The sequence below is a fragment of the Sulfurimonas sp. genome, assembly GCF_034005705.1.
Taxonomy (GTDB): domain Bacteria; phylum Campylobacterota; class Campylobacteria; order Campylobacterales; family Sulfurimonadaceae; genus Sulfurimonas.
The window spans coordinates 1-56,961 of the sequence record NZ_JAVEUF010000010.1 but is presented as its reverse complement, the minus strand read 5'-3'; the positions used below and the strand labels follow the sequence as shown (position 1 = coordinate 56,961).

Here is a 56,961-nt window from a genome sequence, read left to right as displayed (position 1 = left end):
CCTGACAACTGCACTTATTCTCTCGACCGTTCTTATTACGATCGAGCGCAGTAAGACATCATTTCTTGTGCCCGGTGCCATCAACATAGTCGTTGCGGCAAATGCGGGCGGCGCGTGGAGCCCATTCGGTGATATTACAACGCTTATGGCATGGACGGCAGGAAAAGGTGCATTTTCTGACTTTATGTTTCTCTTCCCTGCATCTATCGGCGGATATCTTGTCACTGCATTTTTGCTAAGCAGGTTCGTGCCTGAGACTCAGCCTGACTTCGATGCTTCAACAGAGAAGGCTCCTGAGCTTATGAAGGGAGCTAACAGAGTGATCGCTCTTGGTGTGATAACGATCGCTTCGGCAGTTCTTTCTCATCAGCTTCTCCACCTTCCTGCAATGTGGGGTATGATGTTTGGTCTTGCACTTCTAAAGCTTTACCAATACAGACTTAAGAGAAAATACAACTCCCATCTAAATATATTTGAGTCCATGAGCAAGATCGAGAACAATACGCTTCTCTTTTTCTTCGGTATTTTAGCAGCGGTCGGCGCGCTCTACTTTATAGGCTGGTTGGGACTTGCAGCAGTTGTTTATGATCCATCAGTTCTTGGACCTACATGGTCAAATATAGGGGTAGGATTCCTATCGGCTATCGTAGATAACGTTCCGGTTATGTCGGCAGTGCTAAAAGCTAGTCCTGATATGGGGCTGGATCAGTGGATGCTAGTTACGCTAACAGCCGGAGTAGGGGGTTCTCTTATCTCGTTTGGTTCGGCTGCCGGGGTAGGTGTTATGGGTAAACTCCCGGGTATTTACACGTTCGGTGCGCATATGAGATACGCTTGGACGATCTTCATAGGGTATGTCGTCTCTGTAACAATCTGGTATGTTCAGTATGAAGTATTAGGTCTCTATATTAAACATTAATCTTTATTATTGTATCCTTTCGCCAATGAAAGGGTACATCCTTCTTAGCGCTAATCCTAGCACCTCAAGTTTTTATCATTTATGCCTCTTTGAGGCAAGCTTTAGTGCCATAGCGGCTAGCGTAGCCAAAGGAATTACTTCCTTTGGCATTCAAATTAATAAAAGGCATCTAGATGACAAATGTTAGCATCATAGTTTTAGATTTTGGCTCTCAATATACTCAGCTTATAGCTCGCCGCTTGCGCGAAGATAAAATTTACTGTGAGATTCTTCCTTACCACGCAACCGTAGAAGAGATCAAGGCAAAAAACCCAAAAGGGATCATTCTCAGCGGCGGTCCATCTTCGGTATACAGCAAAGATGCATACGAAGTGGATCAGGGAGTTTACGATATGGGAATTCCTGTTCTTGGTATCTGTTACGGTATGCAGAGAATTGCGGTTGACTTCGGTGGAAGTGTTATCAGAGCAAGTCATCATGAGTACGGAAAAGCTGAACTTAAGATCATAAATGCGGGCGAGAACTGCTCACCGCTTTTGAAAGATTGTGATGATGAGAGAATAGTCTGGATGAGCCACAGCGACAAGGTCGATGTTCTTCCTGAGGGATTTGAGCCTATCGCCACATCCGCAAACTCTCCTTATGCCGCTGTTGCAAATGAAGCAAAACGTATCTATGCAATGCAGTACCATCCGGAAGTTCAACACTCTGAAGAGGGTTATCTGATGCTTCGCAACTTCGCAAAAAATATATGCGGAGTTACAGAGAAGTGGAAGATGGAGCACTTCTTAAAAGAGCAGATCAAGATCATTCGCGAAAAAGTAGGAAACGGAAAAGTTCTTTGCGGTCTTAGCGGCGGTGTTGACAGCTCGGTTGTAGCTGCGATGCTTTACGAGGCGATCGGAGATCAGCTTGTTCCTGTTTTTGTAGATAACGGACTTTTGCGCAAAGGCGAGAGAGAGCAGGTTGAAGAGGTTTTCAAAATCAACCTTAAAGTTCCTTTGGTCGTCGTAGATGCGAGAGAGAATTTTCTTGGCAAACTTGCAGGTGTAAGTGATCCTGAGAAGAAGCGTCAGATAATAGGACACACTTTTATAGAAGAGTTTGAAAAAGAGGCAAAAAAACATGACGGCATCAAGTTTTTGGCTCAAGGTACTCTCTACCCTGATGTTATTGAATCTATATCCGTAAACGGTCCGTCTGAGGTTATCAAATCACATCACAATGTCGGCGGACTTCCTGACTGGATGGATTTTCAACTTATTGAGCCTCTTCGTGAGCTCTTTAAAGACGAAGTTAGAAAGATCGGTCTTGAGCTAGGTCTTCCGGAGTCTATGATAAACCGTCATCCATTTCCTGGACCTGGACTTGCGATCCGTATTATGGGTGAAGTAAATGAAGCGGACCTGACGCTTCTTAGAGAAGCGGATGTTATTTTGCTAGATGAGTTAAAAGCAAGCGGTTACTATGCGAAAACATGGCAGGCATTCGCGGTTCTGCTTAATGTAAAATCAGTCGGCGTAATGGGTGATAACAGAACTTATGACAACACTGTTTGCGTAAGAGTAGTTGAAGCTGTTGACGGAATGACTGCAACTTTTGCGCATCTTCCACATGATCTCTTAGAGAGAATAAGCAGAAGAATCATCAACGAGGTTGACGGCATAAACAGAGTTGTTTACGACATAAGTTCAAAACCGCCTGCAACAATCGAGTGGGAGTAGCTTAAGGAGATGCCAAAAAAGATATATCTCTTTGCCACTTCTAAAAGTGAACATGCCGTAAATATAAAATCTTTGGATGTCAGATTTTTAAAACCTGATATAGATTTTTCAAAATATGATTATCTGATCATAACTTCAAAACAGACAGTAAAGGCGCTAGAGCAGTACGACAAAAAAGAGTTTATAGAGACTCCGGCACTTTGCGTATCTGAAAAAACTGCAGTAGCCTATGAGAAGTTTGGCGGAAAGATTTTGTCGGTAGGTGATGGGTACGGTGATAATCTTGTAAAAAACATCAAAGAGTTCCCAAAAGATACAAAATGGCTCTATCTAAGAGCCGAGATGATAGCATCCGATTTTGTAAAAAGAAGCAGGGATGAGGGTTACGATATAGAGGATAAAGTTCTTTATGTAAGCGAGTGCTCCAAAGAGATACTCGATGTAAGAGTAAATGATGATTCCACTCTTATATTTACATCGCCATCTTCAATAGAGTGCTTTTTAAAGAACAATACCATACATCCCAATGCCAAGGTTATTGTTATAGGTACTACCACCGCAGCTCTTTTGCCAAAAGGGGTGAAATATCAGATCAGTAAAAATACCTCTATAGAGAGCTGTATAGAGCTTGCACTGGAATAAATTACTGATTTAAAAATAAAATCAAGAATTTTTTTTGTATAATGATATTAGTAGTCTGGATGGTTCGAGATATCGCACTAATGAGGGTTCTACATTTTCATATTGCGAACTAGTAGGATCTCTGTGTGTCGGTGTTGTCGTTTGAGACACGTTAACTCTGTCGAGATGATGCCGCCGTTATGAGATACTCGCTTCGCCCAAATACGGCTTTTAGAACCAAGCCAAATGCGAGACGGCCGTCCGGGCTGCTTTTACAAAAATATCCACTTAGGTTGCCATGGTAGGTTAAGTAGATGTTTTTAACTTATTTATGGAGTGTTAATGAAGATTTTAATTTTGGGCAACGGCGGCAGAGAGTACTCTATTGCTAGAGCAATTTCAAACGAGAAAGAGGCTCACGAACTTTTTTTTATGCCCGGAAATGGTGCTACAAGCTCTTTAGGAACAAATCTAGATATTAAAGATTATAACGATTTGGCTTTATATGCTAAAAAGAACGAAATCGAGTTGACGATCGTAGGTCCCGAGGCTCCGCTTGTGGACGGAGTGGTAGATATTTTTAAATCACATGGCCTTACAATTTTTGGACCAAGTAAAGAGGCGGCTCAGCTTGAGGGTTCAAAAGTGTATATGAAGAACTTTTTGGCAAAGTACAATATACCTACGGCACGTTATATTGAGACCTCTTCGATTGAGGATGCTTTTAAGTTCACAGATTCCCTAACTGCGCCGATCGTTGTCAAAGCAGACGGTCTTTGCGGCGGTAAAGGCGTTATTATCGCTCAAAATCACAATGAGGCAAAGGTCGCTATATCTGAGATGCTAAGCGGAAAAAGCTTCGGAGATGCTGGACTTAAAGTTATCGTAGAGGAGTTCTTGGACGGTTACGAGCTCTCAATGTTTGCGGTTTGCGACGGAGATGACTATATCTTGCTTCCGGCAGCTCAGGACCACAAGAGACTCAAAGACAACGACGAGGGGCCAAACACGGGAGGAATGGGCGCTTATGCTCCGACACCTCTCGTAAACGAGGAGCTTTACCAAAAGGTCAGAGATAGAATAATCCGTCCCACTCTTGATGGAATGAAAAAAGAGGCCGCACCCTTTGAGGGTGTTCTTTTTATCGGGATCATGGTTGTAAACGGTGAGCCTATAACTTTAGAGTTCAATGTCCGTTTCGGGGATCCTGAGTGTGAGATCTTAATGCCGCTAATGACTTCAAGCGTGAGCGATATGTTTTACAAAGCTGCTACGAACAGACTCGGCGAAATAAAGGTAGAGTTTTCAAATCAGTTTGCCGTAGGCGTTGTTATGGCTAGTGCAAACTATCCCTACTCAAGCTCAACACCTGCAGAGATCATAGTTGACGATGTCCATCATGAGGAGATAGAGAAGTATACGCATATCTCTTATGCGGGTGTCAGTATGATAGACGGAGTGCTTTATGCCGACGGCGGAAGAGTATTGGTTTGTGTAGGTATCGGAGATAGCATAAAAGAGGCTAGAGACAGAGCATACATGAGATGCGGACAGGTTCATTTTGCAGGCAAAAAATTAAGAACCGACATAGCTTACCAAGCGCTGTAAAAAGAAGTAAAGTGAACGAAGAGATCAGTAACAGACTTTATCAAGAGGGAATGACATTAGCTCCTGTAAAAAAGAGGGGTATGGCTTTTTTTATAGATGAGATACTTCTCTCGTTTCTGCTAATCATTGCAATCGGCGACTCTTTTTTTGAAGCACAGAATGTTGAAGAGATGATCATCCTTACAAATATGTTTGTTTTAGAGTATATGGCGATGAAGGTCGTTTATCAAGCTTTTTTTGTAATGCAGTACGGTGCGACCATAGGCAAGATCGTTATGAAAATAAGAGTGATAGAGATCTCAACTATGCAAAAACCTAATGTGATCGTAGCTCTGAACCGTGCGGTAATAAGGGTGGTAAGCGAGATGATGTTCTATCTAGGATTTGTGTGGGGAGTTATGGATCCCGCAAGACAAACATGGCATGATAAAAGTGCTAAAACATTGGTCGTAAATGCTTAAGTTACTGCTTTTTTTAACAATAGTTGCCGCATCTGTTATAGCCGATGATAAAGTTGAAGTATATGCAACAAGTATGGACACCAAAGATAATATCGTAACGGCTGACGGAGAAGTTGTCGTTATCTATCAAGATTATCAGCTGAGTGCAAAAAAAGCTATCTACGACAGAAACAACGGAGAGCTGGAGCTTTTTGGAAATATAAGAGCAAACAAGGGTGGCAATGTCAAGCTTCTTGGAGAGTATGCAAAACTAAACATAGCCAAAAAAGAGAGAACATTTAAACCCTTTTATATGCTTGAGCAGACATCGGATGTCTGGATCAGCGGTGACGGATCTTATGCAAAAGATGTAGATGTAGATGTAGATACCGGAGTTATGAGCGGATGTGATCCTAACAACCCTATTTGGAAGATGGAGTTTACGTCATCTGATTATAATACCGATACAATGTGGTTAAATCTTTATAATGCAAGAATATATATATATGACATACCCGTCTTTTATACGCCTTATTTTGGCTACTCACTGGATACGACCAGAAGAACAGGACTTCTGCCTCCAATGGTTGGATTTTCGAGCAAAGAGGGTCTCTACTATGAACAGGCGCTCTTTATAGCAGAGAGCAATTGGTGGGACTTGGAGCTAAAGCCTCAAATAAGAACAAACAGAGGAAGCGGGCTCTACACTACTTTTAGATTTGTGGACTCCAAGGTCTCAAAAGGGCATCTTACTGCAGGCTATTTTAAAGAGAAAGAGGATTACTTTTTAGAGAACGAGATTGCAAACAAAAAGCATTACGGTTTTAATTTTCTTTATGAAAACTCTGATGTAATAAACGAGTGGTTCTCTACAAGTTTCAAAGGCCAGTCCGGCCTCTACGCCGATGTAGTAAACATAAACGATGTAGAGTATATAAACCTCTCAACAAATGACACGACAAAAAATGCTACAACATATCAGCTGCTCTCTAGAATAAACCTTTTTTATAATACAGATGAAAATTATTTTGGAGCTTACTTTAAGCATTATAAAAATTTGAAGCTATCTAGCAATGAGACGACTCTGCAAAACCTTCCTACAGCACACTATCACAGATATCTAGACACATTTTTTGAGGATCACTTTATTTATAGTTTTGATATTATGAGCAACAACTACTACAGAAGTTTGGGCAAAAGCGCCACTCAAACTGACATAAATATACCTTTGACACTTCAAACAAGTGCATTTGAAGAACTTTTAAATCTCTCTTATGAAGCCAATCTCTATGCTCAGCATACCCTCTTTACAGGAGATGAGGATAGTGCAAATCCATCCGTATATGAGTATGAAAACGGTATATTTGCAAGAAACTATCATGTTCTCTCTGCTTCTACACAGCTTACCAAAGCGTATGAAGAGAGTACTCACGTAATAGACTTCGGTGCAAAATATCAAAGAGAGGGGTCTAAAACTGAGAGCGGTTACTATGAAGATTATAAAGATTACCAAGATTTTTGCTCTATAGATGCAAATAAATTAAATGCTATTTGTAGTTCAAGCTATCCTTTTCGAGATTTCTATAATATCTCTGATATTGAGGAAAATATGCAACTCTATTTTTCCCATTATCTTTACGATTCTGAGGGCAAACAGATATTTTACCACAGACTCTCTCAAAACTACTCTTACGAGGATGTCGGAGGCGGTGCAGGTGAGCTTGAGAATGAACTTGACTATCAGATCACAGATAGTGTAAATTTTTATAACAATATGTTTTACAACTATGATGAGAGCGCTTTTTCTAAAAACTTCAATAAAATATCTTATGTGGACAGTAGTTTTAATTTAGGTCTATCACACATGTATCAAAACTCATTTGATATTGCAGATCCAGAATCAGAAATAAGTTATGTAACTTCATCTTTAAACTATAAATTTAATAGCCACTACTCTTATAATTTTAGACTTGATTACGACTTAGAGAGAAGTGAGAAGAAGAGTCTTGAGGTAGGTTTTTTATACCAAAAAAGATGTTGGGATTTTGGACTAACTTACTTAGAGAATAATAGACCTATTCTTAACAACAGTGGTGACTCTGACTCTATATATGACAGATACATCTATGTAACCATAAGATTAAAACCTATTATGAAAAATGATGGGGGGCTCTCTGGCTTTATGTTTAGACTTCCCGATAAATCGGAGACGAACTGATCATGAAAAAGTACAAACATATACTCAAAGATAGAATTGATGCAGCAAAAAGGCTTCAAGACGTAGTGCCTATGCAAAAGCTAAAAGATGAGAACTGGAAGATAGTGGCAGTTTCAAGGGGCGGCTTAGAGCTGGCATATAATCTAAAGGGAAAGTATAAAAACAGCGTTGATTTTCTTTTCTCAGAAGCTATAACCGCTCCAAACAACAGTGAGTGCGAAATTGCAAGAGTCTGTGAGAGTGAAGAGATAGTAATAAACGAGAATTTGGTGTCTGCATTTGGCATAAAGTATGACTATGTTTACGGTGAGGCCCACAGAAAGCATGAAGAGAAAATTCTAAGCTATATATATCAATACAGAAAGGGAAGACCGTTCGCGTCAATGAGCGATCAGGTGGTTTTACTGGTTGACGAGGGAAGTGAGACCGGAATGAAGTTTCTAACCGCCCTAAAGATGATATTAGCAATGAAACCAAAGGCTGTCTATATTGCGGTACCTGTGATTCCAAGTGATGTTTTGGAGTTTTTAGAGCAGTTTACGGACAATATATTTTTTCTCTACAATATAGATGATTATGTCGAGACATCACTGTATTACGAAGAGTTAAATAAAATAGATGAAGATATGATAGAGAAAATATTAGGAGAAAAAAGTGAAGTATAATGTAAGCATTGATCTAGAAAATAGAAGTGAAGAGTATTCGTTTGATGAAGTTGCTAGACAGGCAAACGGGGCGGCTTGGATAAAGAGCGGCGATACCGTTATTTTGGCAACCGTCGTAATAGACGAAACAGAGATAGTAAAAGATGATTTTCTCCCATTAACGGTACAGTATATTGAAAAAACATACGCTGCAGGCAAGATCCCGGGAGGATTTTTTAAGCGTGAGACAAAACCGAGCGATTTTGAAACGCTAACTTCACGTATAGTAGACCGCTCACTGCGCCCGCTTTTTCCAAAAGGGTTCGGACATCCGACACAGATAACCATTATGACATTCAGCGTTGATGCAGAGGCTGATCTGCAAGTATTAGCACTTAATGCGGCATCTGCAGCGTTATATGTCAGCGATATAGATATCAACAAATCCGTATCTGCCGTAAGAGCGGCAAATGTAAACGGAGAGCTTGTTTTAAATCCTACGCTTTCTGAGCTAAACAACTCTACGTTGGACCTTTATCTCTCAGGAACTAAAGATGAACTTTTGATGATAGAGATGAGAAGCATAGGTTCAGAGAAGATAGACAGTACTCTGGTCATTGATCCTCTTATTGATCCTGCGATGAGCGCACCTGTAATAACAACTCATGCGTCAAACGCACTGGGCGAAGATGAACTTATAGAGATATTGCAAAAAGCACAACAGCTTCTTTTTAAAAGCAACGCCAAGTATGAAGACTCTTTTAAAGAGTTTAAAAAAGAGACCAAAGCCATAGAGTACAAAGCGCATGTTATTAATGAAGAGATGGTAGGTTATGTAAGAGAGAACCATATCTCGGACATTAAAGCTGCAATGAATCAGATGGCTAAATCAGAGCGTTCAACTGCCCTAAGAGCACTTAGAAAAAAGATAATGCTTACTCAAGAGCATTGGGATGAAGTAGAGCTCAAAGATGCTATAGAGAAGATAAAAAAAGAGCAGGTTAGAGCTCAGATACTTAATGATAAAATCCGCGCCGACGGCAGAGCTTTAAATGAGGTAAGACCTATATCCATAAGCACGAACGTTCTTCCGCGCGCACACTCATCATGCCTCTTTACCCGCGGTCAGACACAAGCACTTGTCGTACTTACGATGGGCGGAGCAAAAGATGCGCAGATGTTTGAGACACTGACCGATGATGGCGTTCAAAATGAGAACTTTATGGTTCACTACAATTTTCCTGGATTCAGTGTCGGTGAAGCATCTCCTATAATGGGAACAAAAAGAAGAGAGCTCGGACACGGAAATCTGGCTAAAAGAGCTCTGGAGCCTATAGTAAACCTTGACGGGCAGACTGTTCGTCTGGTCTCGGAGATACTTGAGTCAAACGGCTCATCATCGATGGCTACTGTTTGTGGCGGCTACATGGCGCTAAAAGCTGCAGACATAGAGACAAGCGATGTTATTGCAGGGATCGCTATGGGTATGGTAAGTGAAGGTGACAAATATGCAATTCTCTCAGACATAATGGGACTAGAAGACCATGACGGAGATATGGACTTTAAGGTAACTGGTTCAAGAGATGGCATCACTGCTATGCAGATGGATATTAAGCTTGGAGGAATCGGCTTAGATATTTTAAAAGAGGCGCTCTATCAGGCAAAAGAGGGAAGAGCTCATATTATAGGCATTATGCAGGAAGCTGAGAAAAAGATCGAGTTTAATGACGGCGTGCTTCCTAGTACGGATTTTTTCCATATTCATCCAAGTTTTATCGGCGAGATCATCGGGCAGGCAGGAAAAACTATCCGTGAGATAATAGAGAAGTTTGAAGTGGCGATCGATATAGACAAAAAAGACGGAAAGGTAAAAGTAACCGGTAAAAGCAAAAGCGGCGTAAAAGCAGCAAGGGAGCATATAGAGGGAATAGTTAATGCTCCCAAGATCGCAAAGATAGATTATAAAGTAGGCGACAAATACAAAGGGGTGGTTAAAAAAATAGTTGATTTCGGCGCGTTTATAGAGCTGCCTGACGGAACAGACGGATTAATCCACATCTCCAAGATATCTGATCAGAGAGTAGATAAAGTAAGCGATGTGTTAAATGAGGGCGATGAGATAGATGTTGAGATATTAGAGTTTAAAGGCAATAAGATCTCTTTAGGACGTGCATAGATAAAAAATATATACATTAAAGTAATTTTTAGTACTTTTTGTGTATCATTCGCCATCAAATTTTAGTAGGGAAATCCTTGCATTTATGTTTGGGTTGCCATATTCACTGTGGATGTGGTTACGCTAGCCGAAAAAGTTTGTAATAATTTTAATGGAGAAACTATGAAAAAAGTTCTATTTTTAATGTTAGCTCTTGCTACTGCTGCATTTGCTGCTGACGGTGACGTTGCTAACCAAACTCTTAAAGCTTACTCAATGATCGCTGCAGGTCTTGGTCTTGGTCTTGCTGCTCTTGGTGGAGCTATCGGTATGGGTCATACTGCTGCTGCTACAATCGCTGGTACAGCTCGTAACCCAGGTTTAGGTGCTAAGCTTATGACTACGATGTTTATCGCTCTTGCGATGATCGAAGCTCAGGTTATCTACGCACTTGTAATTGCTCTAATCGCACTTTACGCAAACCCTTACTTAGGTTAATCAACCAAAGTAACCCTCGCCAACCCTCTCGGGTCGGCACTTTTAAATTTTCTTTACGCGATCGTGGTGGAACGGTAGACACGCTACCTTGAGGGAACAAATCAAGATAAATGGTCGTTGAAGAAATTTTTTATTGTCGCGGACGTGGTGGAATGGTAGACACGCACGCTTGAGGGGCGTGTGGCGCAAGCCGTGGGGGTTCAAGTCCCCCCGTCCGCACCATTAAAGAATCTCAAAATCAACAAAAATCTAGCAGTAGTTCTTGACTCATTTTACACTTTTGACAACATTCTGGTAACTTATTTTTCTCGGTCTTTTCTCGGAAAATACAAAAATCTCCAATATTCTTAATAAAAACTTAAATACAACTCTAAAACATCGATAAACAGGTACTTTACAAGCTATCAAACCGTGTTTTCATAGTCAATTTTCTCATAAATGCTTTTACAGCTTTGTTTTGCAAGTTTGGCAAGATTTTCAAGTTATGCAAGTATATCAATTCTCATAAAAAATTTAATCCCTAGTAATTTGTTTATATAGGTAACACAAATTTTTAGATACTGTGTCACTGCATATCACTATGTATCAATCAAAATTTAACTCTAGAATTGGCATATATTTTCAACTATACTCTTTATAGATAGCGATTTTGTCCTATCAAAATAAAGGTTATTAAGGAGAAAAAATGCCTAGAGTTAAATCAAAAGAAAAATCTTCACTTTTAGATATATATCCATATTCAAAGGATGCTTTTCGATACCTTTACAATAAGCTGACTGATGAAAATTTTAAGCGACCATACATCACAAAAGAAGATCCAATCACTTCTGTTACGGGAATAATCTGGGATGTTACACAAGGTGAACCAGAGATTATGGAGATCATCTCTACTATGGATAAGATGGTTGGCATCCGCTCAGAGAAAACAAAATCACGACTTGAGAAGATCGTAGATACATGGCTAAAAAAAGCGTACAATTTGAAACTTCAAAAGGGTTATGTAATTCATCGTTCTTTTTTACTAAAGTTTGTAAAAACAATATATCAAAATTATGATGAAAATATCAAACGAGCAGCCATTTATCATTTTGATAAATACAACGATAAAAACAAAAAAAAGATCAAACGAGCTTATGAAAATACTCGCTTAAATGATTTACAAGAAAGGTATCCAGAGTTTAATATTTTGGATGCATACTCTTATGCACTAATTACTGAAAAATTCAAAATCAAAGAGGATGATCTTATAGAGTTTGAGAATATTGTCGCCCTTTTAAAGTCTCCAAATGAGTAAAAGGGACGAAAAGTTCAACCTAGTAACGATTTTTTCTGACACTATGCTAGAAAGTCCTTAATATAGGGATTTCTCTGTATCGATTTAGTAAGCATTTTATTTTAAGGGACAAAATCAAGTATATAAATACTTCTTTTTGTCCTTTTTCAAGGATGAAATCACGCTTATTATGAACGACAGTGAATAGCGACGGACTAAATTATTTTTGAAATATAAAAAAATCTCTAATATCTACTTGAAGTACATTAGCGATTTTATAGAGTTGTTCTATGTTGTAGTGTTTGTTTTCATGGCCAGCTTCAATCTTTGCAATTGTACTTACAGTTTTATGACCGATAGAATGAGCTAAATTTAATTGAGAAATATTTTTTAGTTTGCGTATAGTTTTAACATTATCAGCTATTTTGCGGTGTAGTTCTTGTATCTCTTCTTGTGAGATTTCCTGTAAATTTTCTATGTAAAAAATCCTGTAACATTTTTACTTGATTATATAGAATCACATAAATTAATAAAATTCCCTATAGTGAAATATTTTTTAAGCTAAATCCTTTTATAATAAATCTATAAAACAAATATATCAGGAGCAAAAAATGGCAGAGTATTTTGCAAATGTAACAGCAAGACTGATTGTAAGTTATTTGACTTTATTGGTTATGTCGTTAGCAATTTTGGTAGGCTACTGGATCATCGCAGATTATAACTCTATGATAGAGTTTATACACAGTGTAAGTGACAATGCTTTTGCAGAGTTTGTTGTATGGATGCCATTTATATTTGCTTGGTTTAAGCCAGATAAGAGAGGGAATGCAAATGCTTATTATCACAGACAAGCAAATTTTTGGGCAATGTATGACACTACGGGAGGAAGATGGTAGTGTCAAAAACTAAATTTTTTTTGTTGTTAATATATCTTTTCGGTACTGCTCAGTCATATGCCTATAATTTGGGTGATACAATCAATTGCGAAACATCTATAACGACTTTTGAATATGTAAAATGCAAGCCAGAAAATAAGATCTTTGAAGTTACGGACATTTTACATGATGGTTGGATTGCCATTAATAATCATTCATTTTATGTGACTTTTAAAAAGGTAAAAAGTTCTCAAAAAGTCATGAGATGTCTTGAGACAAATAGATTTCCAAATTATTTAGGAGCTTGCAAGAGTGATAATTTTGATCAGCCAAAAACTTGGTTAAAAGAAAATGCTATTAAAAACGGTTGGAAATTTACATTGGCTATTGGCGATACTGTTTATTATGTTAAGGAATAGTGTTATAATATTTACTAACTGATATTTTGAGTATTAAATTACTTCGTTTAGGAAATTTGTATGCCATTTTTAGCTTTACTCTTTGCATTGTTCCTTTTTGCTTTGTATAAAGGAGAAAATAGTAGTGCTTTAGCAATATTGATTATGATCGTTGCAGCACTTTTTGCAACATATCACAAACCATTTAGAGACTCTTTGAGAGAATTTTTTTAGGAAAATTCAGATATGAAAACGGTTACTCAGCGTTTATAAAACTACTACTTTTATAAACTTTAACTTTATAAAACCTATAAAAAGCAAAACAGCATTAAAGCAATTATTTTATATAGTTAATATTTAATAATAGGATTATCTATGTAAAATTATATGTTTTATGCTATAATATTCCTTATGAAAACCATCGAGATTAAAAATTCTTTACCGTTGTCAGTATTTTCTCATGAGATGCTTTATGCACTGCTTGAGAAATCAGTGAGCAATGTAAACGACAAGATCTCAAACCTTGTTAAAAGTGGTGAGCTTGTGCGACTGAAAAAAGGATTTTACACCTTCTCTAAGCCTTACCTCACAAAACCGATAGATCTCATCAGTGTTGCAAATACACTTTATACTCCGTCTTATGTCTCTTTTGACTATGCACTTAGCTACTATGGGATGATACCTGAGAGAGTAAGTGAGATCACATCTGCTACAAGCAAAAACGAAAAGCTTTTTGAAACTCCAATTGGAAGATTTAGCTATAAAAAAGTACCGCTAAAAGCTTACTCTTTAGGGATCGACTGGGTCTATGATGAAAATGAGGGCGGAAGATTTATAGCGACACCAGAGAAAGCACTGTGCGATAAGATACGCTACGACAGAGGTATCGGTACTCTTACTCAAGGTGCGATGGTAGATTACCTCAAATATGATCTGCGACTTGAGATCACAAAGCCTTTGGATGCTGAACTTATTGAAGAGATAGCCATTGCTTACAAGTCTAAAAATCTAAAGACTCTCTCGCAAGTCATTGAAAAAGGAAAATTATGACACATCCAGCTCTTATAAAAATGCTTGAAAAATATGATCTAAGAGATTCCAATGCCAGCTTTGATGCCCTACGAGAGATACTACAAGAGATAGTGCTGCTTGGTCTTTATGATGCAGGATTTTTCAAACACGCTGCCTTTTACGGCGGAACAGCTCTTAGAATACTGCATAATCTTCCACGGTTTTCAGAAGACTTGGACTTTTCTCTTCTTGAGAGTAACCCGAAATTTAATCTCAAGCCTTACGAAGAAGCAATCATATCTACTTTAAAGGCATTCGGTTTTGATGTGACCATAGAGATAAAAGAAAAAAACAATAGCAGTGCTATAGCTTCAGCGTTTGTAAAAGGCAACACGATCGAGCACCTTATAAATATAAATGCTCCAAAAGATATAACGAGCAAAATCCATAGAGACCAAGCTGTAAAGATAAAACTTGAAGTAGATACAAATCCGCCACTAGACTTTGAAATTGAGAATATTATACGATTGACTCCACGCCCGTTTTCGATAAATGCTTTTACCTTGCCATCTTTGTATGCTGGAAAAATGCACGCCATACTATGCCGTGCATGGAGTAGCAGACCAAAAGGGCGTGACTGGTATGACATGGTTTGGTACATAGCAAACGATGTAGAACTAGATACAAAACACTTAAAAGCAAGACTCTCTCAAAGCTGTAAATACCTAGAAGCAAATGAGATAAATATACCAGATGAGCTTACAAAACAAAATATCAAAGAACTTCTTTTACAAAGGATAGAAAGTCTTGATGTAGGCAAAGCAAAAAATGATGTACAACCGTTCATAAAAGATATGAGAGAAATTGAGCTTTGGTCAAAAGAGTTTTTTATAGCAGTAGTAGAAAATATCAAAATCAAGGGGGAATAACTATGGAACAAATACTTACAGTAATGCAAGAAGAGTTTACGAAGAACTATGATTTTTACAAAGATTATGATGATATGGTTATCCATAAAGAGACAGAGCAAATCTTTAAAACAAACTTCATCAACGGTATGGTTCAGCTAGTGCCAGTGAGTAATAACACAGCGATGGAAAAGATCGAGCAAGGGCTTAGTGAGTTTGCAAAAGAACTCAAAAGACAAGGGTTTTAAAAGTAATAAATCAATGAATAATTTTTTATAAATATTAATTATGATATTATAAGTTGATTATAATGAATATATATTAAGGGTAAGTATGTCATATAAAGTAGGAAGCTTGTTCGCTGGAGTTGGAGGAGTGTGTCAAGCTTTTAAAAATTCAGGATGTCAGGTTGTTTGGGCTAACGAAATTGATGAAAAGGCGTGTACAACTTACCAATTAAACCATAAAGATACAGAACTAATAAAAGGTGATATAAAAAAACTTTCGAAAGAAAATTTGGAAAAAGTAGATATTTTGACAGCAGGATTTCCTTGCCAACCATTTTCTCAAGCTGGACATGGTAAAGGGTTTGAAGATGAGAGAGGGCAGTTGTTTTTTGATGTTATAAGACTACTAAAAGATTTAGAGCCAAAAGCTTATTTTCTTGAAAATGTAAAAACATTAGCATCACATAATGATGGTGAAACTTTTAAAGTTGTACAAAAAGAATTAAAAAAAGCAGGATATTCATTTATCCCTTTTATTTTAAATGCAGCAGAACATACCTATATACCTCAAGGGAGAGAACGTATTTATATAGTTGGTTTTAAAGATGAATGTGAATATACTTTTGATAAGCCGATAAAAATTAATAAAATAGATAATATAGAACAACAATTATTGTCAAAATTATTTAAAATACCTCCAAAATTAGATAAAAGTCCTAAAAAAGTAAAAGAATTCTTAGATAAATCCACAGTTTTAGCAAATGATATATATAATAATTTTGATAATAAGATACACCAAAGAGTAATGGAGGCAGTAAAAAATACAGATACAGTATATCAATATAGACGATATTATGTAAGAGAAAATAAATCAAATGTTTGTCCGACATTAACAGCCAATATGGGAGGAGGTGGTCATAATATACCTATTATTTTAGATAATAATATACCTAGAAGATTGACTCCAAAAGAGTGTTTTAATTTACAAGGCTTTCCCAAAACTTTTAAATTACCTGATAATATTGCCAGGGGACAATTGTATAAACAAGCGGGAAATTCAGTAGTGGTTCCAATGGTTCAACAAATTGCAGAGGAAATGGTACGAGTTCTTAATGGAAACCGAATTAGTTAAACCTAATCTAAAAAATTTCATAAAATCTTTAAGAGATGTGGGATATACATTTGAAATTGCTATAGCAGACATTTTAGATAATAGTATTTCAGCAAATGCTACTGAAGTTAAAATTTATACTGTACCAAAACCTGAGTTAGTATTTTATATGCTTGATAATGGTAGTGGTATGTATGATAATGAATTATTAGAAGCTATGAGGCTTGCAACAAAGAATCCTGATGATGAAAGAGATAAAAAAGATTTAGGAAGATTTGGCTTAGGATTAAAAACAGCATCTTTTTCTCAATGTAAAAAACTTACTGTAATTTCTAAAAAAGACAATCAGCTATCAATAAAACAATGGGATTTAGATTATATTTCAGAAGTAAATGAATGGGAATTAATTACTCCTGAAATAAACACATATCAAGATATTCCTTTTTTTAATGAACTTTCAAGTAGTAAAAGTGGTACATTAGTTATTTGGGAGAAAATTGATAAATACAAACAAGATACCTTTTCACATAAGGTTGAAAAGCTAAATAGTCATTTGTCTTTAGTATTTCACAGGTTTTTAGAAGGATCTGATAGTTTTACAAGACTAAAAATTTCTGTAAATGGTAATTATTTAAAACCCTTTGATCCTTTTAATTCCAATCACGATGCAACATTTGAACAATCTCCTGAGATTATAAACTTTTATGGTTCAAATATAAAAATTACATCGTTTATACTTCCTCATCATAAAAATCTATCTCGAGAAGAATGGGATAGATTTGGAACAGAGGATGGTTATATAAAATCACAAGGATTTTATCTTTATAGAGCTAATAGATTATTGATATATGGTACTTGGTGGGGTTTACACAAAGCGAGTGATGCACATAAATTAGTAAGAATTAAAATCGATATATCAAATAGTCAAGATGGTTATTGGGGAATCGACATTAAAAAATCAACTGCAAATCCATTACCAGAATTAAAAAAAGATTTAAAAAGAATCATACAAAAAGTAACTAAAGATGGATTTAAACCTTTTTCTACAAGAGGTAGAAAAATAAATGATAAAACAACTACAAGGTTTTGGACTATAGTTCCCGATCACGATGGATTTCATTTTGGAGTGAATAAGGAGCATCCAATTTATATTAAACTTATTGAATCATTACCAGAAGAAAATAAAGACCTATTTAATAGTTACCTTAAAGGCTTACAAGCTTATCTTCCTTTAGAATCAATACAACATCAATTACAACAAAATCCTCATCACATTAAACAAGAAAATTTACTTACGGATAATGATAAAAAAGAGTTATTTATAAAATTGAAAAATTTAGGTTTTGATAAAAAATATATAGAAAGTTTATTGAAGACTGAACTGTATAAAAACCATGAGGAGTTATTTGATGCAAATGAATTTATATGAAGAAGTTAAAGAGTTTTTATTAAGCAAACTAAACAAACAATATGAGCTTCAAGAAGAAAATTTAGAAGCATCCGATATAGAAAGAGAAATCAATAATATAAAAACAATACTTTCCTCTGATATGAAAAGTCATTTCTTTATTAATTTTATAGAAAATTTAACAGATAAAGATTTTATCCAGCTAAGAATCGAAATTGAGAAACATTTTGATGTTAAAATGGAAGAAGGGATAATAATAAAAGGTGAGGAGCAACAAAAAAGAGATACAACATGGTGGAGTAATAAAACTAAACTAGAACAAGAAAAAAGCAATAACAATTATTATTGGAATAGATTAAAAAAATACCATGAAAAATCTTTACCTCCAGAAGTAATAAAAACAATAGATGAAGATACTGATATGGTAATGGATAATATTGGCAATCCTAATTTAGAAGAATTTGATATATATGGAATGGTCGTTGGTCATGTTCAATCTGGAAAAACTGCAAATTATTCATCACTTCTTTGTAAAGCAGCCGATGCTGGGTATAGATTTATAGTAGTTATTGCTGGAGATAAAAATAATTTAAGAGATCAAACTCAAGAAAGAATTAACGAAGCATTTTTAGGAAAAAATACTTCAAAGTTAGTTGGGGTAGGATTAATAGATTCTAAAAAAGATAAATTACCAATTAGTTTAACAACTATTGAAAAAGACTTTAATGCAAGAGATGCAGATAAAAATTCACAAGGGACAAATTTTGACAATATTAATACGCCAATTTTATTAGTAATTAAAAAAAATACATCAACATTAACAAGTGTTATCTCTTGGATAAAAAATCAATATAAAAACAAAATATACAAGCATTCAATGCTTGTAATTGATGATGAATCTGACTATGCTTCAATCAATACCAAAGAACAAGAAGATCCAACAACAATAAACAAAAAAATCAGGGCGTTACTTGGTTTATTCCATAAAAGTAGCTATGTTGCATATACTGCAACACCATATGCAAATATTTTTATAGACCATGAAGTAGAAGAAACAAAGAATATTTATCTTGATAACAAGAATAAAGAAAGTGATATAGCTAAAGATTTATTTCCAAGAGATTTTATTTATGCGCTTGATGCCCCGACAAACTATTTTGGTGCAAGAAAAATATTTCTAAATAATACAGAAAAATATATTATTAATATAAATGACTATCAGGACATTATACCAACAAACCATAAAAAAGATGATGACTTGACAACTCTACCAGACTCTTTGTATGAAGCAATTAACTTATATGTTTTAAATATAGCAATAAGATATTTAAGAAAACAAGAGAATAAACACAATAGTATGCTCATTCATATTAGTAGATTTTCAGATATGCATTCTAAAATTGCTTTTTTAGTAAATAGTCATTTACAAATTATTAAAGCAGATATAAAATCTTATGGAAAATTAACAAATGCAAAAAATCAAAGTTTTATAATTCAGAAATTTTATGATTTATTTCTTGAAAAGCTTAGCTTTATTGAATTTGAGTGGGAAAATATTCTTGGTAAACTAGTGGATATTATTGATACTGTTGTGGTGAGAGAGGAACATCAAAAAAGCAAATTAAGAATAGAATATCGTAAAGATATAACCTCAAATATTATAGCAATTGGTGGTATGAGTTTAGCAAGAGGTTTTACTCTCGAAGGTTTAAGTGTAAGCTATTTTATAAGAAGTACAATTTTTTATGATACATTAATGCAAATGGGTAGATGGTTTGGATATAGAGCAGGCTATGAAGATTTATGTAAAATATATATGCCTTTAGAAGTTGAAAATTATTTTAGGCAAATAATTGAAGCAACTGAGGAGTTAATGTTAGACTTTAAAGAGATTGCAAAAGAAAAGAAAACTCCTTTGGACTTTGGTTTAGCTGTTAAACAGCATCCAGATAGTTTATTGCAAGTAACCGCAAAAAATAAACGCAAGAATACCCAGGTATTACCTCATAAAATGAATTTAAATGGAGTTTTAAAAGAAACTGTTAGATTTTCTAAAGATCAAAAAGTCCACGCACAAAATTTAAGTGTGCTTGTAGATTTAGTTAAAGGTTTAGATTACAAGTTATCAGATAACAAATCTCCTTTTATTTTTAGAGAAATTGAAAGAGAAACTATAGAAAAGTTTTTAAATGATTTTATTATTTACAAGAGAAGTGTAATTGATAATTTAATGCCTATTAAGTTTATTCAAGAATATGTTAAAAATATAGACACAAAATGGGATATAGTATTATATAGTGGTAAGCAACAAGAAATAGCTATTGGATCAATTATTACACAAGCCCAATTAAGAAATAATCCTAATGACAAAGGTGATTATATTGAACTTGCTAGAAGAAAAGCTTCATCTGGTACTCCTGAGTTAATATTATTAGATAAAGACTTACAAAAAGAGATAAATGCTAAAGATTTTCAAAAAGGTGAAAAGTCAAGGTATATCAGAAAAAAATTAAAAAATCCAGTATTAATGCTTCACATATTGGATATTCCGGAATTTTGTAAAACATTACCTGCTTTTGGAGTTTGTTTTCCAGATAATGGGTTTGGACATTCTCAAACAGTTGAATATATTATAAATAGTGTATATATTAAAGAGCTTGAAGAACAAATTAGATATGAAGAGGAATATGATGATTAATCCCTGGAAAGATATGAAAAAAAGTACCCAAAGAAGGGTTAAAGAAAATATTAATCATGATATTTTTTGGATTATTGATTTAGAAGGTAAATATGGATTATATATTAAAATAAAGTCAATATACGATAATAATATAGATATATTAAAATTAAAAGGTCTATCGATATTAAAAAGAAATGAAGAAAATACTACAGAATTATTCATAGCTATCAATAATAACCAAGATTGGGAAATGTTTTTAACACTATGTAAAGATTTAATATTAATAGCAAAAAAATATAATGATGATATTACTATGTTTAATGCGATTGAAAATAGACTAAAAAGATGGCAACAATTTCTCTTAAAAAATAAAAGTATAGACTTTCCACTACATAAACAAATGGGATTGTTTAGTGAACTAATGTGTTTAAAAGAGATAATTGCTAATAATATTGGCATTAAAAATGCAATTTTTTCATGGGTTGGTGCTGATTTTGATAAACAAGACTTTTTATTAGAAGATATGATTATTGAAGTCAAATCATATAAAACATCAAAAACACCCATTGTATCAATTTCTTCTGCTGCACAACTATATAGTGATAAACAACCTATATATTTAATTTCTTATGGATTAACTCCTACAGATAATGGAATTTCTATTGATGATTTAATTTTAGATATTGAAAAACAAATAGAAAATGAATCCTTTGAATTTTTTGAGATATTTCATAATAAACTTTTTGAATATGGATATATGATAGATTTAGATATAAAAAAATATAAATTTATTATAGATAAAAATAGGATATTCCATGTTAGTACATCATTCCCAAAAATTACACCATTAGATATTGATAGTAGAATTTTAAATTTGAACTATTCTATTGATTTATTACAGTGTAAAGAATTTGAAATAGAAAGAATTCAATTTAAAGGTTGATAATGATTACACTACAAGAGTTTCATCAAGATTTTTTACAATCAATTTTATCAGATACACAAAGCAGAGGAATTCCAAAGCCTCAAGCTTTTTTTGAAAATGTATGTGAAGAACTAATAACAACTGGAGATCTTTCAAATAATTATACTGAAGCTGAATATACAAAAAAAAGTATGGAAGTTTATGGGTACGATTATGATGAGGAAAGAGAAATTTTAACTTTACTAGCACATCAATTTTTTCAAGAAGAAGAAATCCAAACATTAACAAAAAGTCATATTGATACAAAATTTAAAAGACTAAAAACATTTTTTATAAAATCTAGTCAAGCACTTTATGAAAATATGGAGCAAGGATTTGAACATTATTCTATGGCATTTAATATATATAACTACTTAAATAAAAATGCAATCAAAAAAGTTAGACTTATGTTGATTTCTGATGGTAAAGCTACTAGAAATTTATTAGATATAGATACTGAATATATAAACACTAATTTAGAAATTGAATTTCGAGTTGTTGATATAGAATATTTGTACAAAGTGTATCTATCTGATAATACTGGTGGCGACTTTGAAATAGATGTTAATATCCCAACTTTACAAGTTGATTCAATATCAAATGAGTACAAATCATTCTTAACAATATTAGATGGTAATAAACTAGTCGATATTTATCATAAGTATGGACAAAAATTACTTGAACAAAATGTTAGAACTTTTTTACAATTTAGAGGTAATGTAAATAAAGGCCTAAGAAATACAATAGAATATAACCCAGAAATGTTCTTTGCTTACAATAATGGCATAACTGCTACAGCTACAGATGTAGAAGTGGATGATAAAAATAACATTACAAAAATAGTTAATTTTCAAATTGTTAATGGTGGTCAAACTACATCAGCAATTTATGCAGCAAATAAAACTTCAAACTTGGATGTTTCAAGTGTTTATGTTCAGATGAAACTATCAGTTGTGAAGGATAAAGAAAAACAAAATGAATTTGTATCAAATGTTTCAGAGTATGCAAATACCCAAAATAAAATTAATAAATCAGACTTTTTTTCTAATAGTCCTTTTCATAAAGAGTTTAAAAACTACTCTAAAAGAATATGGGTTGCTGCAGTTGGTGGTTCACAAAGAAGAACACATTGGTTTTATGAAAGAGTTAGGGGTGAATATTTAAATGAACAAGCATACTTAACAAAGTCACAAAAAAAACAATTTCAATTAGAAAATCCAAAATTACAATTAATTGATAAAACATTTTTATCAAAAAGTGAGAATGTGTGGTTACAAAAACCAGATATAGTGTCTAAAGGTGCACAATATAGTTTTGCAGATTTTGCAAAAACAATAACAGATAAATTAGAAGAGGATAATTTAGCAATAACTGAACAATATTTTAAAGACAGTATATCTCGCGTTATAATGTTTAAAGAAGTTGAGAAATTGATTTCAAAATCTGAGTGGTATCAATTACATAAGGCCTACAGAGCACAAACTGTCGCGTATACGATTGCATATTTAGCTCATCATATTCAAGAAAAAAAACAATATTTAAATTTTAATTTAATTTGGGAATCACAGAAACTACCAAACTCATTGTACAACATACTTGCAATAATAGCTGAAGCAGTATTTAAAAACATTACAAATCCTCCAGAAGGTAACACAAATGTTGGACAATGGTGTAAAAAAACAAAATGTTGGGATAGGGTAAAAAAGTTAGATTTAAAAATTGAAATAAATGATGAATTGTTAACTGATAGTGAAGAAGAAAAATATAATAAAAGAGAAGCTAAAAAAGGAAAGAAGTTAGATTCAAGTATAGAAATTGAATCATTTGTAATCAATTTAGAAAAAGAAAAATGGAAACAATTATTAGAGTATTATCAAAAGGATGAAATGAAGCTTCACATTTCTATGATGCAATTAGATATTTTAACAAAATATACTAATGGATTGATGATATTACCATCTCCTAAACAATCTAAAATATTATACCAACTATATGAAAATGCAATTAATGAAGGTGTTGTATTATGATATATTCAAAAAAATCTAAAAAGTTTGTCAATAACGGTGTTGACAAGCAGTTTTTACTTAAGCAAAATCTAAAAAAACATATTTTAAAATTTGACCGTTGATGACCTTTTTAGAGCATCACAAACACGAGCTGAAAAAGCTAGACTATTAAAGACACTAGGCTTAGTAAGGGTTGCCTTTTGTCAGATTATTTATGAATACGATGATGTATAGTGAAGATAAATTAATTTATGTAGACCAAGATCTACAATGTGCGCACAAAATTAAAATTAAGATGATGAAAATACCTCGGGACGGTAATGGAGTTCCCGCTTTGATAAATTATTTTTAAACCCTTCAAGTTCAATCAAAGACCAATGTAAAAATGTGAGAAATGGAAAAAATGAAAATGTAAGTTTTTTCAGCTCCTAATTAAATTTAGGAGTTATCCATGTCTAACAATATTTATAAGTCTCTTTACCTCGACTACGGCTATATGTTGAGTAAAAATGACTTGGCAGAAGTTCTTAAGGTGAGCCTTTCTACGATAAATAGAAGGCTTAAAAACGGTAAACTACCACCTCATGCAAATATTGGTAACAGAGTTTTGTTCCCGACTGAGGGTGTAGCAGTATTTCTTACTCATGTGAGTGATTGTCAGCTTGCAGATGCAGGAGGTGAACTTTGAAGTCCCTCCAAAAAGCAAAAACAAGGATACAGCAGCTAAAAGGTCTTCCTTATCGCGTTATAGAAGCTAAGGCATTTTTAGAGAAGTTTGGCGAGTTTTTGAGTGAAGATGAAAAAACTGAGATCACTCAAGAGATCCAAGTAGCTCAAAACAGCAAACTGACATCTAAAAAACCTCTTCAAGAGCGTTTTAAAAGTCACTTCTATACTTATGAAGAGATCAAAAATGCACCTGCCACGAGATGGCTGGTGCAAGACCTGATTCCATCAAGTTCCATAGGTGTGATGATCGGAGATAGTGGTGTCGGTAAAACGACCGTCGTATTACATGTATGCACAACTATTTTGACTACCAAAGCAAATGTCTATATCTACATGATCGACGGTGATATGAATCAAACCAAGATCAAAGAGAGTGAAGCATACCATCTGCTTAGAAAGTTTCCTGAAAGATTTATCTATGCAGGAAAACAAACAGGCAGTGATTTTTCAGAGTTTGTTCAAGAGTTATTAACCGAGATTGTTGAAGAGCAGATGAAGCATCCTGATAGGGAATACTTTGTTATCCAAGACTCACTAATGCTTACTGTCCCTAAAAAACGAGGTTTTGTGGATACACAAAAGCTATACTTTTATGAAAAGATATTGCGAAGTGTAGGAGGGAGTACGCTTTTTATCCATCATCTGAATAAAGATGGAAACTTTGCAGACTCTCAGCAGATCATCAACTATGCGGATTATTCGTTTTCTATCACGAGAAATAAGTTTAACTCTACTATCCTCTTGCATCCACAAAAGGCTAGTAGGTATGCCATAGAGGGTAAAGCATTTCTTACAGAAGACAGAGAAATAGTCAAAGAGGTTGATTATGAAGAGGAAAATATAGAACTTCGTGAGTCAAAATTTGTCTCTTATGTACTAGAAGCACTTGAAGATGGAGAGATGAACCAAAGTGAGATCATCTCCCACTTGGAGAAAATGCGATTTTTCAGTGAGTACAAAGTCGGACAGAAAAAGGCTACAAGATGGCTTACGGTTTGGGGTGATAAGGGAAAATGGAGCTATGAGCGACGACCAGATCAAAAAAATGCCATCTATTTTTGGATAGAGCAAAACGAGTCTGAAAAAGTGGAAAACTTGCAGAACTTGAAAAACTGCAAAACTACTTTGAGTGACTCCGTAAAAGGAGTTTGTGATGAGTGAAATGCACTATTTAGAATTAAAAACTTTGCTATTAGAGCAAAGGGAGATCTTTTTGTCACTTTTCCCTAAAAAAGTTCCTATTTCATTTATAGTAGAACGAACAGGCTTAACAAGACAAGCCATCAGGATGAAACTTCTGAATAACTATGAGCCAGAAGTTGATTTTTGGAAAGAAAATGATAAAATATTCATCTCAAGAACTACTGCTTTACAGCTACTAAAGTTAGGTAAAGGAGTAGAGAGTGAATAATAATCTTATATGTTCAGACGGTTCTTTCTATGTCAGAAAAGACACAAACATGATCTGTGTTCAAGGTACCGTAAACGGGAAACATTATAAGAGAAGCATAGGCAAAAAAGCAACTCCGTTAAATAAAAAATGGGTGGAGCGACAAAACTCTATGCAGGTTCTTTTGAAATTAATCGGTGTTGATATAAACGAGACTAAAAAGACTTCGTTTGAGAGTTTTGGATTGAGAGTCCTTAGGTCAAATTCTGAGTATCGAGGAGAAGAGACCCAGAAAGACTACGAAAGTATCTTTAATAGGTTAATTCTACCATATTTTGAGAAGATTGAGTTTCATGAGATCAGTGCTTTAGATGTCACTGAGTTTCTAGGAACCTTGCAGAGCAAACATGGATACTGTTACGATAGATGTATCAGAGTCAAACGGGTTCTAGCAAATATTTTGAAAGCTGCTTTTGATGAACAGCTTATGCCTCACAATGTGATGAGTATGCAGCTGGTCGAAAAGTTTAAATTCAAACAAACTCCAAGAAACACAAAAGTCTATAAAGTATCTGAGGCACAAAAAATCTTGAGCTTATCGAAAGGATGGCTCAAAGTTTTTTTAGAACTTTCCTTAAAATATGGACTTCGTACTGGTGAAGCTATAGGTCTTAAATGGTCTGATTTTGATTTGGAACGAGGATATTTGCAAGTTCATAGAACTATCTCAAAAGGTAGAATTAGCGATGTATCGGCAATCGTCCACGAGAATAAAAATCATAATCGAGAGATATTCTTATTTCCCGAAACCATTGAACTTTTGAAATCTTATGCGAACTTTCGTCCAGATGATGAGTGGCTCTTCGTTTCAAAAGATGGAAAGCCATTCAAAAATGCGAAAACTATTGTCGATTTTCACTTTAGACCGTTTCTTGAAGAGATAGGTGTTGAGTATAAAACACTCTATGCTACAAGACGGACTTATGTCTCTATGATGAACCAATCTTCAAAAGTTTCACTTGAGGATATTCAAGAAGTGGTAGGGCATGTGAAAGGCTCAAGTGTAACAACTAAGCATTATGACTTAGATTGCCTTGAAGATGTTCACAAGCAGAAAAAAGCAGAGGAAAAATCCAAGATCTTTAATGCGTTGCTACAAATAGCTTAAGGCAATGTTTAGTTTCGTTTTCTCGGATTTTTCTCGGTTGATAAAAATGGAGTTTTCTAAGCTCCATTTTTAGGGCTATCTTGGTCTCCCCCGCTGTCTTGAGGGGGTAGTGCCTTACGGGTGTGAGAGTTCAAATCTCTCCGATCGCACCATAAACCCCTATTTTAAGGGCTTTGAAGCCTCTTTTAAAAACTCAAAAATTTTCTCTACATACCCTGATTATTTATAAATCGAAATACTTCTATCAAAATCAGCGTTAAACGAGTCTATATAATTTACATAGACGTTATAAACCATTTCAGTATTTGCGTGTCCTAAAAGTTGTGCGAGTTGTACTGGAGATACTAGATTATGATAGAGCATATTAGTAGCGTATGTATGACGTGCATTATATGGTCTGCGGTAATCTATACCTAACTCTTTTAATGCAGGTTTCCAAAACTTATTTACAAAAACGTCAGTATGTTTATAAGGGTCTTTATATTGAGTAATAAAAAGATATTCGTTGTCATGAGAGTTATATAGATCAACTATGTAAGGTTTAAGAAGTTCGATTATAGGAACTTCTCTTATACTGTAAGTAGTTTTTGGAGTACTCTCTCCAAATCGTGAGCGTGTACGCTGAACTTTAATTATATTTTTTTCAAAATCAATATCGGTTTTTTTGAGTGCTATGATCTCTCCGCTTCTCATACCAGTATAAAAGGCAATAGCTAAATAGTGCTTATAGTTGAAGTTTTTAGCTAAGTCCATAATTTGATTTACTTCGTCAGCCGTAAAAGGTTTGATTTTTGGAGCTTTATATTTAGGAAGCTTGACAACTGCGACAGGGTTTCTGTGTATCAACTCATCATAAACAACCTCTTGTAAAATACCTCTAAGAACAGATAAGTAAATTCTTTGAGATTTAGAGCCGATATCATCAAGAGAATAGAGCCATTTTTTAACATCACTAGGACGTATCTCTGTTACATCCATTTCGCCAAAGAAAGGATTAATTCTATCTTTGACTATATTTGTATATTTATCAAGAGTAGAGTTTTTTAACTCATGCTTTTTGAAGTCTAAGAATAAAGATGAGTAGTGAGAAAAGTTAGGCATTTAAAAAAGCACTCTCTAAAATATAATTACCAATTTCAGGCAAAACACAATTACGCAAAACTTGTCTTTTATTTGGAAGTTTATAATTTGATAAATCAATTCCAAGATATTGCTGTAAATCTTTTATTTGAGCAGCTCTTAAATTAGATTTTTTAAAATCTTTTTTTTCTACTTCAAAATTAGACCAATAATAATGACGCTGCAGTTCAAAATCAGGTTTGATTAAAGGCTCATAATACGGTTTAACATTCTCAACAACCCAAGAACCATTAAAATTATGTTTTAAAAAAATTATTATTTGATAAAGTGTCATATCAGGAAGTATTGCTTGCTGCTGTCTGCATTGAACTTGTAAAAATTGTCTCATTCTTGAATGAGATTGACAAGGAGGAGATGCCCAAATAAAATTAAATTCTCTCCAATGCAACATTAAATATTGTAAAGCACAACCAACAATTACAATATCATTAGGATATAAAGCTTGATAAACAGAAGCAATATTAGGGTCTTTTTCAACAGCTACAACTTGATAATTATCTCCCCATAATTTACGATTACCACCAATACCACAATATAAATTTAAAATCTTTTTCATCTTAAAACACCTCACTTTCAAATTTAAAAAAATCATCTTGATATGCAGCCAAATTGATTTTTGGCTCATGTAGTAAGCCTCTATCTATCAAGATGTTTTTAGTATTTGCATAATGTTTTAGATCAACTGTTTCAATATCTATGCTTTGATAGTATTCATAAAGTTCTAAGTCGTTCATTTCATATGCTTGCTTCTTATGTTTTGTATATCTACCGTTAAAATAAAAGAACTGCTCGCCATCTATCATTACATCTACAAAAACATAATATTTTTTCTTTGATAATGAATCATATTCAGCTTCTAAATATGTATAATCTTCTAATTTTTCAGCCCAATTAACAGGCTTTTGAGTGTAAATAGTGCCGTGCTCATTATCTATCTTTGCTATGTCTCTTGTACCGCTATAATAATAAACAGAAACATCACTTGAATGATATTTAGAAGTTAAATCCATAAGAGTGTACATACCTTTTAATTTTCTATAAACTTCAAGAGCTACAAACGTACGACTTGTATAAAACCTGCAAATGCCGTGATATAAATACCAAAGAGTCAAATTTGTTATTTTGTCGCTATCCTCTCTTAAATCATCAAGAGTTTTTAAAATATATTTCATCAAGTAAGAAATAGGAGATTCAACATTAGTTTCAACTTTAGAAAGTGGAGCAGGAAAAATTCTATTTACAGCTTTTACAATTGAATCAACTTTATCAGCAGGAACAAAAAGAGAAATATGCAAATGCGGAGTACCATCTTTATGCGGCTCTGTTACACGAAGATAACATCTGTCATCTTTCTCGATATTTTTATAGCTTCTGTCATCAAATATTTTTTTAAGCATTTTAGTAAGCTCAATAGAAGCATTACGAGAAGTATATTTGTCTATAGTTTCACTAAAATCAAGTATAGGCTCTAATAAAGGTACTCTTTGGATTACATGGCAGTTTAAAAACTTTATTTTATTGATCGTAGTTATATATTTGCGACCTGCGAAATTCCTATTTTTAACAAGCTTATCTTTATAAGTTTTTTTAGGGTGCCAGCGAGATGGCAAAGTAAGAGTAATAAAGATGTTTTTTAGAGATCTACTTTTTGCATAATCGTATATGCTCCAAGCTCTGTGCTGTAGTTCTGCAATATATCTATCTGCATTCATATAGCTATTTGCTACAAAATCAGAAAAGGGAATAATTTTATTATCAAGATGTATACCGTTATCTTGCATAAACTGTTTATTTTTTAAGAGTTTATCTCTTGCTTGTTTTATCTGTTGTTTGTTCAAACCGTAATTTATCATTGTGTCACTTCCTTTTTAAATTTAACCAATCGTGTCCGATAACTTTTTATAGATAGCCAAGAGAGGCTCATCGCCGTTTGCGAGCAAGCTCGCAAAGCGACGTTGAAGCCCATTCGCCTCTACATCATTTAATAACCTCTATCGCAATGGATATATTGCTTTTAACCTCTGAATCACTCTTATATTTAAACAGCTCTCCAAGATATGGAATATTGCTTATAAACGGTATAGAAAACTCTGTTTTATTTATTTTGGTTTGATTGATACCGCTTAAGATAAGAACCTCTCCATATTTGAGATTAGAGTTAGATTTTAATTGCCGCTTGTAAGTTGTAGGGATGTTGTTTGAAGTGCTTAATATATCTTCTATAATGAGATCGAGATCAAGATTTATATAATCATCATATATAAGAGTTTTGCCTATAATCTTCAAGCCTACATCTTTATACTCTATGGTAGTCTGCTCTGATGTATTGGTAGCTTCTGTGATAGTTGTAGAAGTCTGATAAGGTATATTATTTACAGCAGAGAAAATAAAATCTTTTCCGTCTTGAGCCAATACATAAGGGTTTTGAGAAATTTTAAAAAATTGAAACTCATTAAAGAGCTTTAAAGCACTGTAGAAAGTAGAACGCATAAAAACAGGCTTAGTACTTTGAAAGGGCAATATAAACGTATTTAAAACATTTCTATAACTATCATCAGCAGTTTTATAAGTAGTTGAAAACTCAAAACCTTGTTCTTTTAGATCATCTTCATTTATCTCTATAATTGTAAATTTTAAAGTGACTTGCTTTTTTTGAGAGTCAATCTTTGAAATATCTTTATAAAGCACAGGATAATCTTGCTGTTTACAAAAAAAGATTATTACATTTGTAGTGTCTATATACTGAAACTCTATTTTTTTAAATGCAAGATATTTAGAAACTGCTTCAAAACTATTGGTCTTTAAATCAAAAAAATAGGGATAAAGCTCATTTGGCGGAGTTTTAGTCAAATAGTAAGTATTATTAAAGCTGGTAACATCATAACCAAGCTTTTTAACTGATTGACGATATAAATGCAAGAAATCTTCATTTCTGATATGTTCAGGAACAAAAAGAGAAACTTCTTTAGCTTTGATCTCCTCATCAATGTAAACATTAATATTATTTTGAGAACTAAGCAGCTCCGTTAAATCAAGCAAAGTGATATTTTTTTCATTTGCCGTTAAACATTGAACTAACAGGAACAGGATCATCGGAATTAGTCTTATAATCTTCATTTTCACGCCTTTTATTTGAGATGTATTTATAAAAATCTTCTGTGGAGTCTAGATAAAACTTAGAAGAATTTTTATTGATTTTTACAGAATAGAAAAAAATGATAGATTGATTTTTAATGAAATATTCAAGAAGTGCAAGAGGAAGCAATATATCTTCATTGTAGCAGTTTGTATTATTACAAGTGAGATCAAAAAATTTACGATTAGTAGGATCTTGTATAGTTATTTGTGACTCTGCTGCAGCATAGTTAGAATTGTTATGCTGATCGGTCACAGTTTTGTTAAGCTGCAAAGTCACATTATTTTTAGCGGGATCAGTCACATTTTGATCTGAAATATCAGGAGTTGAAAAATAGAAATAGGCAAAAATTACTCCAATAATTATCATTACAAAAGAGAAAAATATAAAACGTGCCAAGATGTTTTTAGAGTTGATGGAATCACCGCTCTGATAAAGTTCAAAGACTTCATTTACTTTAGGTAATTTTTCAGTATGGCTTTTAGCATTCATCGAAAGACGGGAGTTTATGAAAACATCATATTTGAAAGTATTGCGATTAAAAGAAACGGTAGTTGCTTTGGCTCTGTAGAAATACTCTGAAAAAGATTTGTACTTGGTATAGATAAGAGAAAGGTTTTGAGTGATTAAAAAGATGTCTTGGTAAAGATGTCGATGATACGAAAGCCACCAAATAAGAACAGTATCATTTTTATCAAAATAATTATGAGCTTCGTCTATAACAAAAAGAGTCTTATAAATTTCAAACTCTTTACATTTTTCAATAAGATACTCATCAGTTACTTTATCTTTATAAAGTCTATGAAGCTGTTTTAATTTACGGTTTAAATCATCAAAATCAAGAGCATTAACATCGTGAACTTTATCAAATTTAAATTCGTTTATATTGGTATAGCAATTGTAAAAATCCTTTTTTACATCTTTTTTAGCTTTCTCATGCATAGAAAAATTATTGAAAATAGTATAAACGGCTTTATATGTCTTACCACTACCGGGAACACCAACAAGATAGACTATCATTATGATTGGACCAGTGGCGAAATAACTCTAAGTAAAATATAATAAGATCTAATTACCTGTGCAGAAACAATTCTAAGAAGTAAAAAAACCAAACCGCCGAACAAATAACCTTTAGTATCATTAAATGCAGAAGTAAAACCTATGCAATTTAATAAACCAAAAAACTTAGATAAAAGATCGCCAGAACCATAAACCATAATTCTAGTAATAGAATCATCTAATAAATTATAAAACACAAAAAAAGTAGCTACAAAAGTAACAAAACCAGCGATAACAATACCTAAAAAAGTAAAGACAACTGAACCATAAGCAGCTTTCTTAATAAAATACCAAATCGCACGAGCTACCGAAGCAAAATCAAAAACTGGCATAAATCCCCCTTATCTCATTTTAAAAGCTGAAAAATAAAGCTTCAAAGAAGCAAACATAAAAACCACATAAAAAATGTAATAGAAAATTGAACTAAACTGACCGAAAGAATCACAAAGATTAATACAAATTTGACGATTAAAGACAGTAGCGCAGAAAATAGGTTGAGTACCAGTTGACATAGAAGAATTTTGATGAGAAAATCCATCTTGAATTTTATTTATCATGTTTGTATTATCTTGAACAAATTGATTAAGACCTGCATAAACAGAATCAAGAGTGCCAGATATAGAAGCTTTTGCAGCAGCTTCTTCAGCAGAATCAGTATAATCATCACCAGAAGAATCTCCACCACCTGTTGAATTAGAATCTCCGATAAGAACATCTTTTATATCTTCAAGCAAAGAGTTGTTTGTTGTCATCTTGTCATCAATAGAACCAAGATGAGAATTACCAATATCAATACCTGTGTCAATACCTTTTAAAGTGTTATTAATAGCACCTTGATTGGAAGTTGAAACAGCGGAAAACTGCTCCAAAGATGTAGAAATATCAGATAGTTTACTATTTGCACCGACTAACTGCAAAGTTTGTATTTTAGACTCTGATAATAAATCTAATTGTGTAGCTTCTTTAGCACCTGCATAAGAGTCCAAAGCAACTTTCATAGAAGCAGAAACGTCAAGATCATAAGTTGCATTAGAGTCTTTTAATAAATCAGTAGGAAGAGTTTTATTAACATCACTACTTAACTCAAGATCATTAACTTTAGCTTGATCGTCATAATTCTCGGAACAAGAAACCTCTTGCGAAAAATATGGAGTTTGCGGATTAGGGTCTAAAGTAGTTGAACAATAACATTTTTTAAAACAAGATAAATTAGGAGAAACTCCCCAAGAGTCAATTTGACAATTAGAAATACCAAGACAATCATCCTCATCAGGAACAACACTCTTACATATACCATCTTGAATAACCTGACCATAAGGACAAGTACCAACACTTGCCATACAAGATTGACGGCACTCATCCCAATAAACAAATTTTACATAATTAGTCTCTCCGTCAGGTACAGGAAAAAACAGAGAATTATCCATAGAGCAAGAAGCTTGATCTTTAACAGGAGTCAAATTATAAGAAGTTGCAGGGCAGGGAGTATCAGAAGTACCAGAGCTTGAACCATCAGAATATGGATTAGGATCGTTAACGTTTAATAGACCGTCACCATCTATGTCATTATCGGAATTATTGCTTATACCGTCACCGTCACAATCCATAGTTAAATAATCTACATAATTTGGATCACACTTATTAGGGATACCGTCGCTGTCATCATCTAAATCGTCAGGAGGAGGAGGGGGAGGAAGCACACAAGTACAATCATCAAAAGAAACAGTTGCGTTTAAATCACCTAATCTATCTTGACAAATAGAATCAGTTAAATTACAGCCATAATTACACGTACCCGAAACAGATTTATCAGATTTAGCAACTGTATAAGTTCCATCACCATTAGAAGAACACTCATAATCTCTTAAAGTGTCATATGATAAATACGTAAAATAACTATCTGCTCTTTGATAACATTCAGTGTCACCCCAAAGGTTTTTTAATAAAGAGGTTTCATAGTGACCTGGAACATCTACCGAACAAGTACCCGAGACAAAAGAATCATAAACATGAGTATAAGTAACAATGGGTACAGTATAAGATGGAACAGCAAAAACAAAACTCTTTAAAAACAAAACTAAAAATATTATCTTTTTCATTTTAATGCCTTGTTAGAGCTAAAGCAGCAAAGAGAGGAGCAATAACAGCAGTGAGATTTATAAAAATACTTGCAAAATAGTTTATTATTATCATGTCTGTAAGTTCAATGTAAATCATCTGCGACCGCCAACTGTTGTAAAAATTTGAGTAGTGAAGAACATAAAAACAGCACCGAAAATTAAGCCGACTATGCCGAGTAAAAAATTATATTCAGTGTCTTGCATACCTAAAATGTAAGCTTCATTAGGAGAGCATTTGTCAGTTGCAGAGTCATAAATGAAATTTGGGATTATTGACTTTGAGAGATTTATATTTGTAGAGTCAAAATAAAACCAAGTTTGAGTTTTAGAGTCTAAATAATAAAATTGATTAGTTGTATAGTAAAAATCATCAATGCAGATATTTTTAGAGTCCAAGAGCATAGAAGCATTTAAAAAGTTTATTGTAAAAAGTAAGCTTATTAAATATTTCATTTTTTCCTCTTTTTTTAGTAATCCCAAAAACTCCGAAGAGTTAATGAGATTTAGCAAATATTATTGCTTTGTTAATAGCCCAAACAGAAGCAAGCGCAGTGATTACAATCGTGAAAAGTGCAAAAACAACACTTACATTTATATTGGGCATATCGGGCATATTAAGCTCTGTTCGCCATTGAAATAGCTTTAATTGCACCCCAAATAACAGCTGTTGCTGCTAAAACCAAAGAAGCTACCGCTAACACATCAGTTGTGTTAAATGTTACGCCAGTTAAATCCATGTGAATCCTCCGTGATTCTAAAAGTATCGGGCATACTCTTAACCGCTATCTGCGACCCCGTACAAGAGTTATTAAAATAACCATGTCTATAGAAATATCTATATGTAGAAAGTATAAAAAAGCGTTGTCGTCTTAATTCAGAAATAACAAGATAATCGAACTCTTTATCAAGCTCTTTGATCTGATTGTTAATGTCTTGCATAGCTTTTATTAATAGATTTTGCATTTTTAAAACTCCCTATCGCCTTTCAGTTGTCCCACATTTTTTTATAAAAAATCGTGGCTTAAGATTGACTCTTTTTGGCTTTTTTAGCCAACTTGTTTTTTAGCCTATTTTGAACTTTTCGTTTAGACAAAGAAGGTTTAGTTCTATCATTAGAACCAACATAAATATCTCTTTGTTTTTTATTGTCAATTCCCATAATTAAGCCTTTTTAGTTGTATCAGAAGTTTTAATCATACCGACGAAAGAATCTTTTAACTCAAACACAGGAGTATTTTTATCGGGATACCACTTTTGACCCTTTGAAGAAGAATCCATAACATATGGAACAGCTACATATTTATGCTCTAAATCTTTAAACCTTCTATATTCAGTAGATTCTAAAATCTGCTTATCCATAGAATAATTTATATCACCGTTATCATCAGGGATCTCACTCTCAACAGTAACCTCAATTTTAGGAATGTTTTCAGTCCATTTACCATCAACAAACCCATCTAACTCAATTTTACGAACAGCCTTGATCTTACCGATCATTAATACATTAATCATTTGTCACTCCTTTAAGTGAAGAATTTATCACTTAATCACTATTAGTAATTAAGTTTATGAAACATAAATCTTTTATGCTCTGTAAACCTAATTTGTCACTCTGTTTTAACCCCCGAGAAGTGACTGACGGGGAAAGCTTTGCTTTGCCTTTGGCGGGATAGCTCATAGCCCTAAGAACGACTTACATATTTAACAGTTTATAGCCCCGTTACTGCGTATCCATTTCTTAACGACTTATTGGACATCTGCGCAAAAGCGTTAATTTGTGTATTTTTATTATTAAGTGATTTTTTGCTATTATTGAGCAAAGAAGTGACATCTACATTCATCTGAAAGCTTGAAGATTTGAGAGTTTTAATATTTAAAACTTGCATAGTCACTCCTTGTGTCTAATAATTAGACATTAACAATAAGAATAGTAAAATAATTAGAATTAAAAAAAGCTTAAATATGCTAATTATTATACAAAATTAACTAATTTAGGAAAATAAATTGACAAGAGAAGAATTGGCAGATATGTTCAATGTATCAAGACAAACTCTAACAAATTGGGAAAAAGAGAAACCTGATCTAGTAAGATTGATAAATCAAGGCTTGGCACTTGATGAGAGTATAGAAGAAACTAGAAGACATCTTGAGAGATTAGAACAAATCAAAAAAGACGCTAGTAATGGCAAATTTAAACTAAAGTAGGAAAAAATGAAGTGTGAAAAATGCGGAAAAGAGTACTGGACAAGAGAGTGTTTAAACTGTAAAGAAAACTATACAGAAAATGATCTACAAAAAATGGGAATAACTAGCAATAACAATTTTATAAAAATAAAAAAATCAAGCATACAAATAATAATAGCTACAGCATTAGTAACAATAGCTTTAATATTAATATATAAAGAATACAAAGAATACAGACAAGAACAAGCAGCTGTTAAAATGATGAATGCTCTTGGAATAAGTGGAAAAAATACAAATGAAATAATAGAAAACAGTACAAAAATGTTAAATGAAGCAAATAGAGAATTAGAAAAACAAATGAAAAAAATTAGAGAAAACAGATAGGTAACTAATAAATGACAACAACAACAATAATATTATTTATACTACTTATAATAATAAGTGCAATAATATCAGGATCAGGAAAAAATAAAAGCTATAGAAAAATGAAATTTGAAGAAAATAGAAGAAAGAGAGCAAGAGAACATTACTTAAACATTGATAAAAAAGGTAAAGAATACGAATCTTTTATAGCAGAACACTTTAAAAATTTAGGATACAAAGTCAAAGAACATGGTTTGATACATGGAAAAAAAGACAAAGGCATAGATGTAATAGCTATGAAAGACAAAGAGATAACTCTTATACAATGCAAGAACTGGAAAGAAAACAGTAAACACAAAATTACTCATGAAAAGATAAAAGCATTTATAGGAGATACAGAAGAATTTTTAAACAAAAACAGAGAAAAAGCAGCAGGATACACAATCAAAAGACTTTACGTAACTTCAAATGATGTACTAGACAACTCTGCAAAATATTTTTTAAAAGATAGTAGTTTAGTAGATCATAAAGTGATACCAATAGAAACGTAAAAATAAACATTTTTTATTTTGTGGTACAATTACAGCAGTGGAGTGAGAGCATAAGCTCCCACCTTTTAATATAACGGTCGGGCTAGGACCATTAAAACCACTACTATAAGAAATAAATTCACACTGTATCTCCTCTCTTGGAGATACCCACACATCCAAATCCCTGATCTTTCAATCAACGCCCATAAGCCAAAAAGATAACACAGTGCTTGTACAAGTAGAATTATACATTAAAACACAGAGAAATAAGAAAACCTCTCAAAAGCCTATTTTTAGGACTTAAAACGGGTAAGCTTTTTTCAAATCTCTCCGATCGCACCATTTTTTTATAAAAACTCCCCTTTAAATTTTTAACTCTCTTTTATCTGATTATGTGATACTATTATTCTGAAATGTCTATTAGCGATATTTCGATCTGTTTTAAATATGTGTTTTAAAAGCTTTGGTTTTACAACTTATCTAAATCAGCTTTTATATATAGTAGTATATGTTATACATATATCAAATAAAAAGGATCCATATGAAAAAGAGTGTTTTAAAAATATTATGTGCTGCACTGCTTGTAGCCGCTCCATCGGTGATTTTCGCTGAAGATAATGAATCAGGTTATGAGAATAAAAATGAAAAACCAAGAGCTGAGAAGCGTCAAGATGCGGATAAAAAAGCTCAAAACAGCGTGAAAAAAGAGGAACGCAAAGCTGAGAAAGAGCAGCGTAAATCCGAAAAGAGAGCAACAAAAGAGGAACGCAAAGCTGAGAAAGAGCAACGCAAGTCTGAGAAAAAGTTGAAAAAAGAGGAGCGTAAAGCCGAGAAAGAGCAACGCAAGTCTGAGAAAAAAGAGCGTAAAAATAAAAAAGATAAAGATGATGAGGATGATGACTCTGACGAGTAGGCATCTTTTGCAGGGCTTATAAGCTCTGCGTAGCTTTAGTCTATCTAGAGAATAAAAATCCGAATCCCACCCTGCTTTGGTGGTGATTGTAATCTACCAAACTTGCCCCGTAACCGTTAAATATCTTAAGATACCAGAAATTGTTTTTTGAATTTCCGGTAGGATATGACCACTCAGCCTTAATAGAGCCTCTGTTCTCTGAATTAAAACGAAGATTATTCCGCCATGTAAAATCAAACTGGTGCTTTTTTAAAAAATAGTTTATCTTCAGATGCCCGTATCCGAGATATGATGTAATATCTTTGTTGTTCTCTCCCGCATCTACTGCTGCGACTCTTATAGTCGCAAGAAGACTGTCATATTGAAAAACTGAATCTACAAAAAGCTGATTCCACTCTCTAGAGAGCGGCTCTCCCATACCGTTGGACTCATGCCAAAATCCGATCTTTATAGCTTTTGGCGCGTAAGCAGACTCCATTTTGTCCTTAATAGGCAGCGTTAGCCAGATCTCAGGCCTGTAGTTCGTCTCACGAAACGGGGCAGAGTCTGAGTAGAGCTGCCACCAGACCTCTTGGGTGTATCCAAAGGTTATCATCTCATTGAGACCAAAGAAGTTATAGCTGAGCACTTTTTTGAGGCTTATCTGAAACTCTGCTTCGATATTCTTATTGAACTCATCATAGCCCGGATATGAAACCGGATCCCTTGTCTCATAATTTTGCGTTGTATAGGCCAGAGGGATCAAAAAAGTTTTTTCATGCGGGAGCATACCGAAGTTGCTGAAAATTTTTGAGGTCATGCTTTCGCGCTCATCCGAGTCTTGAGGCATGTCGAGATACTCAAACAGAAACTGCTTCATCGCCTCATCTCCGTTTGACTCTTTTTTGAGCTCATCCGCATAAACAAAAGAGCCCAAAAAAAGAGTAAGCATAAATAGTAAAGAGGCGTTTTTCATATAGATAGATTTACTTAATTATCGTTATGCAGTCTTCGCCTTTGGGAACAAGACATAGAAAACTGTATGCCTCATCTCCCAAGGTTTTATAGCTGTGAGAGAGACCTGCAGGTATAAGCAGAACATCACCGGCCTTTGTTTCAAAACTCTCATCTCCTATCTGAACTAGCGCGCGTCCTGATAGCACATACTGCTCGTGTTCTACGCTGTTCGTATGAAGAGGCATATGTCCACCAGCTTCTATTATGAAGTTTCTCATTGCAAAATTTGGCGACTCATCAGGAGATAAAAGCATCTTCATAGATACGCCTTCTCCTGCTTTTTGAGGCATTGCCTCAATGGAATTGATCTCTTTGTGTAGGTACATTATAGCCTCCTATAATAATATTTTTGGTAGCATATCATAAATTGTGTTTGATTTACTTGGGGGAGTGTTTATGAAAATTGCAAATAATATAACAGAACTGATAGGGAATACACCTTTGGTAAGACTAAATAAAGCATCTAAGCTTACCGGTGCCAATATAATTGCAAAGTGTGAGTTTATGAACCCTACAAGCTCTGTAAAAGATAGAATAGGTTTTAACATGATAAGGCGTGCGATCGAAGCCGGTCAAATTACCGAAGGAACAATCGTTATAGAACCTACAAGCGGCAATACGGGGATTGCTCTTGCGGCAAATTGTGCAGCGCTAAATATAAAACTTATACTAACAATGCCTGAATCTATGAGCCTGGAGAGACGAAAGCTCTTAAAGGCGCTTGGCGCCGAGTTGGTTTTGACTCCCGCGCCGCTAGGGATGAGCGGTGCAATTGCAAAAGCAGATGAGCTTCAAAAAGAGATTCAAAACTCAATAGTTCTGCAGCAGTTCAAAAACCCTTCAAATCCTGAGATCCATGAGTTGACAACTGCGCAGGAGATACTTCGCGATACGGATAAGAAGTTAGACGCTTTTATTGCAGCGGTAGGAACTGGAGGCACTTTAAGCGGTACATCAAAAGTCCTAAAAAAGGAGATAGCAAATATTGCAATATTTGCGGTAGAGCCGGCCAGCTCTGCCGTGCTTTCAGGTGAGAGCGCAGGTCCGCACGCTATACAGGGCATCGGTGCAGGGTTTATTCCAGATACTTTGGATACGACCGTATATGGTGAAGTGATAAAGGTGAGCAATGAAGATGCTATAAACACCGCAAAAATGTTAGCAAAAGATGAGGGTCTGCTTGTAGGTATATCTGCCGGAGCAAACGTATATGCCACGATGCAGGTTGCTCAAAGAGAGGAGTTTAAGGGAAAAACCCTTTTGACCGTCCTTTGCGATACAGGCGAGAGGTATCTGAGTACAGAACTTTTTGATGAGTAGCCTTTTTTTAGAGACCATACGGGCAGTGGATGGGGAAGTTTTTAATATACTCTACCATCAAAAGAGATATGAAAGCGTCTTAAAAAAATTTAATGTTAAAAATCCGCAGAGCCTGCTTGAACATATAGAGCCTCCAAAAGAGGGGACTTGCAGATGTCGTCTGCTTTATGATATATCCAAGCTGCCACATACTGTTGACGTTACATATCACGAGTATAAAAAAAGAGACATAAACTTTTTAAAACTTATCTATGATGACAATATAGAGTACTCTTTAAAGTCGGCAGACAGAGGCGGGCTGGAGGCTCTTTATGAGCAACGAGGAGAGTGTGATGATGTGCTTATAGTAAAAAACTCTCTTGTAACAGATACTACGATAGCAAATATAGCCTTTTACGACTCAAATAGATGGGTGACTCCAAAGCAGCCGCTTTTAAAGGGCACTACAAGAGAGCGGCTACTAATGGAGAAAAAAATATTTGAAGAGGATATCTATGTAGAGGATCTTCATAAATTCTCAAAAGCGGCACTTATGAATGCTATGATAGATTTTGATATAATTACAAAAAACATAAAGGAAATTTTTTGCTAGATAACCTAATAGAGGATAGAGATTTTGCAAAAATTATGCAAAAAAATATAGAGAGCTTAATTATCCTTCTTTTTGAAAAAGATCAAAATTTCGGTATCCTGTGTAAAATCGAGCAGATAACTTTCGAGCCGGAACTGCCAAGTGAAATAAGCGCAGAATTTAGACCGATGACACTCTTTTTTCTTGCCGGATATACTTTTGATACCGCAAGCATAGTAGGGGACAAATTAGTTTTTGAAGCCGGTTTTGGCTCTGATAACTTCGGTAGTATAGTAAGTGTGCCGCTTTTGAGCATTATGCAGATAATAGTGGATGAGACACCGCTGCTTATAAATCTTTCAAGCTATAAGAAACAAAGTGAAAAAGTTGTTAAAAAAGTGGATGATGGCGGAGTCGAAAACTCGATGGCATCTTTTTTATCAAACCCAGAAAACTCAAAGTTTTTTAAAAAATAGCCAATTTTAGAGTCTATACTTTATTTAAAGATAGAAGATAGTTCACGACATTGTCGACAAAAGCGTCGTGTTTTCTCTCTTTTGAGTATGCAATATAGAAGCTTCTCTCTATTTTATAGTTTTTAAGTCTTGCTTCAAAAAGTTTTCCTTCGGCTACTTCATTTGCTATAACATGCTTTGACATAACTGAAACAACAGGTCTCTCCGTGGTTGGATCAGCATGCAGGATCGACTCTTTTATCGCCGTCGGACTTCCTAAAATACCAAGAACATGGAAGTTGTTGCACTGAACACCCATTTCGTCAAAAACTTCGCTCGTCAATTTTCTTGTGTGAGAAGCTTCGTCTCTGCATATCCAGTCAAATGCAAGCAGATCATCTGCAGTTAGATGCTTTTTTAGTGGTTGATTCGAAAAAACCACAAGCTCATCTTGTACCCACTCTCTGTAGATGATGCCGTCTCTAAATACAGGAGACTCTATAAGAGCGATATCGATCTTCTTATCTTCAAGCTGGTCTATCATTTCACATGATAGTCCGACATTCATATATACGTTGTTGTTTATCCTCTTTTTTATCTCGCTGAGATAGTTTGGAAGAATATAGTTTCCTATCGCATTTGATGAACCTATGACAAAAGTAAAGTCTTTGTTAATGATCTTTAAGAGCTCTTTTTCACTGTTCATGATCGCTTTTTCAAGTCTTAGCGCTATTCTGAAAAGATCTTCACCCTCTTTGGTAAGAAGTATGCCGTTTTTCTTTCTTTCAACTATTTTAGTATCAAGATAATCCTCGATAAATTTGATCTGTTGAGTAACCGCAGGCTGTGAAATGCCGAGTTTTGCGGATGCTTTTGAAAAACTTTTCTCTTTTATGACCATCAAAAAAGTTTGTAGTTTTGCAAAATCTTTTAACATAATAATTCCTATAAGTTTAAATAATAAGCAAAAGTATAACTCATTATTATAATTAATGCAATAGTTTTGTAATAATTTATAACTTTTTGGCTATAATAATTTAAACCAATACGAATAGTGGCAAAGATATGGAAAAAATATTTAGCAAATTAAATGAGTCGCAAGCTTCTGCTGTAAAAACAACAGAGGGACCTGTGCTGATATTGGCAGGCGCAGGAAGCGGTAAGACTACGACGATAGTCTCTCGTTTGGCATATCTTATAGAGGGAGTAGGCATCCCCGCTTCAAATACGCTTACACTAACCTTTACAAACAAAGCGGCAAAAGAGATGAGAGAGCGTTCATACGCAATGATGGACAATCCTGCATATCCTCCCCTGCTTTGTACATTTCACAAGTTCGGGCTGCTTTTTTTAAAGTTTCATATACATCTTTTAAACAGAGAGAACAATTTTGTAGTGATCGATACCGATGATAAAAAACGTATAATCAAAAAGATAAACAGCGAGATCCCGACACCGCTGATCGCCAGCGAGATATCAAGATATAAAAGCTCTCTTTTAAGCCCTGATGATGCCTACAGGCAGTCGGAACTCTTTAACTATCAGCAGATCGCAAAAGTTTATGAAGAGTATGAAGCTTATCTGCTTGAGAACAATCTGGTCGATTTTGACGATCTAATAGCTCTAACGTATAAATTATTGGACGAAAACGAAGAGTTGGCTCGCGCAACATCCGAGCGTTATCGCTACATAATGGTAGATGAGTATCAAGATACAAATGAGCTCCAGCTAAAGCTTTTGCAAAAGCTATGCAGCTCACATAACAATATATGCGTAGTCGGTGACGATGATCAGAGCATCTACGGCTGGAGAGGCGCTCACATACGAAATATCATGGAGTTTGATCAGGATTTTAAAGATACTGCGGTATTTAAACTTGAGGAGAACTACCGCTCCAAAGAGCCTATTTTAAAAGTCGCAAATGCGCTCATTGAGCACAACCGCTCAAGATTAGGCAAAAAGCTCATCCCCACAAGAGGCGGAGGCGAAGATGTTACGGTTCTAAACTCAGGTGACGAGAGTGAAGAGGCAAGAAAGATCGCCTCCAAGATCACGAAGCTTCTGGACTCCGGAGTAAAGGCCGAAAATATAGCCGTACTTTACCGTGTGAACGTTTTGAGCCGCTCTATCGAAGAGGGTCTTAACCGCGCAGGAATTGCCTACAAGCTTGTAGGAGGTCTCAGATTTTACGACAGAGCCGAGATAAAAGATCTTATAAGCTACATAAGAGTTATAACAAACTTTCATGACGACTTCTCATTCAAGCGCATTATAAACAAACCAAAGAGAGGCCTAGGCAAGGCAAGCGTCGATAAGATAGAGCTTGCGGCACATGAGAAGGGCACCTCTATGTTTGAGTATATAAAAAAGAGTCCCCTATCAGAGTTGGAGCAGCTTGTAAGACAAAAAAATGCAAAAACTCTTAAAAAGTTCGTAAAAGATATTCAAGCGGTAGCCAAGTCGGTAACAGAATCCACCTACAACTTTATAGACGTTTTAGAGGATACTTTTCATCTAAAAGATATCTACAAAGGCATGCCGGACGAAACAGAGAGAGTTCTGAATATGGATGAGTTTTACGGCCTCTTTAGAGACTTTGTAAAAAACTCTCCCGAATCTACGCTTGATGAGTTTTTAAATGAACTTACACTTCAAAGCGAGCAGGACCAAGTCGAGGGCGAGAGCATCTATATGATGAGCATCCACGCCTCAAAGGGTCTTGAGTTTGACCATATATTCATTATCGGAATGGAAGAGGGCTTCTTACCGCTTGTCGGAGACGGCAGTGATCTTGAGGAGGAGAGACGTCTTGGATATGTCTCTTTTACAAGAGCAAAGGAGACGCTTACTCTCTCTCACGTAGAGAGCAGATTCTACAAGGGAAGAAGAAGCGATCTGCAAAAGAGCAGGTTTTTTAATGAGGCAGGACTTTGTGAAGGCTCGCTGATAGTCGAGAAGAACACCGCTTTTAAAAAGGGTGATCTTGTCAGACATAAAATATTCGGCACCGGGAGAGTCACCGGCGTGAGTAAGTCTGGCAGGGAGTTTAAACTAAATATTAATTTCGCCGGCACGAAAAGAGATATATTGGCATCATTTGTTGAAAGATTATGAACAGGCTATTTGTTGCATATAAGCCAAGCGGGGTGAGTTCTAACTTCTTTTTGACCAAGTTAAAAAGAAAGTATAAAACGAAAAAAGCTGGATTTTCTGGAACTCTAGACCCGTTTGCAAAGGGCGTTCTTATCATAGGAATGGGGTCGTACACGAAACTTTTTCGTTTTTTAAATAAAACACCAAAAGTTTATCGTGCGACTCTTTGGCTAGGAGCAAAGTCTGACTCTTTGGATACGGAATTTATAGAAGATGTAGAGATCTTAAAAGAGTTTGGCGAGTCTGACATTTTGCGAGTTTTAAAATCTTTGGAGGGTGAACTTGAATATGAGCCTCCGATATTCAGCGCAAAACGTATAGACGGGCAGAGAGCCTATGACTTGGCAAGGGCAGGCAAGGAGTTTACTCTTAACAAGATCAACTCTACTATCTACAATACGAAACTTATAAGCTACTGCCATCCGTTCGTTACTTTTGAGGCGAGTGTGTCGGAGGGAACTTACATCCGCTCACTTGGTCTTATCATAGCGAAAAGACTCGGGTTGGAGTATGGAAGTCTTAGTGCTCTGGAGAGACTTAGCGAGGGGCAGTTTAGATATAATAACGAAGAGTCTTTGGATATCAAAAAATCTCTAAATATCCAAAAGAACTTTTATAAAGGAGATGCTGATAATCTCAAATATGGAAGAGTTCTTGCTTTAAAAGATCTAGAGATCAAAGATGATGGAGTATATTGGCTTGATAGTGGTAGTTTCATCTCGGTTATAAACATAGCAGATGCAGAAGTAAATTATGAATTAGGTAGGATTGAATGCTAGTATTATCCAGAAAAACAGATGAGGCTATTGTTGTCGGGGATGATATTGTAATAAAGATCATCTCTATAGATAAAGGTGTTGTAAAGCTGGGCATCGAGGCTCCTAAAAATATCTCCATCGTCAGACAAGAGCTTCTTGAAGATGTTAAAGATGCAAACATAGCATCCTCAAAAGAGACGAAGTTAGACGATCTGACTATGCTTAGCACCATACTTAAAAAATAAGAAAGAAGAGTCATGAAGCTTTACAAGGCGTATGCAAAAGTAAATATATTTTTAAAAATTACCGGCATGCGTGGAAGCTACCATGAGATAATCTCAAGATTTATGAGAGTTGACTCTCTTTATGATGAACTCTCATTCGCTCCAAAACAGAAGAGCCAGGAGTTTGAGATAATTGGCGAGTTCTCATGCGACACTAAGCAAAACAGTATCTATAAAGCGTATATGGCTCTTCTTGAAGCCTTGGATGAAGAGTCGGCTGCTTCACTTAAAAATCTGATGAGCAGATACGGTGTAAATGTTATAAAGAGGATTCCGGCATTTGCAGGGCTTGGCGGCGGAAGCAGCGATGCGGCCACATTTTTAAAGATGTGCAATGAAGTTCTTCATCTGGGGCTCTCTTTAAACGAGCTCTCTGCCATCGGAATAAAAGTGGGTGCGGATGTTCCGTTTTTTATTTACGGCTATGATAGCGCAAATGTAAGCGGAATAGGAGAGGTTGTCGAAGAGTTCAAAGAGCAGCTTCTTGATCTTGAAGTATTTACTCCGGATATTGAGATAAGTACGCCAAAGGTCTATGCGCTTTATAGAGAGCAGTTTTACAGCCCGATAGACGGGTTTGAAGTGGAGAGGTTGAAAAAAACAGCCTCACGGGATATACTGGATCAGATGAGTGCAGATGAGGCGAACGACCTCTTTAAACCTGCACTTCAGGCGTATAAAGAGCTAAAAAACTATTACAGACACGGATACTACTTCAGTGGAAGCGGAAGCAGTTTTTTTAGGGTAAAAGAGAGGGCAGAGTAGATAATGGGCGAGACGATAGCAAAAAACAAAAAAGCCTATTTTGATTATTTTTTAGAGGAGAAGTTTGAAGCGGGATTGGTGCTTAAAGGAAGCGAGATAAAGGCTATCAGAGCCGGACGCGTAAACTTAAAAGACAGTTTTATCCGTTTTGTAAACGGCGAAGCTTTCCTCTTTAACGCCCACATTGGAAGATTAGAGACTACGCATCACTTCTACGCGCATGAAGAGAGGGGCAGCAGAAAGCTTCTTTTGCATAAAAAACAGATAGCAAAGATGATAAAAGCGGTCGAGAAAGATGGCTATACGGTTGTTCCTCTGCAGCTCTATTTTAACGACAGAAATATCGTAAAAATTCAGATCGCCATAGCAAAAGGAAAACAGCTTCACGACAAGAGAAACGATCTTAAAGAGAAAGATATGAAGCGCGACATTGAGCGCTCAATGAAGGATTACTGATGAGGTTTGTCTCTTTTTTTCTTTTTTTTGCAACAGCTCTTCTTGCGATAAACATAGAGATAGCAGACTCAACTGTCACAAATGGCAGAACCGCTCTTTTAGAGTTTAAAAAAGAGAAAAATATCGAGTACAAAAGAGTGCTCTTTGATGAGAAAAGTTATAAGATATTTAAAAATCCTCTTGATGATGAGAGGTTTTATGCACTTCTTCCTATCAGCTACTACGAAAAGCCCTCAGATAAAAAAGTTGAGATATTTTATGTAGAAAATAGTAAAGAGAGAAGCAAAACACTATTTTTTAGAGTCGAGAGTGCGGATTATGAGAAAGAGACTCTCAGTGTCGACAGCTCGAAAGTCACTTTAAGCAAAGAGGATCAAAAAAGAGCTTCAAAAGAGTATGCCGAGGCTATGGAAGTGTACAAAACTACAACTATGCAAAGTTATGTCTCATCTGAGTTTATTGTCCCAATGGATAGTAAAATAACAAGCGACTTTGGAAAAGCCAGAGTTTATAACGGCTCACTTAAGAGCTATCACGGCGGAACAGACTTTAGAGCAAACGAAGGTACGCCGCTTACAGCCTGCAACAGCGGAAAGGTAGTTTTGGCAAAAGATAGGTTCTACTCAGGCGGTTCCGTTGTTATAGACCATGGACACGGCATATACTCATGCTATTTTCACATGAGCAAGCTGTACGTGAAAGAGGGTGCAATAGTGAAAAAAGGCGAGACAATAGGACTTTCTGGAAGCACTGGAAGGGTGACAGGTCCGCATCTTCATTTTGGGATAAGAGTTGCTGCCCAACAGGTTGACCCTCTTCAGTTTATTAAGCTGATAAATAAAAATATATTAAAAGGTACAAAATGACACTATTTCAGATCTTAATGCTTGGAGCTTCGGCATTTTTTGCATTTAAAGTTTATGAGCATATTCAGACCCTTCAGGATGAGGAGCCTCAAAAAGATAAACGTACTCCATCTTCGTTTGATCCTGAGTCACTGGTAATAAGAGCGGACGAGGCATTTGACAACGGCGATCTGTCGACAGCGATAGCCCTCTTTAAAGAGGCAAACGCAAAAGTGCCTCAAGAGTCTGACGTTCTCTTTAAGATGGGCTACATTTTAGAGCAGCTCGGAGAGAGAGACGAGGCGTTGAACTATTACAAAGAGGCTCTTGAGGGTGACAAAGATAATGAGTATATACACAACTCAATAGCGTCTATTTATAGAGCGAATGAGGAGTTCGTATCTGCAAAAATGCACCTCAATGCGTCCTTAAGTATCAATGAGAATAATCCTGTAACATATTATAATTATGGAAACCTTTTAGTCGATATGAAACATTTTGACGAAGCCAAAGAGATGTATAAAAAGGCTATTGAGATAAAAGAAGATTTCAAAGAGGCAAAAGAAGAGCTAGAGAAACTAGGTTAGGAGTTAGGATGAAAATTTCCGAGATATATCAGTTTTTAAATGAACTTTCACCTTTTGAGCTTCAAGAGAGCTGGGATAACTCTGGTTTGCTGCTTGGAGATTTCAACCAAGATGTTCAAAAGATAGTCCTCAGCATAGATGTTGACGAGGCTCTTGTTGACTCTATGGAGGAGAACACACTGCTAATCACGCATCATCCGCTTATTTTCGGCGGGCTTAAGCAGCTTGAGTTCAGCCGTTACCCTGCAAATCTTATCTACAAGATGATACAAAAAAATATCTCCAATATCTCAATGCACACCAATTTTGACCAGACGCACCTCAATGAGTATGTCGCAACAGAGATACTTGGGTACAAAATTGCACAAAAAGAGGGCTTTGTGGCATATCTTGATATTGACGAGGATTTTGACGTTTTTGCAAAAAAGGTCGCTGCTGCATTCTCTCTTCCGCATGCAAAATGCGTAAAGAGCTCACAGAGAGTAAAAAGAGCGGCTCTGACTACAGGCTCGGGCGGCTCTTTGATCAAGTCGATCAATGCTGACTGTTTCTTAACCGGAGACATCAAATACCACGATGCGATGGAGGCAAAAAGCATAAATTTGTCGATGATAGACATAGGGCATTTTGAGAGCGAACACTTTTTCGCAGAGATTTTGCTTAAACATTTGAAAAATTTAGGTTTAGAAGCTATAATTTCATCATCAAAAAACCCTTTTACTTATATCAAGTAAGAAACGATAAATAATTTCATAGCTAATAAAAAGAGAAGCTATAAGATACAAGGCGAAAATCCGCAGGAGCTACTAGTAGCTTCAAGGGTTTTTAACGAAGTAGATTGTGGCTTATCTTTTTACCCAAAGGGCAACATTTACAAGATTCATCTTCTGCGTTGAACTTCATTTAACGATACTAGTATCGCCAAACGAAGTTCGTCTTGAATCTAAACCTTTTAAATGTTGTTATCTATGGGATTATTTATCGTTTCTTACTTTGTAAGCAATTGGTACAACTATTTAATCCAAAAGGAGATTAATGAACTTACACCTAAAACAGCTGATTGACCTATCACAGATCGACAAAGAGATAGATGCTTTTGAACCGCAGATTGAGGAAGCAAACTATAAACTTGAGGCGGCTCTTGCTAAGAAGCAGAGTATAGATTCCGATATTGAAAATCTTACAAAAGAGATCAAAGACGAGGAAGTAAAAAAGAAGAAGAATGAGCTTCACTTGCAAGAACTTTCTCAAAAACTTGAAGACAACTCTAAAAAAAGCTCTGAAGTAAAAACTGAGCGTGAGATGAAATCTCTTCAGCTTGAAGAAGAGATCGCAAAAGAGCAGGTAACTTTTGCAAATGAGGAGATAGAGAGACTCGAGAGAGTGATCGCTCTAAAAACAGAGCAGGTAGAAGCTGCAAAAGAGTCACTTAAAGAGTTGGATGCCAACTTGGCGTCAATCAAAGCTGAGGTCGATGAAAAGCTGGATGTGATAAATAAATCTCGCCAAGAGGTGTTTGTTAAAAAAGAGAAATTGATCTCCGAGATGAATCAAAAAGGTCTTGCGTTTTATCAGAAGATTCGCAGATGGGCTAAAAACACAACAGTTGTACCGGTAGAAGAGCAGGCTTGTATGGGTTGTCATATGGTTATAAGCGACAAGATTTACGCTGACGTTATCAAAGCTGAAGAGATTACGACTTGCCCGCACTGTGGTCGTATCCTCTACATGGAAGCTAACGAAGAATAGGCTTGAAGCCGTTTAGCGTTCTCTACTTTACCTTAAGCGCAGCGCTCTATTTGGTGGCGCTTCCGCTTTTGGTCTATCTCTCTTTTAAACATAAATACAGAGAGTCGATTCCGGCTCGTTTTTTTCTTTTTAAAAATCCAAGATTTAAAAACAGTGACGGCATCTGGTTTCATGTATGCTCTTTGGGCGAAGCAAGAGCTCTTGGCCCGATCTTAGATCTTTTAAAAGATCAGGATATAAAGATAACTACCATAACTCATACGGGGCAGGCTCAAGCCAGAAGATATGAGGCAGAGGTAAGATATCTGCCTTATGAGATGTTCTTGCCGTTTTGGGCGAAGAGGCAAAGAGTGCTTGTAGTATTAGAAGCAGAGTTCTGGTTTATGCTATTTAGTGTCCTAAGAGCAAGAGGGAGTAGAGTCATACTCCTAAATGCGCGCATATCTGAAAAGAGCGCCAAAAAGTATCTTCAATTTACATGGTTCTATAAAAAACTGCTCTCAAATGTAGAGATTATATACGCACAGAGCGAAGCCGATAAAAACCGTTTTTTGGCACTGGGTGCTAGAAATATAGAGGTCATCGGAAATATTAAGCTCTCAGCCGAGATAAAAAAGACACAAGAGTATAAAAAGCCCGAGTGTGAGCTGATAGTTGCAGGAAGCACTCATGAGGGTGAAGAAGAGAGCGTTTTAAAATCATTCGTAGAGTATAGAAAACAGAGTGATGCAAAGCTCGCTATAGTCCCTAGACATCCCGAGAGATTTGAAGCGGTCTATGAGCTAATGAAGAGATATGCCCATAAAAATTCTTTGAGCATAAGCCGATTTTCACAGAGCAGAGAGTTTGAGTCAGATTTGATCTTGGTCGATGCGATGGGTGAGCTGAACAATATATATGCAATAAGCGATATAGCTATTTTGGGCGGTGCGTTTAGAGATGATGTAGGCGGGCACAATCCGCTCGAACCTGCTTACTTCGGGTGTAAGATCATTACTGGAAAACACTTTTTTCATCAAAGGGAGCTTTTTAAGTATGTCCATCATGTACAGTATGTTGAGAGCGATGAGATACACAGAGCGCTTATGGCATGTAAAGATCTCCCGCCTAGCATGGTTGAAGAGAAGATAGATTTAAAACCGGTAATAGAGAGAATAGTAAAAAATTAAATCTACCCTGCTAGGGGTTAGCTTTAGTGCCTTAGCGGCTAGCGTAAATGGCGGAATTACTTCCGACATTGTTTAAAACTAATGAAGGGTTTCCTTCATTTTATGAAATAAAATTAAGGAAATAATTTAATGGCACTAGAAAAAGCGTATAAACTTTTAGCAGCACAAGAGGGAGTCTCAAACTCTGCTGCTAAATCAATGATAGACAGAGGTTTGGTCTACGTGGGCAACAAAAAAGTGATGATCGCCCGCGGAGATTTGGATGCGAAAACTTGTTTCAGAGTTGAAAAAGTAGAGAAGATAAAGCCTATTTTTGAAAACAGTGACTTGATCGTTGTAGATAAACCTGCACACGTTAACTCAGATGAAATAGAGAGACAGTTTAAGCCGGCAGTGCTTCTTCACAGACTCGATCGCGAGACAAGCGGCGTTTTAATGCTTGTAAAAAACGAGGAGTTTCGTCAAAAGGCAATTGAAGAGTTCAAAAAAGATAGAGTTTATAAAGAGTACATCGCATGGGTTGAGGGAATTATAAGTGAGCCTGTTGAGATAGACAAGCCGATACTCACTACAAAAAAGAACAATCGTGCATCTTCAAACGTCTCTACAAAAGGAAAGCCCGCAAGAACTGAGGTATTCCCTGATCTGGTTAGCGGCGGAAAAACAAAGATCAAGTGTATTATCCATCATGGAAGAACACATCAGATAAGAACACACCTTAGATATATAGAACACTCTATTATCGGAGATGAGCAGTATGGCGGAAGACGTGCAAAACGTGTAATGCTTCATGCTTATAAAGTAAGACTCCTTGACATGGAGTTTACGGCACCTGAGCCAAAGGTTTTTATAAATTTTGAGTAGTACCGATTGTCCATGGTATGTATATATTTTAAGATGCAGCGATGAGACTCTCTATACGGGGATAACTACCGATTTGCAAAGAAGAGCAGAAGAGCACAACAGCTCGCCAAAAGGTGCTAAATATACACGCGCAAGAAGACCTGTAGAACTTATCTATTTTGAGTCGCATAAAGATAAAAGCGGTGCGACCATAAGAGAATTAGAGATAAAAAAACTATCAAAAGCCAAGAAACTGGAGCTGATAAAGTGATACGGATCTTTGTTGACGGAGACGCTTTTCCAAACCTTTTAAAGCCGATTCTCTTTCGCTCAATTGAGAGACTCTCCATTGAGACATTTGTAGTCTCAAACAAACCCATCACTATCGGCAAATCAAAACTGATAAGTTATATTATTGTTGAGCAGGGTGCTGATGAAGCAGATCACCATATAGTCGAACTTGCAAAAGAGGGCGACTTGGTTATAACAGCCGATATACCGCTTGCAGATAGAGTAATAGATAAAAATGCACATGCGATAGATCATAGAGGCGAACTTTACACTGTTGATAATATTAAGCAATATCTAGCTATGAGAAACCTGATGGAGAGCATAAGAGATACGGGAGAGATAACACGCGGTCCAAAGCCTTTTGATCAAAAAGATGCACACCAATTTGCCAACCAGCTTCATAAATTTTTAACTAAGCACTGTAATATAAAGCATACTTAAAGTAACTTTCAGCTAAAATTCGCCACTTTTTACATTCAAAATTATATTAAAAGAGGAGGGCTATATGTTTGACACATTGACAGATTCATTTACCAATGCTATTAAAAAGATTCGTTTTCATGATGATGAAAAGGCCCTCACTAAGGCTTTGGATGAGCTGAAAAAATCTCTTTTAAAAGCGGATGTAAACCATAAGGTCGTTAAAGATCTTATATTTAAAGTTCAGATCGAGACCAAAAAGAACGGGATCGGGAAAGATCAGTTCTTAGCGGCTCTAAGAGAGACTCTCTATGAACTTTTAGAGGTTGGCGGAAACAGAGGCTTTATATTTGCTTCAAAACCTCCTACCGTTATATTGATGACAGGACTTCAGGGTTCTGGAAAGACGACTACTACAGGTAAGCTGGCAAACTATCTGAAAAACAGGCAGAAAAAGGTTCTTGTGGTCGCAGCCGATCTGCAGCGTTTGGCGGCAGTTGAGCAGCTTCGTCAGATCACGGCAAAAATAGACGTTGAACTTTATGAGGACGAGAGCACGAAAAATCCTGTAGAAGTCGTGACTGCAGCGCTTAAAAAAGCAAACAGCGGCATATATGACGTTGTCCTGATAGATACTGCGGGCCGTTTAGCGATAGATGATGAGCTTATGAATGAGCTGGAAGCTGTCAAACGTGCTGCAAACCCTAGTGAGATATTCTATGTTGCCGACTCTCTTACAGGTCAAGACGCTGTTAAGACGGCTGCTGCATTTAAAGAGAAGATAGGGATCGACGGTGTAATCCTTAGTAAGTATGACGGTGATTCAAAGGGCGGTGTTGCTCTTGGTCTCTCATCTCAGGTAGAGGTTCCTCTTCGCTTTATAGGAAGCGGCGAGAAGATGGAGGATCTGGAAGTATTCCTGCCTGATCGTGTCGTCAACCGTCTTATGGGTTTTGGAGACATTGAGGGACTGGCTGAGAAAACTTCATCTGTAATTGATGAAAAACAGGCTAAGAAGCTTACTTCAAAGATCAAAAAAGGTCAGTTCAACTTCAACGACTTTTTAGAGCAGATGGAAAGTATGAAGAAGATGGGAAGTATGAAGTCTTTAATAGGTATGATTCCGGGTATGGGAAATATGTCTAAGGCACTCAAAGATTTTGATCTTGAAAACTCGGGCGAGCTTAAAAACATCAAAGCGATGGTCTCTTCCATGACTATGAAAGAGAGAGAAAACCCTGATCTTTTAAACAACTCGCGCAAAGAGAGAATTGCAAGAGGATGCGGACTTACTCAAGTTGAGATCAACCGCATGATCAAGCAGTTTAAAAATGCCGGCAAGATGGCCAAAAAGCTCTCAAGCAAAGGCGGCATGAAAGATCTGCAGGCCATGATGGGGCAGATGGGCGGTGCGGGAGCTCTTAGAAGATAGCCAGCACTACGCAGATTGAGAGTAAATCTATGAACTTCAAGAAGTTTATAGATTTGCATTCAGAATGCAAAATTTAACATATACAGCAAGTTGAAATATGACTTGCGCAGAGAAGGACAATATTATGGCAACAGTTATTCGTTTAACTAGAATGGGAAGAAAAAAACAACCTTTTTACCGTATCGCGGTAACAGACTCACGTAAAAGAAGAGACGGTGGTTGGATAGAGTTGATCGGACATCACAATCCGATGGTAGCAGAGAAGACAACAGTTGTTGATAACGAGAGATTAGATTACTGGTTAAGCGTTGGCGCTAAAATGAGCGATCGCGTTAAAAAGATAACAGGTCGCTAAGATGATAGCTGATTTTGTCGCACAATTTGCAAGACTTATAGCTTCACATCCTGATGATATAAGAGTTGAAGTAAAAGAGGGCGATGAAACAACTGAAATTTTGCTCTATGCCAATCAAGCGGACATCGGAAAGCTGATCGGCAAAGAGGGAAAGATGATAGGGGCTATTAAGACCGTCATCTCAGGCTGCAAAGCAAAAGACGGTGTGAGTTACCGTATCAATGTCGAAGCAATCTAACAAACTTCTTCATATTGCTACAATCGGCAAGTCTGTCGGTTTAAAAGGTGATATGAAACTTCATATAAAAAGTGATTTTCCCGAACAGTTTAAAAAAGGCGCTTCGTTTTTCATTAATGAAAAAGAGAGTCTTACAATAAGTGAAATAAACCACGAAAGAGCTCTGGTTAGGTTTTTGGGCTACTCTTCGCCAGAGGACGCAAAAAAACTTACAAACAAACATCTCTATACTACAATAGAGAGAACAAGAGATGAGTGTCATCTACAAGAGGGTGAATATTTCTGGTTCGATATCGAGGGCTGTACGGTAGTAGAAGATGGAGAAGTTTTGGGTGTCGTTGAAGAGGTTGATAGAATTTCCGCTACTAATTATTTAATAATAAAGAGTGATGAAAGATTGGTAGAAAAAGGCTTTGCAAAAAGCTTTCTTATACCATTTAATGAGCCTTTTACAATAGATACCGACATTGAGAATAAGGTAATAACTGTTAGCGGCGGTATGGATATTTTAGAAGCTTCCTGATGAAATTTACTTTTGTTACGCTGTTTCAAAATATAGTCGAGGGTTATTTTTGCGACTCTATTTTAAAAAGAGCAATAGAGAAAGAGATCTTAAGTATAGAGTTTTTAGATCCCAGGGATTTTAGCAGTTCAAAGCATAATAAAGTTGATGATACTTCGGTAGGCGGCGGTGCCGGAATGGTTATGAATCCTCAGCCGCTTTTTGATGCTTTGGATGAACTAAAAGCTAAAGAGAGTGACGTTCACGTTGTTTTTTTAACTCCCGTTGCAAAACCTTTTAGGCAAAATGATGCTAAAAGATTGGCAAAAAAGAGCCACATAGCTTTTGTGAGTGGAAGATATGAGGGCATTGACGAGAGAGTTATAGAGAAGTACGCCGATGAGGTTTTTAGTATAGGCGACTATATTCTAACAGGCGGTGAATTAGCCTCTATGGTTATATGTGATGCAGTCTCCAGGAATGTAGAAGGTGTTCTTGGCAATAGTGATTCTTTGAGCATAGAGAGTTTTGAGAGCGAACTTTTAGAAGCGCCATCTTTCTCTAAACCGCAAATTTATAAAAACTATTGTGTTCCATCAGAATACTTAAAGGGAAATCACAGTAAAATTCGCTCACTAAAATTAGCTCTATCTGAGTGTAAGACTAAATTCTTCCGGCCAGAGCAGCTTTTAAAGCATAGAACAAGGAAATCTTATGAGAAATAAGTACATAGAAAACTTTGAAAAAGCACAGGTAGCTGAGAAAAATATTCCAGATTTTCGTGCTGGTGATACTGTTCGTTTAGCAGTAACAATTAAAGAGGGTGACAAAACTCGTGTACAAAATTACGAGGGTGTCTGTATTGCAAAGAGAGGACAAGGTACCGGTCAAACTATTACAGTTCGTAAAATCGGTGCTAACAGTGTAGGTATTGAGAGAATATTCCCAATCTACAGTGACTCTATTAATGAAATAGCAGTAATCCGCCGCGGTCGTGTTCGTCGCGCTAAACTGTTCTACCTACGCGATCTTGCTGGTAAAGCAGCTCGTATTAAAGAACTTAGAAGAAAGTAATCTTCTAAGTTTTTATCTTCAAATTCTCCATCTTTAAACTCAACTCCCTTTTACAAAAATCTTTTAAGTCATTTTTATTATATATTTACTGTTATATATTACAAATCAATATATAATTTTTTTAGTTTATATTTATCAATGATTACCTCAATAAACTTCCGAAAAAATTTCTTTGTAAACTCTCTTAAAAATTAAGAAATAAATAAGCGTAACTTCTCTATAATTCCCATCCACAAACAAAGAGACCTAAAGTTTAGGTTTAAAAAAGATCGGAAGAG

Annotated in this window: 65 protein-coding genes and 1 tRNA gene (1 of these 66 only partly in view); 52 read left to right on the top strand and 14 right to left on the bottom strand. The window is 35.5% G+C overall.

Going from position 1 to position 56,961, the window contains the following annotated elements; translation table 11 throughout:
- The 11 genes from nhaD to RBR61_RS06740 form a co-directional block, all read left to right on the top strand.
- On the top strand, positions 1 to 919 hold the 3' portion of the coding sequence (nhaD, locus tag RBR61_RS06790; protein ID WP_320343029.1) for a sodium:proton antiporter NhaD. The gene continues 467 nt to the left of window position 1, outside the view; 919 of the gene's 1,386 nt are visible here — the last part of the coding sequence; the start codon falls outside the window, past its left edge; its stop codon occupies positions 917 to 919.
- Between the two features lie 173 nt (positions 920 to 1,092).
- Entirely contained in the window at positions 1,093 to 2,643 is a 1,551-nt protein-coding gene (gene guaA / locus RBR61_RS06785; RefSeq protein WP_320343026.1) for a glutamine-hydrolyzing GMP synthase, read from the top strand.
- Positions 2,644 to 2,652: 9 nt separating this feature from the next.
- A complete protein-coding gene (locus tag RBR61_RS06780) occupies positions 2,653 to 3,285 on the top strand; it encodes a uroporphyrinogen-III synthase (protein WP_320343024.1) in 633 nt (210 codons plus the stop codon).
- 321 nt (positions 3,286 to 3,606) lie between these two features.
- Positions 3,607 to 4,872 (top strand): phosphoribosylamine--glycine ligase, encoded by a 1,266-nt coding sequence (purD, locus tag RBR61_RS06775; protein WP_320343023.1) that lies wholly within the window; start codon positions 3,607 to 3,609, stop codon positions 4,870 to 4,872.
- Positions 4,873 to 4,883: 11 nt separating this feature from the next.
- Entirely contained in the window at positions 4,884 to 5,333 is a 450-nt protein-coding gene (locus tag RBR61_RS06770) for an RDD family protein (protein WP_320343021.1), read from the top strand.
- Entirely contained in the window at positions 5,326 to 7,530 is a 2,205-nt protein-coding gene (locus RBR61_RS06765; protein WP_320343020.1) for an LPS-assembly protein LptD, read from the top strand. The genes RBR61_RS06770 and RBR61_RS06765 overlap by 8 nt, the downstream gene beginning before the upstream one ends.
- A 2-nt stretch (positions 7,531 to 7,532) precedes the next feature.
- On the top strand, positions 7,533 to 8,195 hold the full coding sequence (locus RBR61_RS06760) for a phosphoribosyltransferase family protein (protein WP_320343018.1): 663 nt from the start codon (positions 7,533 to 7,535) through the stop codon (positions 8,193 to 8,195).
- Positions 8,185 to 10,350, top strand: coding sequence for a polyribonucleotide nucleotidyltransferase (locus RBR61_RS06755; protein WP_320343016.1), 2,166 nt, complete (start codon positions 8,185 to 8,187; stop codon positions 10,348 to 10,350). Before RBR61_RS06760 ends, RBR61_RS06755 begins: the two co-directional genes overlap by 11 nt.
- A gap of 162 nt (positions 10,351 to 10,512) precedes the next feature.
- Positions 10,513 to 10,827, top strand: coding sequence for a F0F1 ATP synthase subunit C (locus RBR61_RS06750; RefSeq protein WP_137011867.1), 315 nt, complete (start codon positions 10,513 to 10,515; stop codon positions 10,825 to 10,827).
- Positions 10,828 to 10,965: 138 nt separating this feature from the next.
- A tRNA-Leu gene (locus tag RBR61_RS06745) sits at positions 10,966 to 11,049 on the top strand.
- A gap of 463 nt (positions 11,050 to 11,512) precedes the next feature.
- Positions 11,513 to 12,121, top strand: coding sequence for a hypothetical protein (locus RBR61_RS06740; protein WP_320343013.1), 609 nt, complete (start codon positions 11,513 to 11,515; stop codon positions 12,119 to 12,121).
- 199 nt (positions 12,122 to 12,320) lie between these two features.
- Here RBR61_RS06740 and RBR61_RS06735 read toward each other — a convergent pair whose 3' ends face one another.
- Positions 12,321 to 12,503, bottom strand: a complete 183-nt coding sequence (locus RBR61_RS06735) for a helix-turn-helix transcriptional regulator (RefSeq protein ID WP_320343050.1) — start codon at positions 12,501 to 12,503, stop codon at positions 12,321 to 12,323.
- Between the two features lie 208 nt (positions 12,504 to 12,711).
- Here RBR61_RS06735 and RBR61_RS06730 point away from each other — a divergent pair, with 208 nt between their 5' ends.
- From RBR61_RS06730 to RBR61_RS06660, 15 genes are all read left to right on the top strand, one after another.
- Positions 12,712 to 12,996: a hypothetical protein gene (locus RBR61_RS06730; protein WP_320343011.1), complete on the top strand. Its 285-nt coding sequence runs from the start codon at positions 12,712 to 12,714 to the stop codon at positions 12,994 to 12,996.
- Complete coding sequence (locus RBR61_RS06725) at positions 12,996 to 13,394, top strand: hypothetical protein (RefSeq protein ID WP_320343009.1); 399 nt, start codon at positions 12,996 to 12,998, stop codon at positions 13,392 to 13,394. The genes RBR61_RS06730 and RBR61_RS06725 overlap by 1 nt, the downstream gene beginning before the upstream one ends.
- A 60-nt stretch (positions 13,395 to 13,454) precedes the next feature.
- Positions 13,455 to 13,607, top strand: coding sequence for a hypothetical protein (locus RBR61_RS06720; protein WP_320343007.1), 153 nt, complete (start codon positions 13,455 to 13,457; stop codon positions 13,605 to 13,607).
- 210 nt (positions 13,608 to 13,817) lie between these two features.
- Positions 13,818 to 14,423: a hypothetical protein gene (locus tag RBR61_RS06715; RefSeq protein ID WP_320343005.1), complete on the top strand. Its 606-nt coding sequence runs from the start codon at positions 13,818 to 13,820 to the stop codon at positions 14,421 to 14,423.
- Positions 14,420 to 15,313, top strand: a complete 894-nt coding sequence (locus RBR61_RS06710; protein ID WP_320343004.1) for a nucleotidyl transferase AbiEii/AbiGii toxin family protein — start codon at positions 14,420 to 14,422, stop codon at positions 15,311 to 15,313. Before RBR61_RS06715 ends, RBR61_RS06710 begins: the two co-directional genes overlap by 4 nt.
- A gap of 2 nt (positions 15,314 to 15,315) precedes the next feature.
- Positions 15,316 to 15,540 carry a hypothetical protein gene (locus RBR61_RS06705; protein ID WP_320343003.1) on the top strand — a complete coding sequence of 75 codons (225 nt, stop codon included), beginning with the start codon at positions 15,316 to 15,318 and terminating at the stop codon, positions 15,538 to 15,540.
- Positions 15,541 to 15,625: 85 nt separating this feature from the next.
- Positions 15,626 to 16,651 (top strand): DNA (cytosine-5-)-methyltransferase, encoded by a 1,026-nt coding sequence (gene dcm, locus RBR61_RS06700; RefSeq protein ID WP_320343001.1) that lies wholly within the window; start codon positions 15,626 to 15,628, stop codon positions 16,649 to 16,651.
- Positions 16,632 to 18,059: an ATP-binding protein gene (locus RBR61_RS06695; protein ID WP_320343000.1), complete on the top strand. Its 1,428-nt coding sequence runs from the start codon at positions 16,632 to 16,634 to the stop codon at positions 18,057 to 18,059. Before dcm ends, RBR61_RS06695 begins: the two co-directional genes overlap by 20 nt.
- Positions 18,040 to 20,736 carry a Z1 domain-containing protein gene (locus RBR61_RS06690; protein WP_320342999.1) on the top strand — a complete coding sequence of 899 codons (2,697 nt, stop codon included), beginning with the start codon at positions 18,040 to 18,042 and terminating at the stop codon, positions 20,734 to 20,736. Before RBR61_RS06695 ends, RBR61_RS06690 begins: the two co-directional genes overlap by 20 nt.
- The gene (locus RBR61_RS06685) at positions 20,726 to 21,661 is read left to right on the top strand and encodes a PD-(D/E)XK motif protein (RefSeq protein WP_320342997.1); all 936 of its coding nucleotides are present in this window, start codon (positions 20,726 to 20,728) and stop codon (positions 21,659 to 21,661) included. Before RBR61_RS06690 ends, RBR61_RS06685 begins: the two co-directional genes overlap by 11 nt.
- 2 nt (positions 21,662 to 21,663) lie before the next feature.
- Positions 21,664 to 23,709: an AIPR family protein gene (locus tag RBR61_RS06680; RefSeq protein ID WP_320342995.1), complete on the top strand. Its 2,046-nt coding sequence runs from the start codon at positions 21,664 to 21,666 to the stop codon at positions 23,707 to 23,709.
- A 430-nt stretch (positions 23,710 to 24,139) separates the two neighbouring features.
- Positions 24,140 to 24,376, top strand: a complete 237-nt coding sequence (locus RBR61_RS06675) for a helix-turn-helix domain-containing protein (protein ID WP_320342993.1) — start codon at positions 24,140 to 24,142, stop codon at positions 24,374 to 24,376.
- Entirely contained in the window at positions 24,373 to 25,578 is a 1,206-nt protein-coding gene (locus RBR61_RS06670) for an AAA family ATPase (protein ID WP_320342991.1), read from the top strand. Before RBR61_RS06675 ends, RBR61_RS06670 begins: the two co-directional genes overlap by 4 nt.
- Positions 25,571 to 25,828 carry a hypothetical protein gene (locus RBR61_RS06665; protein WP_101184530.1) on the top strand — a complete coding sequence of 86 codons (258 nt, stop codon included), beginning with the start codon at positions 25,571 to 25,573 and terminating at the stop codon, positions 25,826 to 25,828. The genes RBR61_RS06670 and RBR61_RS06665 overlap by 8 nt, the downstream gene beginning before the upstream one ends.
- On the top strand, positions 25,821 to 26,975 hold the full coding sequence (locus tag RBR61_RS06660) for a site-specific integrase (RefSeq protein WP_320342987.1): 1,155 nt from the start codon (positions 25,821 to 25,823) through the stop codon (positions 26,973 to 26,975). Before RBR61_RS06665 ends, RBR61_RS06660 begins: the two co-directional genes overlap by 8 nt.
- A gap of 219 nt (positions 26,976 to 27,194) precedes the next feature.
- On the opposite strand, the gene RBR61_RS06655 is transcribed toward RBR61_RS06660, so the two are convergent.
- The 10 genes from RBR61_RS06655 to RBR61_RS06610 form a co-directional block, all read right to left on the bottom strand.
- The gene (locus RBR61_RS06655; protein ID WP_320342986.1) at positions 27,195 to 28,076 is read right to left on the bottom strand and encodes a site-specific integrase; all 882 of its coding nucleotides are present in this window, start codon (positions 28,074 to 28,076) and stop codon (positions 27,195 to 27,197) included.
- Complete coding sequence (locus RBR61_RS06650) at positions 28,069 to 28,671, bottom strand: DNA cytosine methyltransferase (protein WP_320342984.1); 603 nt, start codon at positions 28,669 to 28,671, stop codon at positions 28,069 to 28,071. Before RBR61_RS06650 ends, RBR61_RS06655 begins: the two co-directional genes overlap by 8 nt.
- A gap of 1 nt (position 28,672) precedes the next feature.
- Positions 28,673 to 29,968 carry a hypothetical protein gene (locus tag RBR61_RS06645; protein WP_320342983.1) on the bottom strand — a complete coding sequence of 432 codons (1,296 nt, stop codon included), beginning with the start codon at positions 29,966 to 29,968 and terminating at the stop codon, positions 28,673 to 28,675.
- Between the two features lie 124 nt (positions 29,969 to 30,092).
- Positions 30,093 to 31,232 carry a hypothetical protein gene (locus RBR61_RS06640; protein WP_320342981.1) on the bottom strand — a complete coding sequence of 380 codons (1,140 nt, stop codon included), beginning with the start codon at positions 31,230 to 31,232 and terminating at the stop codon, positions 30,093 to 30,095.
- On the bottom strand, positions 31,168 to 32,271 hold the full coding sequence (locus RBR61_RS06635) for a zonular occludens toxin domain-containing protein (protein ID WP_320342979.1): 1,104 nt from the start codon (positions 32,269 to 32,271) through the stop codon (positions 31,168 to 31,170). The genes RBR61_RS06640 and RBR61_RS06635 overlap by 65 nt, the downstream gene beginning before the upstream one ends.
- Entirely contained in the window at positions 32,271 to 32,642 is a 372-nt protein-coding gene (locus RBR61_RS06630; protein ID WP_320342977.1) for a hypothetical protein, read from the bottom strand. The genes RBR61_RS06635 and RBR61_RS06630 overlap by 1 nt, the downstream gene beginning before the upstream one ends.
- Before the next feature lie 9 nt (positions 32,643 to 32,651).
- Positions 32,652 to 34,409, bottom strand: coding sequence for a hypothetical protein (locus tag RBR61_RS06625; protein WP_320342976.1), 1,758 nt, complete (start codon positions 34,407 to 34,409; stop codon positions 32,652 to 32,654).
- 114 nt (positions 34,410 to 34,523) lie between these two features.
- The gene (locus RBR61_RS06620) at positions 34,524 to 34,883 is read right to left on the bottom strand and encodes a hypothetical protein (protein WP_320342974.1); all 360 of its coding nucleotides are present in this window, start codon (positions 34,881 to 34,883) and stop codon (positions 34,524 to 34,526) included.
- A 258-nt stretch (positions 34,884 to 35,141) separates the two neighbouring features.
- Positions 35,142 to 35,393: a hypothetical protein gene (locus tag RBR61_RS06615; protein ID WP_320342973.1), complete on the bottom strand. Its 252-nt coding sequence runs from the start codon at positions 35,391 to 35,393 to the stop codon at positions 35,142 to 35,144.
- A gap of 198 nt (positions 35,394 to 35,591) precedes the next feature.
- A complete protein-coding gene (locus RBR61_RS06610; RefSeq protein ID WP_320342971.1) occupies positions 35,592 to 35,942 on the bottom strand; it encodes a hypothetical protein in 351 nt (116 codons plus the stop codon).
- 492 nt (positions 35,943 to 36,434) lie between these two features.
- Here RBR61_RS06610 and RBR61_RS06605 point away from each other — a divergent pair, with 492 nt between their 5' ends.
- The 4 genes from RBR61_RS06605 to RBR61_RS06590 all read left to right on the top strand — a co-directional run bounded on the left by RBR61_RS06605 (position 36,435) and on the right by RBR61_RS06590 (position 38,420).
- Positions 36,435 to 36,635: a helix-turn-helix domain-containing protein gene (locus RBR61_RS06605; protein ID WP_320342970.1), complete on the top strand. Its 201-nt coding sequence runs from the start codon at positions 36,435 to 36,437 to the stop codon at positions 36,633 to 36,635.
- Positions 36,636 to 36,641: 6 nt separating this feature from the next.
- Complete coding sequence (locus RBR61_RS06600; RefSeq protein WP_320342969.1) at positions 36,642 to 36,998, top strand: hypothetical protein; 357 nt, start codon at positions 36,642 to 36,644, stop codon at positions 36,996 to 36,998.
- A gap of 11 nt (positions 36,999 to 37,009) precedes the next feature.
- A complete protein-coding gene (locus RBR61_RS06595; protein WP_320342967.1) occupies positions 37,010 to 37,528 on the top strand; it encodes a restriction endonuclease in 519 nt (172 codons plus the stop codon).
- Between the two features lie 520 nt (positions 37,529 to 38,048).
- The gene (locus RBR61_RS06590) at positions 38,049 to 38,420 is read left to right on the top strand and encodes a hypothetical protein (RefSeq protein ID WP_320342965.1); all 372 of its coding nucleotides are present in this window, start codon (positions 38,049 to 38,051) and stop codon (positions 38,418 to 38,420) included.
- Between the two features lie 40 nt (positions 38,421 to 38,460).
- On the opposite strand, the gene RBR61_RS06585 is transcribed toward RBR61_RS06590, so the two are convergent.
- Positions 38,461 to 39,375: a phospholipase A gene (locus RBR61_RS06585; RefSeq protein WP_320342964.1), complete on the bottom strand. Its 915-nt coding sequence runs from the start codon at positions 39,373 to 39,375 to the stop codon at positions 38,461 to 38,463.
- 10 nt (positions 39,376 to 39,385) lie between these two features.
- Entirely contained in the window at positions 39,386 to 39,742 is a 357-nt protein-coding gene (locus RBR61_RS06580; protein ID WP_320342963.1) for a cupin domain-containing protein, read from the bottom strand.
- Positions 39,743 to 39,812: 70 nt separating this feature from the next.
- On the opposite strand from RBR61_RS06580, the gene cysK reads away from it, so the two are divergent.
- Genes cysK through RBR61_RS06565 form a run of 3 tightly spaced genes read left to right on the top strand, consistent with a single transcriptional unit; the run spans position 39,813 to position 41,783 of the window.
- Positions 39,813 to 40,736: a cysteine synthase A gene (gene cysK / locus RBR61_RS06575; protein ID WP_320342961.1), complete on the top strand. Its 924-nt coding sequence runs from the start codon at positions 39,813 to 39,815 to the stop codon at positions 40,734 to 40,736.
- Entirely contained in the window at positions 40,729 to 41,328 is a 600-nt protein-coding gene (locus RBR61_RS06570) for an aminotransferase class IV family protein (protein WP_320342959.1), read from the top strand. Before cysK ends, RBR61_RS06570 begins: the two co-directional genes overlap by 8 nt.
- Positions 41,322 to 41,783 (top strand): hypothetical protein, encoded by a 462-nt coding sequence (locus RBR61_RS06565; RefSeq protein ID WP_320342958.1) that lies wholly within the window; start codon positions 41,322 to 41,324, stop codon positions 41,781 to 41,783. Before RBR61_RS06570 ends, RBR61_RS06565 begins: the two co-directional genes overlap by 7 nt.
- 13 nt (positions 41,784 to 41,796) lie before the next feature.
- On the opposite strand, the gene RBR61_RS06560 is transcribed toward RBR61_RS06565, so the two are convergent.
- Positions 41,797 to 42,699, bottom strand: coding sequence for a LysR family transcriptional regulator (locus RBR61_RS06560; protein WP_320342956.1), 903 nt, complete (start codon positions 42,697 to 42,699; stop codon positions 41,797 to 41,799).
- 128 nt (positions 42,700 to 42,827) lie between these two features.
- On the opposite strand from RBR61_RS06560, the gene RBR61_RS06555 reads away from it, so the two are divergent.
- The 19 genes from RBR61_RS06555 (at position 42,828) to rplS (ending at position 56,683) form a co-directional block, all read left to right on the top strand.
- On the top strand, positions 42,828 to 44,876 hold the full coding sequence (locus RBR61_RS06555) for a UvrD-helicase domain-containing protein (RefSeq protein WP_320342954.1): 2,049 nt from the start codon (positions 42,828 to 42,830) through the stop codon (positions 44,874 to 44,876).
- Entirely contained in the window at positions 44,873 to 45,694 is an 822-nt protein-coding gene (gene truB, locus RBR61_RS06550; protein WP_320342953.1) for a tRNA pseudouridine(55) synthase TruB, read from the top strand. The genes RBR61_RS06555 and truB overlap by 4 nt, the downstream gene beginning before the upstream one ends.
- The gene (gene csrA, locus RBR61_RS06545; RefSeq protein WP_320342952.1) at positions 45,688 to 45,918 is read left to right on the top strand and encodes a carbon storage regulator CsrA; all 231 of its coding nucleotides are present in this window, start codon (positions 45,688 to 45,690) and stop codon (positions 45,916 to 45,918) included. The genes truB and csrA overlap by 7 nt, the downstream gene beginning before the upstream one ends.
- A 12-nt stretch (positions 45,919 to 45,930) precedes the next feature.
- Complete coding sequence (locus RBR61_RS06540; protein ID WP_320342951.1) at positions 45,931 to 46,722, top strand: 4-(cytidine 5'-diphospho)-2-C-methyl-D-erythritol kinase; 792 nt, start codon at positions 45,931 to 45,933, stop codon at positions 46,720 to 46,722.
- Between the two features lie 3 nt (positions 46,723 to 46,725).
- A complete protein-coding gene (gene smpB / locus RBR61_RS06535) occupies positions 46,726 to 47,178 on the top strand; it encodes an SsrA-binding protein SmpB (RefSeq protein WP_320342949.1) in 453 nt (150 codons plus the stop codon).
- Positions 47,178 to 48,044 carry a M23 family metallopeptidase gene (locus tag RBR61_RS06530; RefSeq protein WP_320342948.1) on the top strand — a complete coding sequence of 289 codons (867 nt, stop codon included), beginning with the start codon at positions 47,178 to 47,180 and terminating at the stop codon, positions 48,042 to 48,044. The genes smpB and RBR61_RS06530 overlap by 1 nt, the downstream gene beginning before the upstream one ends.
- Positions 48,041 to 48,610 (top strand): tetratricopeptide repeat protein, encoded by a 570-nt coding sequence (locus RBR61_RS06525; protein WP_320342946.1) that lies wholly within the window; start codon positions 48,041 to 48,043, stop codon positions 48,608 to 48,610. Before RBR61_RS06530 ends, RBR61_RS06525 begins: the two co-directional genes overlap by 4 nt.
- A gap of 8 nt (positions 48,611 to 48,618) precedes the next feature.
- Positions 48,619 to 49,344 carry a Nif3-like dinuclear metal center hexameric protein gene (locus RBR61_RS06520; RefSeq protein WP_320342945.1) on the top strand — a complete coding sequence of 242 codons (726 nt, stop codon included), beginning with the start codon at positions 48,619 to 48,621 and terminating at the stop codon, positions 49,342 to 49,344.
- A gap of 301 nt (positions 49,345 to 49,645) precedes the next feature.
- Positions 49,646 to 50,359, top strand: coding sequence for a zinc ribbon domain-containing protein (locus tag RBR61_RS06515; protein ID WP_320342943.1), 714 nt, complete (start codon positions 49,646 to 49,648; stop codon positions 50,357 to 50,359).
- 2 nt (positions 50,360 to 50,361) lie between these two features.
- Positions 50,362 to 51,528, top strand: coding sequence for a lipid IV(A) 3-deoxy-D-manno-octulosonic acid transferase (gene waaA, locus RBR61_RS06510; RefSeq protein WP_320342942.1), 1,167 nt, complete (start codon positions 50,362 to 50,364; stop codon positions 51,526 to 51,528).
- Between the two features lie 129 nt (positions 51,529 to 51,657).
- Positions 51,658 to 52,392 (top strand): RNA pseudouridine synthase, encoded by a 735-nt coding sequence (locus tag RBR61_RS06505; RefSeq protein ID WP_320342939.1) that lies wholly within the window; start codon positions 51,658 to 51,660, stop codon positions 52,390 to 52,392.
- Positions 52,385 to 52,642, top strand: coding sequence for a GIY-YIG nuclease family protein (locus RBR61_RS06500; protein ID WP_320342938.1), 258 nt, complete (start codon positions 52,385 to 52,387; stop codon positions 52,640 to 52,642). The genes RBR61_RS06505 and RBR61_RS06500 overlap by 8 nt, the downstream gene beginning before the upstream one ends.
- Positions 52,642 to 53,103, top strand: coding sequence for a YaiI/YqxD family protein (locus RBR61_RS06495; protein WP_320343049.1), 462 nt, complete (start codon positions 52,642 to 52,644; stop codon positions 53,101 to 53,103). The genes RBR61_RS06500 and RBR61_RS06495 overlap by 1 nt, the downstream gene beginning before the upstream one ends.
- 64 nt (positions 53,104 to 53,167) lie before the next feature.
- On the top strand, positions 53,168 to 54,514 hold the full coding sequence (ffh, locus tag RBR61_RS06490) for a signal recognition particle protein (RefSeq protein WP_320342937.1): 1,347 nt from the start codon (positions 53,168 to 53,170) through the stop codon (positions 54,512 to 54,514).
- A gap of 124 nt (positions 54,515 to 54,638) precedes the next feature.
- The gene (rpsP, locus tag RBR61_RS06485) at positions 54,639 to 54,869 is read left to right on the top strand and encodes a 30S ribosomal protein S16 (RefSeq protein WP_011372086.1); all 231 of its coding nucleotides are present in this window, start codon (positions 54,639 to 54,641) and stop codon (positions 54,867 to 54,869) included.
- 1 nt (position 54,870) lies between these two features.
- Entirely contained in the window at positions 54,871 to 55,107 is a 237-nt protein-coding gene (locus RBR61_RS06480; protein WP_137011966.1) for a KH domain-containing protein, read from the top strand.
- Complete coding sequence (gene rimM, locus RBR61_RS06475; RefSeq protein WP_320342931.1) at positions 55,091 to 55,630, top strand: ribosome maturation factor RimM; 540 nt, start codon at positions 55,091 to 55,093, stop codon at positions 55,628 to 55,630. The genes RBR61_RS06480 and rimM overlap by 17 nt, the downstream gene beginning before the upstream one ends.
- Positions 55,630 to 56,334 carry a tRNA (guanosine(37)-N1)-methyltransferase TrmD gene (trmD, locus tag RBR61_RS06470; RefSeq protein ID WP_320342929.1) on the top strand — a complete coding sequence of 235 codons (705 nt, stop codon included), beginning with the start codon at positions 55,630 to 55,632 and terminating at the stop codon, positions 56,332 to 56,334. The genes rimM and trmD overlap by 1 nt, the downstream gene beginning before the upstream one ends.
- Positions 56,324 to 56,683: a 50S ribosomal protein L19 gene (gene rplS, locus RBR61_RS06465; protein WP_320342928.1), complete on the top strand. Its 360-nt coding sequence runs from the start codon at positions 56,324 to 56,326 to the stop codon at positions 56,681 to 56,683. Before trmD ends, rplS begins: the two co-directional genes overlap by 11 nt.
- Positions 56,684 to 56,961: the final 278 nt, after the last annotated feature.

What these genes read in the sequence shown, in the direction of transcription:
- guaA (WP_320343026.1), top strand. Translation starts at nt 1,093, where the DNA reads ATGACAAATGTTAGCATCATAGTTTTAGATTTTGGCTCTCAATATACT.
- RBR61_RS06780 (WP_320343024.1), top strand. Translation starts at nt 2,653, where the DNA reads ATGCCAAAAAAGATATATCTCTTTGCCACTTCTAAAAGTGAACATGCC.
- purD (WP_320343023.1), top strand. Translation starts at nt 3,607, where the DNA reads ATGAAGATTTTAATTTTGGGCAACGGCGGCAGAGAGTACTCTATTGCT.
- RBR61_RS06765 (WP_320343020.1), top strand. Translation starts at nt 5,326, where the DNA reads ATGCTTAAGTTACTGCTTTTTTTAACAATAGTTGCCGCATCTGTTATA.
- RBR61_RS06760 (WP_320343018.1), top strand. Translation starts at nt 7,533, where the DNA reads ATGAAAAAGTACAAACATATACTCAAAGATAGAATTGATGCAGCAAAA.
- RBR61_RS06750 (WP_137011867.1), top strand. Translation starts at nt 10,513, where the DNA reads ATGAAAAAAGTTCTATTTTTAATGTTAGCTCTTGCTACTGCTGCATTT.
- RBR61_RS06740 (WP_320343013.1), top strand. Translation starts at nt 11,513, where the DNA reads ATGCCTAGAGTTAAATCAAAAGAAAAATCTTCACTTTTAGATATATAT.
- RBR61_RS06730 (WP_320343011.1), top strand. Translation starts at nt 12,712, where the DNA reads ATGGCAGAGTATTTTGCAAATGTAACAGCAAGACTGATTGTAAGTTAT.
- RBR61_RS06720 (WP_320343007.1), top strand. Translation starts at nt 13,455, where the DNA reads ATGCCATTTTTAGCTTTACTCTTTGCATTGTTCCTTTTTGCTTTGTAT.
- RBR61_RS06710 (WP_320343004.1), top strand. Translation starts at nt 14,420, where the DNA reads ATGACACATCCAGCTCTTATAAAAATGCTTGAAAAATATGATCTAAGA.
- RBR61_RS06705 (WP_320343003.1), top strand. Translation starts at nt 15,316, where the DNA reads ATGGAACAAATACTTACAGTAATGCAAGAAGAGTTTACGAAGAACTAT.
- dcm (WP_320343001.1), top strand. Translation starts at nt 15,626, where the DNA reads ATGTCATATAAAGTAGGAAGCTTGTTCGCTGGAGTTGGAGGAGTGTGT.
- RBR61_RS06695 (WP_320343000.1), top strand. Translation starts at nt 16,632, where the DNA reads ATGGAAACCGAATTAGTTAAACCTAATCTAAAAAATTTCATAAAATCT.
- RBR61_RS06690 (WP_320342999.1), top strand. Translation starts at nt 18,040, where the DNA reads ATGCAAATGAATTTATATGAAGAAGTTAAAGAGTTTTTATTAAGCAAA.
- RBR61_RS06685 (WP_320342997.1), top strand. Translation starts at nt 20,726, where the DNA reads ATGATGATTAATCCCTGGAAAGATATGAAAAAAAGTACCCAAAGAAGG.
- RBR61_RS06680 (WP_320342995.1), top strand. Translation starts at nt 21,664, where the DNA reads ATGATTACACTACAAGAGTTTCATCAAGATTTTTTACAATCAATTTTA.
- RBR61_RS06675 (WP_320342993.1), top strand. Translation starts at nt 24,140, where the DNA reads ATGTCTAACAATATTTATAAGTCTCTTTACCTCGACTACGGCTATATG.
- RBR61_RS06665 (WP_101184530.1), top strand. Translation starts at nt 25,571, where the DNA reads ATGAGTGAAATGCACTATTTAGAATTAAAAACTTTGCTATTAGAGCAA.
- RBR61_RS06655 (WP_320342986.1), bottom strand. Translation starts at nt 28,076, where the DNA reads ATGCCTAACTTTTCTCACTACTCATCTTTATTCTTAGACTTCAAAAAG.
- RBR61_RS06650 (WP_320342984.1), bottom strand. Translation starts at nt 28,671, where the DNA reads ATGAAAAAGATTTTAAATTTATATTGTGGTATTGGTGGTAATCGTAAA.
- RBR61_RS06645 (WP_320342983.1), bottom strand. Translation starts at nt 29,968, where the DNA reads ATGATAAATTACGGTTTGAACAAACAACAGATAAAACAAGCAAGAGAT.
- RBR61_RS06640 (WP_320342981.1), bottom strand. Translation starts at nt 31,232, where the DNA reads ATGAAGATTATAAGACTAATTCCGATGATCCTGTTCCTGTTAGTTCAA.
- RBR61_RS06635 (WP_320342979.1), bottom strand. Translation starts at nt 32,271, where the DNA reads ATGATAGTCTATCTTGTTGGTGTTCCCGGTAGTGGTAAGACATATAAA.
- RBR61_RS06630 (WP_320342977.1), bottom strand. Translation starts at nt 32,642, where the DNA reads ATGCCAGTTTTTGATTTTGCTTCGGTAGCTCGTGCGATTTGGTATTTT.
- RBR61_RS06625 (WP_320342976.1), bottom strand. Translation starts at nt 34,409, where the DNA reads ATGAAAAAGATAATATTTTTAGTTTTGTTTTTAAAGAGTTTTGTTTTT.
- RBR61_RS06620 (WP_320342974.1), bottom strand. Translation starts at nt 34,883, where the DNA reads ATGAAATATTTAATAAGCTTACTTTTTACAATAAACTTTTTAAATGCT.
- RBR61_RS06615 (WP_320342973.1), bottom strand. Translation starts at nt 35,393, where the DNA reads ATGCAAAATCTATTAATAAAAGCTATGCAAGACATTAACAATCAGATC.
- RBR61_RS06610 (WP_320342971.1), bottom strand. Translation starts at nt 35,942, where the DNA reads ATGATTAATGTATTAATGATCGGTAAGATCAAGGCTGTTCGTAAAATT.
- RBR61_RS06600 (WP_320342969.1), top strand. Translation starts at nt 36,642, where the DNA reads ATGAAGTGTGAAAAATGCGGAAAAGAGTACTGGACAAGAGAGTGTTTA.
- RBR61_RS06595 (WP_320342967.1), top strand. Translation starts at nt 37,010, where the DNA reads ATGACAACAACAACAATAATATTATTTATACTACTTATAATAATAAGT.
- RBR61_RS06590 (WP_320342965.1), top strand. Translation starts at nt 38,049, where the DNA reads ATGAAAAAGAGTGTTTTAAAAATATTATGTGCTGCACTGCTTGTAGCC.
- RBR61_RS06585 (WP_320342964.1), bottom strand. Translation starts at nt 39,375, where the DNA reads ATGAAAAACGCCTCTTTACTATTTATGCTTACTCTTTTTTTGGGCTCT.
- RBR61_RS06580 (WP_320342963.1), bottom strand. Translation starts at nt 39,742, where the DNA reads ATGTACCTACACAAAGAGATCAATTCCATTGAGGCAATGCCTCAAAAA.
- cysK (WP_320342961.1), top strand. Translation starts at nt 39,813, where the DNA reads ATGAAAATTGCAAATAATATAACAGAACTGATAGGGAATACACCTTTG.
- RBR61_RS06570 (WP_320342959.1), top strand. Translation starts at nt 40,729, where the DNA reads ATGAGTAGCCTTTTTTTAGAGACCATACGGGCAGTGGATGGGGAAGTT.
- RBR61_RS06560 (WP_320342956.1), bottom strand. Translation starts at nt 42,699, where the DNA reads ATGTTAAAAGATTTTGCAAAACTACAAACTTTTTTGATGGTCATAAAA.
- RBR61_RS06555 (WP_320342954.1), top strand. Translation starts at nt 42,828, where the DNA reads ATGGAAAAAATATTTAGCAAATTAAATGAGTCGCAAGCTTCTGCTGTA.
- truB (WP_320342953.1), top strand. Translation starts at nt 44,873, where the DNA reads ATGAACAGGCTATTTGTTGCATATAAGCCAAGCGGGGTGAGTTCTAAC.
- csrA (WP_320342952.1), top strand. Translation starts at nt 45,688, where the DNA reads ATGCTAGTATTATCCAGAAAAACAGATGAGGCTATTGTTGTCGGGGAT.
- RBR61_RS06540 (WP_320342951.1), top strand. Translation starts at nt 45,931, where the DNA reads ATGAAGCTTTACAAGGCGTATGCAAAAGTAAATATATTTTTAAAAATT.
- smpB (WP_320342949.1), top strand. Translation starts at nt 46,726, where the DNA reads ATGGGCGAGACGATAGCAAAAAACAAAAAAGCCTATTTTGATTATTTT.
- RBR61_RS06530 (WP_320342948.1), top strand. Translation starts at nt 47,178, where the DNA reads ATGAGGTTTGTCTCTTTTTTTCTTTTTTTTGCAACAGCTCTTCTTGCG.
- RBR61_RS06525 (WP_320342946.1), top strand. Translation starts at nt 48,041, where the DNA reads ATGACACTATTTCAGATCTTAATGCTTGGAGCTTCGGCATTTTTTGCA.
- RBR61_RS06520 (WP_320342945.1), top strand. Translation starts at nt 48,619, where the DNA reads ATGAAAATTTCCGAGATATATCAGTTTTTAAATGAACTTTCACCTTTT.
- RBR61_RS06515 (WP_320342943.1), top strand. Translation starts at nt 49,646, where the DNA reads ATGAACTTACACCTAAAACAGCTGATTGACCTATCACAGATCGACAAA.
- RBR61_RS06505 (WP_320342939.1), top strand. Translation starts at nt 51,658, where the DNA reads ATGGCACTAGAAAAAGCGTATAAACTTTTAGCAGCACAAGAGGGAGTC.
- ffh (WP_320342937.1), top strand. Translation starts at nt 53,168, where the DNA reads ATGTTTGACACATTGACAGATTCATTTACCAATGCTATTAAAAAGATT.
- rpsP (WP_011372086.1), top strand. Translation starts at nt 54,639, where the DNA reads ATGGCAACAGTTATTCGTTTAACTAGAATGGGAAGAAAAAAACAACCT.
- RBR61_RS06480 (WP_137011966.1), top strand. Translation starts at nt 54,871, where the DNA reads ATGATAGCTGATTTTGTCGCACAATTTGCAAGACTTATAGCTTCACAT.
- rimM (WP_320342931.1), top strand. Translation starts at nt 55,091, where the DNA reads ATGTCGAAGCAATCTAACAAACTTCTTCATATTGCTACAATCGGCAAG.
- trmD (WP_320342929.1), top strand. Translation starts at nt 55,630, where the DNA reads ATGAAATTTACTTTTGTTACGCTGTTTCAAAATATAGTCGAGGGTTAT.
- rplS (WP_320342928.1), top strand. Translation starts at nt 56,324, where the DNA reads ATGAGAAATAAGTACATAGAAAACTTTGAAAAAGCACAGGTAGCTGAG.